Raw genomic sequence first — 57,671 nt, forward strand, 5'->3', positions numbered from 1 at the left:
CCGTAATTCCCTGTCTTACCTGCATGAGCTGGGGTATCGTTCCTGGGGAACGAATCTTCAGAATGATTACCGCAACAACACCATCTTGATGGATATGATTTCAGGGATTAAGTACAATCTCTCGCAGGAAGAAATCAATAAATACGGCTTTAAGAAAATCGACGAGTCCGGGGACTATGCCCTGTATGAAAATCAATATGCGATGCCTCTTGGGGTGATGACGGACCGTGATTTGTATGTGGATGGGGCAGGCAAGAATCAGACCTCCCTGTTCAATCTACTAGCCAATCAGAAGAAGAACTACTATACTTTTATTGATCCGGAGCTGGTGGACACGGAGCACGTGACCATCGAAGACGCGGATCAGATGGTGACCTATGTCAAAACGGATAAGAAGGAAAAGGAGCCGATGCGGCTGACGTGGAAAGCCACGATTCCGAAGAACAAGCAGGCGTACTTCAGCCTGTATCCGTTGAACTATGATGACTTGAAGGGGGCCGAGGTCATCTTAACGGTCAATGGCGTAAAACAGCAGACCCGCATTAACATGACCGGCCAATACTACAATTTGGGCTACTATGAAGAAGAGACCGAGGTCGAGTACACGATTGAACTGTCGGATACCGTTCGGGCCCAGTTCCTAACCCCGGATATCGCGTTGTTGGACTTGACGGAGTTTACCGAATCCGCAGAAGCGATTCTGGACAAAGGCGTGGACTTTGAAGTGAGTGGACGGAAGGCGAAGGCCACTATGACGGTCACCAAAGACGACCCGATTCTGTTTACGACGATTCCTTATGACAAGGGCTGGAAGGTTTATGTGGATGGAAAGAAAGCGGAGATTACGCCATTTAGAGATGCGTTTCTTTCGGTTCAGCTAGAGGAAGGAACTCATGAAATAGAGTTTGTATTCTTGCCTCAAGGACTGCTTTTAGGTAGTGGCATCTCCGGTATCAGTCTACTTGTTTTCGGTGGGTATCTCTTTATCTTGAAGAGACGTAAGAATGATCCGTTCTATCAAACGACAAGCGGAAGTGGCGGCAACGCGCCAAAACCTCCGCAGTCGCCAAAAGCGCTTGCGACAGAAGGGGAAGCTGTATCCGAAACACCACAAGTGGTGGCGGAAGCAGAATCAGACACTAACGTGGAAGAGAGCGATCATGCACAAGATGAGAGTCTTTCGGAAGAGCCTTCGTCTACAGTCGGAACACAGGAAGACGCAGGAGCTCCGACTAATAAGGACGAGTCTTTAATGAGCAGTTTTACCTTCAGTGATCAACAAGATGGCTTTGGTTTTGCGCTTCATAGTGAAACAGAATTGAAGGAAGAGTTCGATGAGTTTTCGGATATAGAAAAATAAGTTTAGTGAGAAAGCCGGCATTCTGTCGGTTTTTTCACTGCTATAAGCAGTAAAAATGTTAATAAATAAGAAAGAAAAAGCATGGATTCGTATATTTTATCTTTTAGGGAGTGAACTGCGCACTTCTTTGTTTGAACAATCCTGACTTTTTGGTAGAATAGAAGAGTGAGCAAAGGAATGAGCTGTTATTCCTTATTGAAATTTCAGGAGGTAAACAAAAATGTACCGTTTAGAAGAAGAACAAGAAAATACACCGAAAAATGATCAAAGTATGATTATGAAAAAAATGCTGGAAGAGCGAACAATCCTTATTTATGGTGAAGTAACACAGGATTTAGCACGTGAAGTTTCTTCTCAACTTTTGCTATTGGCGGCAATGGGCGATGAACCAATCAAAATCTTTGTCAATAGTCCAGGTGGACATGTCGAGTCAGGTGATACAATCCATGATATGATTCAGTTTGTTAAGCCGGAAGTTATTGTAATTGGTACTGGCTGGGTGGCAAGTGCCGGTGTGACAATCTATCTGGCGGCAGAAGCTAAAAATAGATACGCATTGCCAAATACACGCTTTATGATTCATCAGCCTGCTGGCGGTGTTCAGGGGCAAGGAACAGAGATTCAAATTGAGGCAAAAGAGATTGTACGTATGAGAGAACGTGTAAACCGCATGATTGCTGAAGCGACTGGACAAACCTATGAGCAGGTTGCTAAGGATACAGACCGTAATTTCTGGATGTCTGTTGAAGAAGCGAAAAACTATGGTATGGTTTCAAAAATTATTAAGTCAAGCGACGAAATTTAGCGATAAAAGGGTACTCTTTTATCGACTAGCGATGAAGCGAAGCGCTATAATCGAATGATTGCAGTAACTATTGAGTAAATACTGAATTCGTTCGTAAGCAGATTATGGTGTTTATCCAAAATATACGATGAAAAGCGACTGGAATTTCTTTCAGTCGCTTTTTTTCGGAGAGAATTATTCAGCTCATTTGTAAAAGAGAGCAGTGATTGATTGCTATATCCTATTTTAGTTGTGTCGCGGGTTACATGAGTAAGAATGAATCTGAAGAAATCTTAAGTATTTCTATCTTTAGTTGGTGGGTATAGTTTGCTAAACTTAGAGAGGAAAGGGGCTTGAAAAAGATGACGACGATTTTATTGGTTGAGGATGAAAAAGAAATTTCTGATTTAATCAGCTACTATTTGAAAAATGAAAACTACCATGTGATTTCTTGCCTAACGGGTGCAGAAGCCATGGAACAGTTGGCTCAGCAAACAATTAATTTGGCAATTCTTGATGTGATGCTCCCTGATATGGATGGCTTTGATATTTGTCGGAGAATTCGGGAAACACAAACGTATCCGATTATCATGCTGACTGCTAAAGGAGAAGAAATTGATAAAATTACCGGCTTAACCATTGGTGCCGATGATTATATGACAAAACCGTTCAAGCCGTTAGAGCTTATTGCGCGGGTGAAAGCCCAATTACGACGTGTGACAACTTATAATGGCGGTACTGAAAATATCCTGACGGTTCGTGGCTTGCTGATGGACTTGGAAAAACGGAAGGTACTTTTAGACGATGAAGAGCTCTATTTGACGCCGCTGGAGTTTTCAATATTGAAGCTTCTTTGTGAGCATAGAGGTCAGGCGGTTAGCTCAGAGGAAATGTTCAAAACCATTTGGGGTGAAAAGTACTATACGAATTCGAACAATACAATTATGGTGCATATCCGTCATCTTAGAGAAAAAATGAATGATTCTGTAGAGAAACCGAAGTATATAAAAACGGTATGGGGGGTAGGATATAAAATTGACTAAAATGGAGAATCGAAAATTATTATTGAGGATTACTCTAGTTTGCGGCATAATCCTGCTTCTGTTTTTTTTATTTATTCAAAGCGGCTTCAGTGAAATATTTCGTCAGTTTATCTATGAATTTCTTGTATATAATCAAAGCTTTGAAGTAAATGGAGAGATTTACTATGAGACGACCGTCAGTTTGAGTGCCTTAAAGCTGTTGCTGATCGTTCTTGTTGTAGCAGCGATATTTGCGGCTGCGTTTGCCAGCTACTTGATTGCACGAGGTCGGATAAATGCCAGTATACAGGAGCTTTCGACAAAAATACCTAAGTTTTTAACAACCGAAGAACTAACAACAACCGGTGACTTATCTTTAGATAACGAGTTATTGAAGATTAAGACAGGAAATATGAAAAATGAAGAGCTGCTCAAACGGGAAACGCAACGAACGAAGGATTTGATTACGTACCTTGCCCATGATTTGAAAACACCGTTAGCTTCAGTAATCGGCTATCTGAATTTGTTGATTGACTCACCGGAGCTGACAACGGAGCAACGAGCAAAATTCTTACAGATTACATTAGATAAAGCTGGAAGACTGGAAGAGTTAATTAATGAGTTCTTTGATATTACCCGCTTTAGTTTGCAGGATATTCATTTGGATAAAACAGCCATGGATATGGTCTTATTAACACAGCAGATGACTGAGGAATTCTATCCATTGTTAAGCGAAAAAAATCAACAGTTGACCTATGAAGGTCCCGATACACTAAACATCGAAGCGGATAGTGAACAGTTAGCGCGGGTACTGAATAATCTCTTTAAAAATGCCTTGTCCTATGGTAATGCTGATTCCGTTATTCAAGTAAAGCTGTCGGAATCAGATAAAACAATTCACTTGTCCGTCAGTAATGAGGGGATAACTATTCCGCAACGGCAGTTGGAGATGATTTTCGATAAATTTTATCGATTGGATCACGCACGTTCAACAAAAACAGGTGGTGCAGGCTTAGGTCTGGCCATTGCAAAAGAGATTATGATTGCTCATGGCGGTACGATCCATGCTGTCAGTGAGGACGGTTTGACGACCTTTGAGCTTGAACTGCCGAAGTCTTAAGAAAGCTTAAGATGAACCTAAGTAGAAATTAAAATCATTCCTTTCTTTTATTGGTTTAATGAACCTATAAAGGAGAGGATTTTTTATGAAGAAAATTGCATTATTGTTTGGCGGAAAATCATCGGAATATGAAGTATCTTTAAAGTCTGCAGCAGCTGTTTTAGAAGCACTGGACACTAAAAAATATACCATCATCAAAATAGGTATTACCCAAAAGGGAGACTGGTATTATTTTACCGGTAACAATGAAGAGATTGCGGCAAATCGTTGGCAAAAAGCCGAGTATTGTCAGCGTGTGTCTCCAATTGTAGGTGGGAAAGAACGAGGGTTTCTTCTTCAAGAAACCGGAGAGGCATTGAGAGTAGATGTTCTTTTTCCGGTGTTGCATGGTGAGCTTGTTGAGGACGGCTGCATTCAGGGTCTTTTTGAATGGATGGAGCTGCCCTATGTAGGGTGTAAAACCGCGGCTTCTGCCATTTGTATGAATAAGGAGCTGACCCATCGATTTGCCAATAGTCTAGGTATTAAGACGACTCCCTCAATTCGCTGTACAACGCAAAATACAGATATTGAGGCAATAAAACGATTTATAAAAAAGGAACAGCTGCCTGTATTCCTTAAGCCCTTACGAGGGGGTTCATCTAAAGGAATTACTCGTGTAACGGATATGAACCAGCTATCTCAGGCCATTGAAGCAATCAGTGCATTCGATACGCATTTTATACTGGAAAAGGAAGTGGACGGTTTTGAGGTTGGCTGTGGAATTTTAGGAAATGAGGAGTTGGTTATTGGTGCGATTGATGAAATCGAGTTAGCAGCCGGCTTCTTTGATTACACAGAAAAATATCAGATGATATCTTCAAAAATTCATCTGCCGGCGCGCATATCAGCCGATATGAAGCGAGAGGTTTCTTATCAGGCGGAACAGCTCTATCGCCTGTTAGGCTGTCGAGGATTGGCTCGAATAGATTTTTTTATTACTCGTAACGGTGAGCTGCTACTTAATGAAATCAACACACTGCCGGGGTTCACTGCTCACTCCCGCTATCCGAATATGCTGAAGGATTCAGGCTGGAGCTATCAGGGAATTCTTGATAGGCTGATTGAATTGGCAGAGGAGGCAGCAGGATGAAACTTTCGATGAGAACGGTTGAACAACTCCCTCGTTTGATTAATGGCACACACCTCTTGTCCGCTTCAGAAAATCCATTTGATTTAGTAGCTGCCCCATTTTCGAATGGTGAGCAGCAGCTAAGAGTCGAAGCGGCGGAACAGCTGCAGAAATTAATTTCTCGGATTGGCGGTCAGAAGCAAATCATTGTGACGAGCGGCTACCGCAGCTATGGAGAGCAGAAAAGGCTTTATGAACACTCCTTGCGTCTGCATGGGAAGGTGTATACAGAAAAATATGTAGCGAAGCCCGGCTGTAGCGAGCATCAGCTCGGTCTGGCAGTTGATTTAGGGTTTGCTGACAGTGTTCATGATGAAATTTGTCCAAGCTTTGAGGGAAAGGAAATTAGCCGGCGATTTCTGTCTCATATGTCCTCTTATGGATTCATCTTGCGCTATCCCGAAGGCAAGGAGGCTGTAACGGGAATTGCCTATGAACCGTGGCATTTTCGTTATGTTGGCCGTCCTCACAGTGAAATTATTACTCAAGAGGGATGGACATTGGAGGAATATTATATGTTTTGGGGAAGCGGGGGAGAAGTAAATGACTGCACATCTTAAGCAGAAAAGTGCCCCTCAGCGTTCCAAAGGAATTGATCAATTTCGTATGATTGCAGCAGTAATGGTGATTGCTATCCATACGTTTCCTTTTGCCTCGATTCATGGGGTGCTGGATCAGATTATCACCTTGACTCTTTTTCGTGTAGCTGTGCCATTTTTTTTCATGGTTACTGGCTATTATGTTGTCGGTCCATTCGCCGAGAAGAAGAACTATCCGAAGAGCTGGAAAATTAACCGAGCAATCATTGAGACGCTAAAGCTGTACTTACTTAGCTGTTTACTCTACTTGCCACTATCTTTCTATACTGGTGCCTTGTCCTTTTCGATGCCGTTCGTCAAGATAATCAAGGTGTTTGTCTTTGATGGACCGATGTATCATCTTTGGTATTTTCCGGCAGTCATTCTTGGTTTGCTAATCGTCAAATTTCTGCTGCAGAGGGTTTCTTTACCAATTGCACTGGTGATAACGAGTATATTGTATTTGCTTGCTCTGGGTGGAGACAGCTACTATTCCTTTTCGGAACAAGTGCCGGCATTAAAAACCCTCTATCGTGCATTCTTTCATCTGTTTGATTATACGAGAAATGGTTTACTCCTTTCACCTCTTTTCTTATGTCTGGGAGCCTTGGTGTATCAACAACAGAAGCAATCCCCTTTTTTAGTAACAACAAAGCTTTGGATTAGTCTGCTACTTCTTGGCATTGAAGGATTTCTGCTGCATCAGTATACAGTGCTTCGTCACGATAGCATGTTCATTGTTTTACCCCTCGCTTCGTATTATCTTTTTATCTGGGCATTAAATTGGCAGCCGGAAAAAGAAGTGAAGCAGGCACAATCGTATTCGGTTGGACTCTATCTGCTCCATCCGTTAAGCATTGCTTTTCTGTATTATTTTTCAAAATCTATTGGTCTTTTACAAAACAGCTTGGTGCATTTTTTCCTCACTGTACTCCTTACAATAGGAGGGACATGGGTAGCTCTAAATCTGTTAAAGGTAAGAGTAAAAAAGGCAAAAAGAAAGAATATCCATCGTGCGAGAAAGCAACTGAATCAATCTGCTTTACAAAAAAACTATCAAACAATGCAGCAGCTGTTGCCCAAGCAAACAAAGCTGATGGCTGTGGTAAAAGCGAATGCTTACGGCCATGGCGCAGTTGCTGTCAGTCGCATTTTGGAGAAAGAGGGCGTTGACTTTTTTGCGGTGGCTACATTAGATGAAGCCATTGAGCTGCGTAAAAATGGTCTGCAAGGGGAACTATTGATTTTAGGCTATACTTCTCCTGAGTTAGTATTTCAGTTAAAACAATATGATTTAATTCAGTCTGTTTTTTCACAGGAGTATGCGACTCTGCTAAATAGAAAGAAAGTGTTGATTCGCTGTCATTTGAAAATCGATACTGGGATGCATCGCTTAGGTTTTAGCCCGACAATCCAAGTTGTTCAATCCGTTTATGGAATGAACTATTTATCCTGTGAGGGAATCTACTCTCATCTTGGCTCAGCAGATACGCTGGAATCCGAGGCAAAGAAACGAACGGAAAAGCAAATCAATATATTTGATCAACTGTTGACAGAATTGGCTGAGAGGAGAATAAACTATGGTGTGACACACCTGCAAAGTAGCTATGGTGTGGTTCACTATCCAAAGCTTTCTTATGATTATGCGAGGGTGGGCATTTTCTTATATGGTGCACTTAGTCAGCCTGATAGCACGCTTAAGAAGCAGCTGCAGTTAAGCCCTGTTTTATCCATTCATGCAGTGCTGGTATCCGTTAAAATGATTTCTTCAGGTGAATACATTGGATATGGAACAGCTTTCAGTGCTAAGAGAGAAATGAAAATTGGAACGGTGGCGATTGGGTATGCGGATGGCGTGTCCAGAGAATTATCGAATACCGGCTACGCACTAAGATATAAAGATTTTGATTTGCCTCAAGTTGGTCGTATATGTATGGACATGTTGCTTGTCGATTTATCTGAAGTGCCGGAAATAGCCATCGGAGCGGAAATTGAAGTGGCAGAAGGTAGTGAACAATTGGCTGTAAATAGTAAGACGATTACAAATGAAGTATTAAGTCGATTAGGAACGCGGTTGGAATATGATAATTAAAGAGAACTATCCGCTGATAGTTGCTAGTAGTCGGTATGGAAATAGGTGCTATTTTAGCTGAATAAAAAGCTTATCCAACAAGAGGAAGCGTGTTTTTTGGCTCAGTTCTTTGTCAGAAATTCTATGATTTCATGTAGTAAAATAACAAGGATAAAAATCATTTTTTTCACAGACTTGTCAGGCACGGTGGAAAACGGTAAAATAAAAGGGATAATTGAAAGAAAGTAGGAAAAAAAGTGAAGCAAAATTTAGGTTACTACATTCAAACCGTGAATGATATCGTACAGGATACTGAAAAAATTGGAGAATCAATGAACAGCTATTACGAGGAATTGCGTGAAGCGATTGATGGGAATAAAGTAGATGAGCTGTCAAAAGAAAAAATAGCTGAAATCAAAGAAGTTTTTGAGGGTGGCACGAAGAAATATGAGTTGATCATGAAGAAGATTGAGCAGCTTCGTCCGCCGGTAAAAGTGATTGGTATTCATAAAAAGCTGGAACGCTCTTACCTTGAGTATATTGCGGGCTGTAAAGAAATGACGTTGTCGTTGGATGCGGATAACGGTATTGATACAAAGCTGTTTGATTCTTCAGAAGAAAAACAGGATAAGGCGACAGATGATATTTCATTTTGTATCACAAAAATGAGTAATACTTTAATGAAAAAATAGAGTATAAATAACGAAAATTTTTTAATTAAATATTATTGCCTTTTCACTAGACAAAATTTGAGAAGTATTGTATTATTTAAACATACCAACAACAACCTTTTTATTTTTCATTTTACTCTTATTGAGTAATACTCCTTTTCCATCGGCTATCCTAAGCCGATGGTTTTTTTTATTTTTATATCAATAACATATATATATTTTCTGATATTTATTTCTAAAATTCTATAGATTCTTTTTTACCAGATAAAAGGCCCCAATCAGTCCGGCATCGTTTTGGTGATAGCATCGAATGATGGGTGTCTCAAATAATGCCCATTCGGGAAATTTCTTTAGCGGCTTCTCAATTAAAGACAATAGTAGAGGATTTTGGCTAACGCCGCCGCCAATCAGGACTTTTTCCGGATTGATAGAGACAATAATATTATAGATAACCATAGCAACATACTCTCCCCAAAGATTTAAAACATCCTTCTTCACGAAAGTATTTCCCTTGAAGATTTCTTCCCCTGTCACCGGTGTATCAGAGGTGATTCCCAGACGTTGACGGTATAAATTCAATAGTCCTTGCGTCGAGGCATATTTAGCTAAAATCACTTTTTTTCCTTGCCTATCCGGAATTAACATCATTCCAAACTCTCCGGCGCTATAACGTCCGCCTTTCATTAACGAGTGATTGTGAATGATTCCGCCGCCGATTCCTGTTCCCAAAGTTAAAACTACGAAGTCTTTTAAGTTTTGTCCGTTACCGGAGTGGAGCTCTGCCAGTGCGGCACAATTGCCGTCGTTTTCGATAAAAATCGGATAGTTGTCTCCTGTACGTTCCTTAAGAAGCTGTACAAAAGGCCGACCTCGTAACGGTTTAATTGCTCCTGATACGATTGGAATGCCGTTCTCGCTATCTATGACGCCGGGAAAGCTGAAACCAATTCCTTTAATTGAATATTCCTTTTCATAGCTTGAGATAACTCCCTCAATCAGTGCAAAAAAGGCTTCTTCTGTTTCTATTTCTGTCGGCTGCTTTCCTTGCTGAACGATTGTTCCGTCCATATCAAACAGGCCGTATTTAACAAATATTCCCCCTACATCAAAACTAATAATCATTTTTCATCACCTTTCTGGTTTATTCAGCGTTTGGAAGACAGTGATGAACTGCCTCCGTCTATTTCTTTATAGTTATTTTTCTCAATCAGTAGCTATCCTTTCAAAGTGAATCGATTCAAATTGATAGCAAATAGCGTCGGAATATCAGATACTTGTCAGACCAAGGCTGCCAAAGCCTAAAAAAATCTCCAAGACTAGGTCTTTCTAGACTTGGAGAGAATAGTTCTAATTTTCTACATTTCGTACATAATCATCGAAATACTGAATCAAATCGGATTTGATTTTCTGGTATTCTTCCTCAGTGTATTCTTTCTCTTCTATGTTGCCGTTAAAAAATGGAATTTGCAATTCTTCTTTTATGCGCTCCAGTACTTCAGTTTGATTCATTTCCGCACCTCTTTATTTATAATCACCTTTCATTATAAAACATTGAACCAATTCGTCAACTCCTCAAATGAAGTTTTCATCTTGTCCAGCTTGCTGTAAAGCAAGGCAATATCAGAGTCCTCGTGGAAAAAGACCTGTTTTAGCTCAAAATAAAAATTTTCGAAAGCAATGAAAAATGGTTCGACATCTGCATGATCCAACTCAGTATTGCTGTAATAAAAGATACGTACACTGTGGTAATAGGTGAATACTTCATTGATGTTCAACAGGATTCGAATATCCGTTTCATCTGTTCGAGGTTGGATACTGATTAAATCATATAAAGCCAATGATTTCGTATGAGTCTCAGAGAGATAGGATAATAAGATATCTATTTTTTCAGTTGATGCAGGCATGGCAGCCACCTCCGTTTTTCTTTTATTATAGTAAAATTCAGCGTCCTTGAGAAGTAATAGCCTTGTTCGAGGACAGCTGTTACTGTGTGAAGCCTTCGATAATAGACTAGCGGCGTTCCGGAAATTGAAAATCAACGAGTGCTCGATTCAGATAATCATTAAAAGGCTTCATTGCTTTGAAAATCTCCAAACAGGTCGAAATCAAAGCTTTTTCATCCTGCAGCTGCTCCTCGTTTAGATCGTATTGAAGATACCAGCTTTTATATTTAAGAAATTCATCAATCGCAGTGCCTGTTTCTTCATAACCTTTGGGGAACCGTTTCAGACATTCGCCACGGAGTTGAAAATATTTTTTAAAATCTGGAGCCTCCAGCAACGCCAAGAATTCTTTTGGATGCTCAAGCAGATAGTCTCTAACCATAGCTGTTGCCTGTGGAAATTGTGTGCCGAATACACCGCCGCCCAAGAAAGAATCATGCCCTTCAGGTGCCAACTGAATAAAATAACCGGCCGGAATAAAGGGTTTTCCATTTGGTCCGATGTGCGCTCGGAAGGTTGGGTTATAAGGTGATTTATCATGACTGAATCGTGTATCTCGATTCAGGCGAAAGCTTAATTTATTCGGCTCGATTAATGGGATTTCTGAGTCAAAGATAATAAGCTCATTTTGCAGTGTTTGAACAAAGGAATAGAAATCAGTAAGTGCTGCCTTTTTTTCTTTTTCGTGCTGATGCATCCATTCTAATGAATTATTCTCAGAAAGATTTTTTAGAAAACCGCGCATGGCTTTGATTGTTGTCATTTTTCACACTCCGTTCATTATAGTCTCTCTTTGATTATTTCATAAAAAGAAAGAGCTGACAACACGCTCTAAGAGGAACTTGTTAACTAATTGAAAAAAGCAGCAATCATTTGCTGTCAGGGGGAGAAATGGAGCTGAGATTGCAGCGGATTGAAAAAGAAGTTGACTTGCGAAATTTTTTAAAGTAAGATTATAAAAGAAGTTTATAAAGTTTTTTTATAAAGTGTGAAATACAAGAAAAGGAGGAGATAGTGGATGCAGCCAGGAACGCCCAATCAGCTGAAAAACAGCAATATCAATCGTTTACGTCGCATCATCTACCAGAAAAAGCAAATCACTAAGCCAGCTCTGGCTGAACAAAGCGGTTTAAGCATCATGACAGTCAATAACTTGATGAGGGAGCTGTTAAGCAGTGAAGAAGTCCTCGAAACGAAATCCTCGGTTTCTACAGGTGGTAGAAGGGCCAGTGTTTTTGAGTTTAATGCTATGCATCGACTAATACTAACGCTGTGTTTGCTGGAAAAAAATAAGACCTTTGCTTTCCTATTTTCTGTACATGACCTGAACGGAAATATCTTGCTTCAAGAAGAGATTGAAGGCGATACGTTCGATAAAACGATTGCAAAGCAGCAAATTGAACGATTTTTGGAGAAGTATCCAGCTATAGGTTGTCTGGTAATCGGATTACCCGGGGTTGAGCACAATGGTGTGGTACAGGTGATGGATTTTTCTCTCTTAAAGGGCGAACGCTTGAAAAGCTATTTTGAAGAGGCGTTTGGTTTTGAAGTAATTCTTGAAAATGATGTAAATGCCGTCGCTTATGGGTATAGTCAGGCAGTGGAACAGGACTATAGTAATGCGGTTGTCGGCCTGTATTATCCGGAAACATTCCCGCCAGGTGCAGGAGTTGTTTTCAATGATCGAATTGTTAAAGGACGGAACGGTGTTGCCGGAGAAATTGCACATTTGCCGTCAGATCCAGATTGGTCGGCCTTCAGCTTTACGGAGGCAGCTACCATTGCGAACCTTCTAAATAATATTCAAACCTACATGAGCCTGTATGATCCAGACTGTTTTGTGATTTATAGGAACTATTGGAGTGATGAGCAACGATTGAAGGTGCTGATTGAAGGTCGAATCAAAACAGAGTTTCCTTTTGTGGATGTACCGGACATCAATTTGTCAAAGGAGTTTGATCATGATTATGTCTTTGGCCTATTTTCATTAGGTATCAAGCAGCTGAATATGGAGCTGGAGCACTTCAATTAGTTAAAAATTAAAGCGATAGACACTGTGGCAGGAATCGACATATCTGCTGTATAGGCAGCAGCATGACGGCACCGACGACAGATACGTATAGAAAAATTTTGATGAATGGAGAATGATGAATGCGAACTGAAAAAGAACGGATGCTGGCAGGAGATTTATATCTGGCTAATGATGAAGAATTACGAGCTGATTTTCGCCGCTCACGACAGCTGACCTACTTGTTTAATCAAACAACAGAGGAGCAAATCGATTATCGCAAAGAGCTGCTGAAGGAGCTGTTTGAGGAAACGGGAGAAGAGCTTTACATAGAGCCGCCGTTTCATTGTGATTATGGGTGCCATATCAGCGTAGGAGAAAATTTCTATGCCAACTTTGATTGTATCATTCTTGATGTTGGTGAAGTGAAGATTGGTAAAAATGTCATGTTTGCTCCTCGCGTCGGTGTATATACTGCCGGTCATCCAATTGCGGCAGACGTCCGTGTACGTGGATTAGAATTTGGAACAGCTGTGACAATTGGTGATAATGTCTGGGTTGGCGCGAATACGGTTATCAATCCTGGTGTGACGATTGGCAGTAATGTCGTCATTGGCTCAGGTTCAGTAGTTACCAAGGATATTCCGAATAATGTCGTTGCTGTAGGAAATCCTTGCAGGGTGTTGCGTGAAATCAACGAAACGGACAAGCAATACTGGACACAGCTGGAAAAGGCTTATCATGCAGAGCAAGGAACGAGCGCAGCTGACGAAGGCTAGTTAAAAAAGCTCACCAAGCAAAGGAGTGGGTGTATGACAGAACGAACCAGAAATTATCTGATATTTACAGGGTTTATTGTTATCACTGTCAGTGCAAATTATTTGCTGGGCAGTATGGCCATCTATGGCGCGGCTGCATTTACTGAGTTTCATGCAGTGGAGCTATTTGGCAGCCTGATTATTGTCGAGGCTTTGGCAAGAAGTATCTCCTTACTTTTATCGGGGCGAATCGGTGAGCGTTATGGCAGAAAACGGCTGTTTTTGCTTAGTACGATTATTTTTGGCGCCATGGTGGCAGTAGCAGCCTTATCAAACTCGGGATTATCTTTTCTATGGAGTCGCGGACTTGCCAGCTTTTTCTGGGGCCTATCTCAGGCAAATGTATTTACAATGGTCAGTGAACGATTTAGTGAAGAGGAATACCCTATACGTGTGGGCTGGCTGCAAACGGTGGGCTCATTGATTTTACTAACAGGACCTGTTATTTGTGGCGTGCTGATTCAGCAATTCAATTGGCGAGTGTCATTACTCAGCATTTTACCGCTGTTTTTGGTCAGTTTGCTCCTGATAGGCGCCTTCTTTCCAAAACAAACCGTCCAAACTACAATTGCTAATAGAAGCAAGCAATCTGACGCATTCGATAAAAGAAGAGGGCTAAAACAGCTCTTTTCACAAAAATCGTTTGTTATCATGGTGCTGCTTACCTTTCTGTATACGTGCATTTCAACAAGTGGGAACTATATCCCTTTGTTCGCTCAAACGATTTTGCAGTCAGGGGCGACAATTAGTTCGTTGATTTTAGTCCCCTGTAATATCCTGGTCATGTTCTTTTCAAATATGACTGGGCGATACATTGCCAGACACGGATTTCCGAAACGGCTGATTGTCTTTATGGCGATGATTGGAGTAGTAGGCAGCTTGCTTTATACACTAACGATGCTGGCGCCAACTTACCTAGTCATTATTTTATCAACCGCAGTCATTGGTTCAGGGTTTGGCATGTCACAGGTATTACCAATAGCTTTTGTACAGCGCTATACGCAAAAAGAGCTTATAGCGGAAGGGACATCCTTCATTATTTTTACGCAGGGATTTTCTTCTGTTATTGCAGGGGTGATGTATTCGGCAGCGATGAACAGTCAAGGCTTACCGTTTGCGTTATCGACCTCTGTCGTCTACGGAGTAATATTATTTTTGTTGGCGGTTCGACTGTACAGAGAGCCAACAACTAGAAGCAGCTTAGCTAGTGAAGCGTGTGAACAAATTAAAAACGAGAGAAATGAGGAGGAAGTAAGATGAGTCGAGTAAAAATGATAGCAGTAGATATGGATGGTACTTTTTTAAATAGTCAAAACGATTACGATCGTGCAATGTTTCAAGAGCTTTATCAAAAAATGCAGGAGCAAGGAGTAAAATTTGTAGTAGCAAGTGGGAATCAATACTATCAGTTAAAATCATTTTTCCCTGAAATTGAAAAGGAGCTTTCCTTTGTTGCTGAAAATGGTGCGTACATTGTTCATGAGGATAAAGAAGTGGCTTGTGGGAAAATCGAGCTGGAAACAGTCCACGAAATTCTGGATATTTTGTCAAACTACGAGAGTGTGCATACAATCCTGTGCGGAAGAGATAGTGCGTATGTAAATAAAAATGAGCCGCAGGAATTCATCGACCACGGCAGTATCTATTACCATCGACTAAAGAAAGTAGATGATTTATATCAAGTCGATCAAGATACGCTTTTCAAGTTTGCCTTGAGTGTTCCTGTTGAGCAAGTCGAAGAAATTCTCGAAAGTCTTCATAAAGAGCTAGGAGATAAGATTACACCAGTATCCAGTGGACACGGCGATATTGATTTAATTATTCCTGGTGTGCATAAAGCGAATGGCTTAATGAAGCTGCAAGAGCTATGGGGAATCAAGGATGAAGAAGTTGCTGCGTTCGGTGACAGCGGCAATGATTTAGAAATGCTGAAGCATGCTGGTTTCAGTTATGCCATGGCAAATGGTCATCCAAAAGTTAAAGAAGCAGCGAAGGAAGTCATCGCTTCAAATAACGAAAACGGTGTCCTTCGTCAGGTTTCTATATTATTGGAAGAGGCATAGTCTATTTTAAATGAAGTAATTATGGAGCAAATCAGTCAACCGACATTTGCTCCATTTATTTGTGTATAGTTGAAACCTGTAAGTAGAAAGATTAAAAAAATCTCATAAAAACTATTGACATTCGAATTGAATTTCTGTAAAGTACCCTATAAGAAGTAATTGACAGAAAATTCAGGAAATAAAGGATGTTGATTGTAATGAGAAAAACAGCATACAAACAAACATTTTTATTATTAGAGAAGGACTCGGCTATCTGATTGCAGTTTTTAATCAGAACGGAAGAGTCCTGTTTAGCATTTGCATGAATGGGATGAACGTACAAGCATCCCTGACGTGGGATGCTTTTTTTGTTGGATGATTCTTAAGGTTACCTCGATAGAGAAAATCTTAGCGAATATACAGATAGCATACTGAAGAGATACCGAGAGTGGAAGGAGATTGCAAACTATCTTAGATATATGCTTTTTATTCAGAAAATTCTAAATAATCAAATAATAATGAAGGAAGAGGGCGAACAACCATGGCAACAATTCAATTTTTTGACACAACACTAAGGGATGGGGAGCAAACACCCGGCGTCAATTTTAATACAAAGGAAAAGGTACAGATTGCGATGCAGCTGGAAAAATGGGGCATCGACACTATCGAAGCAGGTTTTCCTATCGCTTCAGAGGGAGATTTTGAAGCAGTGCAGGCAATTGCACAAGCAGCAAAGCGTATGACAGTAGCAGGTCTGGCTCGTTGTCAGAAAAAAGATATTGATCGTGCCCACGAAGCACTGAAAGAGGCTGTACATCCGCAAATTCATGTATTCTTAGCTACCAGCCCCGTTCATATGGAGTACAAGCTGAAAATGACACCTGACGAGGTCATTGCTTCTATTAAAGAACATGTGACCTATGCTAGAGCTAAATTTGAAAAGGTACAGTTTTCACCGGAGGATGCGACCCGTACAGAAAAAGAATTTCTGCTAAAAGCTGTTCAAACAGCCATCGATGCGGGAGCGACAATCATCAATGTTCCCGATACAGTCGGCTACTCGAATCCGACCGAATATGGTCAACTGTTCAAATTTTTGCTTGAAAATATTCATAGTGAAGAAGAAGTCATTTTCTCTTCTCATTGTCATGATGATTTGGGAATGGCGACGGCCAACGCACTGGCTGCTATCGAAAATGGTGCTCGTAGAGTAGAGGGAACAGTTAATGGTATCGGTGAACGTGCCGGAAATACCGCTTTAGAAGAAGTGGCGTTGGCGCTTCATATCCGTAAAGATTTCTATCAGGCTGACAGCAACATCGTATTGAACGAAACCAAGCGAACCAGTGATTTGGTTAGCCATCTGTCAGGCGTTGCAGTACCAAGGAATAAGGCTATTATCGGCGCCAATGCTTATGCTCATGAATCGGGTATTCATCAAGATGGCGTGCTGAAAAATCCGGATACGTACGAGATTATCACACCCTCTCTGGTAGGCGTAAACACAAACTCACTGCCGCTGGGCAAGCTATCCGGCCGTCATGCATTTTCAACGAAAATGGAGGAGCTGGGCTATCAGCTGGATGAAACAGAAATCAAAACGGCCTTTAAACGATTTAAGGCGCTGGCTGATAAGAAGAAACAGGTGACAGATGAAGACCTGATTGCATTGATGATTGGTCAAGTGCAGGAAACCGAAGAAATTTGCCGCTTGGAACGTGTGCAGCTGCAATACGTTTCGGATGGCAGTCAAGGGGCAATCGTATCAATGAAGACGGATGAAACAGAAACCAAAACGGAATCAGCCATTGGCTCCGGAAGCATTCAGGCCATTTATAACTCAATCGATAAAATCATGGAGCAGAAACCGGAGCTGAAGCAATACACAATCAAAGCAATTACAGGCGGAGAGGACGCTCAGGCAGAGGTCTATGTCACCGTTCAAGATACAGAAACCAAGAAGCAGTTCAATGGAACCGGACTCGATTTCGATGTTCTTCAAGCATCTGCTAAGGCTTATGTACAAGCGAGTGAACGATTCAAAAAAGAAATGGAGCAGGTAAAATGACAAAACGAATTATTGCATTGCCCGGTGATGGTATCGGCAAGGAAATCATGGATAGCGCATTACGCATCTTATCAGAAATGATGGTACAGGAAAATTTAGATTTTGATATACAGGAATTCCCATTCGGTGGAGCAGGAATAGACAGCGAGGGTGATCCGCTTCCCGAAAAAACATTGACTGCTTGTAAAGAGGCGGATGCCATTCTTTTAGGAGCAATTGGCGGTCCCAAGTGGGATGCTGCACCAAAACGACCGGAACAAGGGCTGCTGGGTCTGAGAAAGGCATTAGGACTGTTTGCCAATATCCGACCAATCAGCGTGCCGGATGCAGTCATTCATTTATCTCCATTGAAGGAGGAAAATGTAAGAGGAGTCGACTTCATCGTTGTACGTGAGCTGACAGGAGGAATTTATTTTGGAGAAAAAGAATTGGCTGAAGATAAAGCTTCTGATCTGTGTACCTATACGAAAGCGGAAATTCAACGAATCATTCGTAAAGCATTTGAAATCGCTCGAACAAGAAATAAAAAGGTGACCTCTGTAGATAAGGCCAATGTACTTTCTACTAGTAAACTTTGGCGACAAACGGCGGAAGAAGTAGCACAAGAGTTTCCGGACTGCACTTTGGAGCATCAGCTGGTTGATTCGGCTGCGATGGTCATGATTACGCGACCAAAGGAGTTTGATGTCCTTGTAACGGAAAATCTGTTTGGCGACATTCTAAGCGATGAGGCCTCGGTTATCCCAGGTTCATTAGGAATGATGCCAAGCGCCAGTCATAGTGAAGAGGGGCCATCCTTATATGAACCAATCCATGGTTCTGCCCCGGATATCGCAGGACAAAATATTGCGAATCCAATGTCGATGATTTTGTCAGCAGCCATGATGCTGCGACAATCATTTGGAATGGATGAAACGGCACAGAAAATCGAATCAGCCTGCGACCGTGTAATGACTGCAGGCGTTTTAACCAAAGACTTGGGCGGAAATGCCGGAACACAGGAATTTACAGAGGCGGTACTAAAGGAATTAAGAAAATAATTGTTGTGTAAGCTTGAAGAAGCGGCAATAGAAAAAATGATAAAAAATAAGGAACGAGTAAGTGAGGAGCAATTCATATGGGAAAAACATTGTTTGATAAGCTGTGGGAACGGCATATTGTTGCAGGAGAAGAGGGAGAACCGCAGCTGCTTTATGTAGACTTGCATTTGATTCATGAGGTGACATCGCCTCAAGCCTTTGAAGGACTGCGAGAGGCTGGCAGAAAGGTGCGACGACCGGAGAAAACCTTCGGAACGATGGATCACAACGTACCGACACAGGATATTTTTAATATCACTGATTTGGTAGCGAAAAAACAGATTGAAGCCTTGAAAACAAATTGTGACGAGTTCGGTGTCACACTTTGCGAAAACGGCAGTGAACGTCAGGGAATCGTGCATATGGTTGGACCGGAAACAGGCTTGACACAACCTGGAAAAATCATCGTTTGCGGGGATTCTCATACAGCCACACATGGTGCTTTCGGCGCATTGGCTTTCGGAATCGGGACCAGTGAGGTGGAGCACGTTTTCGCTACACAATGTATTTGGCAGCGCAAGCCGAAAAGTATGGGTGTGAAAATCAGCGGTAAGTTGGCCAAGGGCGTTTATGCCAAGGACATCATTTTGGCATTGATTGCAAAATATGGCGTGGATTTCGGCGTCGGCTATGCGGTGGAATTTTATGGCGAAACAATTGAAAGTCTATCGATGGAAGAACGGATGACCATCTGTAACATGGCTATCGAGGGCGGAGCGAAAATGGGGATGATGGCACCGGATGAAAAAACCTATGAATATGTTCGTGGTCGTGAATATGCACCTGAGGATATGGAAGCGGCTATTGCTAACTGGAAGACGTTGCCAAGCGATCCAGATGCGACTTACGAAGCCAACCTTGAGCTGAATGCGGATGAGCTGGTTCCATTTGTGACATGGGGAACCAATCCGGAAATGGGAATTCCGGTAACCGGCACCTTCCCTGAGATCAAAGACATGAACGATGAGCGGGCATACAGCTATATGGATTTGCAGCCGGGACAACGCCCTTCCGATATTGAAGTGGGCTACGTCTTCATTGGCTCCTGTACCAACGGCCGCCTATCAGATTTGGAAGAAGCGGCAAACGTTGTTCGCGGTAAGAAGGTCAAAGACGGCATTACAGCCATTGTAGTCCCAGGATCAAGACCCGTACGCAAAGCAGCTGAAAAAATCGGACTGGATAAAGTTTTCAAAGAAGCAGGCTTTGAATGGCGTGAGCCTGGTTGCTCCATGTGTCTGGGGATGAATCCTGACCAAGTACCAGCAGGCGTTCATTGCGCCTCTACATCCAATCGAAACTTTGAAGGACGACAAGGCAAAGGCGCACGGACACACCTGTGCAGTCCCGCAATGGCTGCCGCAGCAGCCTTGAACGGCACATTTATTGATATCAGAGAGGAGCTGGGTGCATAATGGAGGCATTTACACAACGTACAGGAACCACTGTTCCATTGATGAACGACAATATAGACACAGACCAAATCATACCAAAATCATTTTTGAAACGAATCGAAAAAACAGGCTTTGGCGAATTCCTATTCGATGAATGGCGCTATTTGCCGGACCGCTCGCCAAATCCAGACTTCATTCTGAATGAGCCACAGTACCAAGGCGCTGAATTCCTAATCTCCGGCGACAACTTCGGCTCCGGCTCATCCCGTGAGCACGCCGCCTGGGCACTAACCGATTACGGCTTCCGTGCCGTCATCGCCGGCAGCTTCAGCGACATCTTCTACATGAACGCGACCAAGAACGGCCTACTGCCAATCGTGCTGCCGCTGGAAGCTCGCCAGCAGCTAGCTGCTCTGCTGGCAGAGCAGGAAATTACCGTCGACCTACCGAATCAGCAGGTTATCGCAAATGGTGAAAGCTATGGGTTTGAGATTGATGGAACCTGGAAGCATAAGCTGGTGAATGGGTTGGATGATATCGCGATTACTTTGGAGTATGAGCGAGAGATTGGGGAGTATGAGGAAAAAATTTAAGCGACTAAAAAGAGCTTGGGACATAAGTAAAAAATAGAAGACGGCAACGAATCCAGAAAAATGAATTCGTTGCCGTTTTTGTCTATCAAAAAAAGAACACTCTTGCTAAAATGAAAGTATCTACCCAATCAATTTAGAGGAGTGTTCTTATGTTTAAAAATTATAACACAAACCAATTTATTTTGCCTTTAGATTTGGAACTAACTTTGAACAAATAAGATATTGTTTTCGCTGTTCACCAACTGGTTGAAAGCATTCCAGAAGAAGCCTTTGGCTCTTTCTCCCATACATAAGGGACCTCTTCTTATACACCGCAAATGATGCTGAAACTCATTCTTTGTGTCTATACGCAATCAGTTTTCTCAGGCCGAAAGATTGAAGCCAATGCCAATAAGTTTACTTTTTTTGGTGAAAATCAGTTGATCGATACTAGACACAGCTAGAAGAGAAGTCCTTGATTTCCTATCAAAACTTGTTAGAAAAAGAAATCATTCCGGCAATCTGAAAGGAGTCCGAAGAGCTGCTTTCGGAAAAAGAGGTGACTACTATCATCCAACAGCTCCAACGAGTGATAAATGAACAGGCTCTAAACGAAAACAATTACGCAACTTGAGAAGAGAACCAAAATTGTTCCTCAAACACTTCCACTCTCATCAGGAACGAATAGAAAAATATGTCGCTCACTATGCTATTTTAGGCTATGATTGTTTCCCAAATCCTACAGTTACTCGGACACTGCGCCCTTTTCTAACCACTTTACAGGAACAATTCTTTGATTTACCATTATACCTTGTTGCTGATGCCAGATATGGCAGTGAGGAAAATTATCAGACAATCACAGAGGCGTTCAAACGAATCTCTTTAGTTACTAATGGAATGTATAAAAAAGAAAAGAAGAAAAAGTATAAAAATAATCCCTTTCATCCAGATAACTGGTCTTATGATGAACCCCTGGATTCTTATGTGTGTCCGGAACAACGAACATTCGTTTTTCGTAATCAAGGGCTTCGTCGTGATCGATACGGATTTACTCGGACCATCCGTTTTTATCAATGTGAAACCTGTTTAGCTTGCTCGGTACGCGCCCAATGTACAAAGGTAAAATCAACCCATAATCGAGTGATTCAAAAAATCGAAAGTGGTTATCTTATAAAGAACAAATGAAGCAGCTACTTTCAAAGGAAAAGACTGGAGCTTTTTATCGCCGCAGAAAAATAGATGTAGAACCTGTCTTCGGATTTTTGAAGGCTATTTTGGGTTTTACTCGTCTTCCAGTCAGAGGTAAAGAACAGGTGAAAAATGAGTTGGGCTTTGACTTACTGGTAGTTAACTTAAGAAAATTGACAGTTTCCCAAAGGGAAACGACTCGAAAGAAAGAGATTAACAGAAAAAAAGAAAGAATCAGCCTGTTTTTTATACAGGTAATGATTCTTTCTTTTTTTGTTTTTAGAACTTATGTCCCAAACTCTTTTAAATATATAAGTGTATAAAAAAACGAAATGTATACGTTGTTATTTTTTCTAAAAGATTGGTTTAAGGAACGTACGGTCTCTTATTTTTTTTATAGAGAGATGCTATAATTTTATAGTATAAGGAATCAAAAGGATTTTTGATAAAAATAGGAGTGATAAAAATGGAATTAAGCTCATCTGAAGTTCAAAAATTTCCTAGCTATTTGAGGCTATATACAGATAATATAAGATTCAAAGATCTTATCGAATCGTTAACTATGTGTAAAAGTGATACCTCTTCGGCAAATTTTACTCATTTGTTGGAGACTTCTAGTGTTTCAGAAATGAATCAATTATTTAAAGTGAAGGATTTTAGTCAACGCGAACTTTTTGATATTAAAGATGCAATTATTCAGAATATTACTTATTCCTCGCTGAGAACAGCATATATTGACAATTTATCTGAGAATTGTTTGTTAGCAGAGTTTGAAAATATTTTTTCAATTCAAAAAAAAGTCTATGTGTCTTTGTTTTCCGTTACAAATCAAGCAGAAGCAAATAGGGAGTTATATTATAATCAACTACTTGAGACTAATATTAGTGAGTATAATAAAATTTATATTCCTGCTATTTATAGAACCAATGATCAATTAATTTTTTTCTTTGCTTATAAATATTCAGATAAGGAAGAAACCGATAGGATAATAGCTGCAACAACAATTATTTCATTGAATAAAGGAACTGTAGAGACTCATGTTAAAAATGAGTTTACTAAGGCTAATAGTAGTGAAGTCGATGTAAATTCTACAGAAAAATTTTACTATAGTATAAAAAAGATTTTAAAAGAATTGGGCTTAGAATTAAAACCTAGAAAAAGTAGTGATGAGAGGAAAGCCCTATTTGACTACTGTAAGTACCTGAATAAAGCTATGATAGAAGATTATGAAGAGAGTATAAGTAAAGAATTAGGAGCAGTTTTAAAGCCAACATTGGATACTTTCATTTTACAACTTAACACTCAGTTTCCTATATCAGGTGATGCAGAGAAAAGAATATTGAAGAAAATTGAATCAATTTATGTCGGTGAATATATAACTAAGATGATAACTAGTCGAGAACTGAGAGAAAAGGCTTTGGAAAAGGGACTAAAAGGATACCCAACTAAAATAAAATATACAAATAAGGATGCTGCAAATAGTCAAACAGCTTCAAAGGGCAAAAATGAGCCACTTCCAGTTCATGAAATATTTCATAGTATTAATACTGTTTTTGAAGACATGTCAGTATTAAGGGAAATTCGAATAGCCTGGTTCGAAAGATTTACTTTTGCGACTACAGGAATGTATGAACGAAAAGCAAGTGTAAACCAAACAATGATAAAAAGTACGAAAAATTATTTAAGAGTGGTGTTTGCTAGTACATCTAAAACTAATAAGGAGATGGTTGACGTTGTATTGTCAGAAATTAGAAGATTGTTATGATCAAATTCAAGTTAATATTGGTGATATTCCTAAAGATAGTTTTAATAGTCTCATAGTTGAATTAGCAATGTGGAATAATTACAGATTACCTGAATGTTTTTACGATAAAATTTCTAATTATTCTCAAAAAGCTGAATTGTTTTTTGAGATAATGAAAAATAATTCGATTTTTAGTATAGAATATTGCTATGTTTGTGATGATAATGAATGCGTGTCGTATTTTCCTGAAAAAAAATGTGAATTATGTTCTAGTAAAATCGAAGAACACGATGAGTATTTTACATTATTTTGTATAACAGATGAAATTAGGATGAGCATAAAGTCTTATAACAGTGATTTTCTTAATCAAACTTTATCAATGCAATCCATCAATGTTTTAACACAGCTTAGAACTAAATTACCTAATTTAGTCCCATTTATTGGATCTGGAATTTCTGCTCCGGTTGGTTTACCTACATGGCGAGAAATAATTGATGATATTAGTAAAAGTTTAGAAAAAAGTAGTAGAGGAACTATAGAATATTATCTTGATCGCAACGATTATTTATCATGTTTTGAAATTATCTTTGAAGACACTTCAAATCAACTATACAAAAATATTAACGATATAAAGAGTCATTTTTTTTCAAAGTTTGGAGTAGATTTACCTGATGATGCAATAAGTAATCATCGTAATATTATTGATTTAGGGAGTCAATTAATTTTAACGACTAATTATGATTTATTGCTAGAAAAATCAGATAAGAAAAATCTTTATGAAAGTCACATCCTCTCAGAACTGGAGGATCAAGCTTCTTTAAAAAGAGACAAGTCAATTTTACATTTGCATGGGGTTGCGAAAAATTCAAAAAAAAATACTATGGTTGTTGATAAAAATGATTATGAAAAAATATATGGAGATGATAAGATTAAGCGGAAGCTGCAAAGTATATTAGGGGATAAGGCAATATTATTTTTGGGGTATTCTTTAGATGACTATTATTTTATGGAAGAGTTAATGGATATTTGTGAATCTAATAATAATTTTGTTGATTACTACGCTATTATGATAAATGCTGATTTAAATAGTCTAAAAAGTAAACTAAAATATTATGATAATGTAAAAATAATTCCATTGGATATTCAAACTGAAGATATTAAAAAAAACGAAGATGGTTACACAAAAAAAATCAAGCGTGATTCAAGAAGTATCTCAGAAGAAATAGTGAAAAAAATAGAATTTATTCTCAAATATATAAAGAATGATTTATATATTTGAGAATAAAAAATGTAAGAAGTGAAATTTTCAGCTATTAGATTATGTTAATGGTATAAAAATGAAAAGAGATCATTTTCCCAGTGAGATAATTACTTCTCGCTGGTTTTTCGATTTTCGTATATTTTGTATGGTACAATTAAAACTGTGGTTAAGAAAAAAATTTAAGTGTTATAAATTATAGGATTAGGACCGATGATATGAAAAAAGTGATTCGAGTGGTTGGCGCGGTTATTGAAAAAGATGGTTTAATCTTGTGTGCGCAACGTGGAATGGATAAATCTTTAGGTGGTTTCTGGGAGTTTCCAGGGGGAAAGATTGAAGAAGGAGAAACACCTCAGCAAGCTCTTGAACGTGAAATTAGAGAAGAGCTTTTATGTGAAGTGAAGATAAAAAATGAAATTATTACAGCTAAACATGAATATGATTTTGGATTTGTTGAATTGACCACTTTTTTCTGTGAGTTAGTTTCTGGCGAACCTAAGCTAACAGAGCACGAAAATATCAAATGGTTGTCGGTTCCTGAGTTAGTTTCTTTGGAATGGGCACCAGCTGATATCCCAACAATTGATATTTTAGTTAAAGGAGCTTAATTATGGAGTATTCTTTATTAGAGCATTTTCAGTCTTCTTTAGAGCATAGTTTTGTGGATAAGAATAAGGATTACAATGATTTGTATAAGGCTAAACTACTTACTAATAACGAAGAAGAAAGTAGCTTTGTATTAAATGAAATTAAAGAGGAACTTAGCACCTGCAAAGAATTTTTCTTTGCGGTTGCTTTTATTACGGAAAATGGCTTACAACCTCTAAAAACTGTATTGGCCGATTTAGCTAAAAAGGGTGTTTATGGAAGAATTATTACTTCAAACTACCTGTATTTTAATGCGCCTAAAATGTTTCAAGAACTTCTAAAATTGAAAAATGTGGATGTACATATTACTGATATGGAGGGGTTTCATGCGAAAGGATATTATTTTAAGCATGATAGTCATGAAACATTTATTCTGGGCAGTTCAAATTTGACGATTAAAGCACTGAAGGTGAACTGTGAGTGGAATTTGAAACTGAACTCACTAGCTAATGGTGAGTTGGTTCATTCCATGAAAAATAACTTTGAGCAAATGTGGTCAAACTCATTTAAGTTATCTGAAGCATGGATCAGTGAATATGAAAAGAACTATAAGCCTATTTTAAATACTAAAAAAATTGATGGGCTAGAGAGCCCAAGTACTTCGATAGATGAAGTTATTCATAGAGAAGACTGGGATGATGACTATCAAGTCACTTACATTAAGCCCAATGTCATGCAACAACAAGCACTAAAAGAAATACAGCGTGTCCGTGATGAAGGAAAGCAAAAAGCATTGGTTATTTCAGCAACCGGAACAGGAAAAACTTATCTATCAGCTTTTGATGTGCGAAATTATTCCCCTGAAAGACTGCTATTTATTGTCCACAGGGAGCAGATTTTAGGTAAGGCAATGTCGGATTATAAGAAAATATTAGGTGGAAGAGATAACCAATATGGAATCCTATCAGGAAGTAAGAAAATAACGGATGAAAAATATGTTTTTGCTACGATTCAAAGCTTATCCAAGATAGAAACATTACAAGGATTTGCCAAGAAAGAATTTGATTATATACTAATTGATGAGGTTCATAAAGCAGGGGCTAAGAGTTATCAATCAGTAATAGATTACTTTGAACCTAATTTCTTTTTAGGAATGACAGCTACTCCAGAGCGAACAGATGATTTCAACATTTATGAACTATTTGATTACAATATTGCTTATGAAATACGATTGCAAGACGCCTTAAAAGAAAATATGCTTTGTCCATTTCATTATTTTGGGATTACAGATTTAGAAGTTGATGGAGAGTTGATTGATGATAAATCAGCGTTTAGTCAATTAGTAGGAGAACAAAGAGTCAATCACATTTTTGAGCAAATTGAATATTATGGTCATTGTGGTGATAAAGTTCATGGACTAGTTTTTTGTAGTAAAACAAAAGAAGCTTTAGAGCTAGAAAAAATCTTTAATGAACAAGGTTTGAGAGCAAAAGCTCTATGTGGTTATCATAGTATAGAAGAGAGAGAGAAAGTTGTTAATGATTTAGAAATGGGTCGTTTAGAATACATTATCACTGTAGACATTTTTAATGAAGGAATTGATATTCCACCTGTCAATCAAGTTATAATGTTGAGAAAAACAAAATCAAGTATTGTTTTTATTCAACAATTAGGTAGAGGATTAAGGAAATCAGAAGGTAAGGATTTTGTAACGATTATTGATTTTATTGGAAATTATGACAACAATTATTTAATCCCAGCTGCATTAACAGAGGATCAGTCCTTAAGTAAAAATGATTTACGAAAAAAAACAATGGCAACACAATATCTTTCAGGATTGTCGACGATAAATTTTGATGAGGTATCGAGAAAACAAATATTTCAATCAATTGAGTCTTCTAAATTAAATAGTGGCGCGAATTTTAGAGAAGCATATAAGAACTTGAAAAATAAGATAGGTCGCATTCCTATGCTCTTGGATTTTATTAAAGATGATACAGTAGACCCTATATTGATAGGAGCATATAAAAAGAATTATCATCAGTTCTTGGTTTGGATGAAAGAAGAGGTTCCTCGTATATCTACTTATGAAAACCAAATTCTTATGTTTCTTTCAAATGAATTGCTTAATGGTAAAAGAAATCATGAGTTTCTATTACTAAATACGCTGATAGAGAACGAAAGTATTTCAAAATCTGATTTTTTTGAATTTTTGGACAAAAACAAGTATCCAATAAATGAAACAATTGAGGATTCCATTGATAGAGTCCTTAGCCTAAAATTTTTTGTAGAACAAGATAGGGTCAAGTATGGTGACAAATCCTTGATAAGGATTGATGAAGACAACTACTATCTGGCTGATGATTTTTCAAAGCATTTAGTTAAGAACCAATGGTTTCATAAAAATGTTAAGGATATTATCAATACATCGTTTGAAAGAAGTAAACGCTATGATGTGGCTGTTCCATTAACCTACAATGAAGTCTATACTAGGCAAGATGTTTGTCGATTATTAAATTGGGAAAATGATGAGAAAGGTACAATGTATGGCTATCGAATTAAGTACGACACTTTTCCAATTTTTGTAAATTATCATAAAGATGATGAAATAGACAATAGTGTAAAATATGAAGATGAACTAATCGATAGGCATACTTTGCTTTGGTATACGAAAGCAAAGAGAACTATGAATAGTGCTGAAGTTAAGGCGTTGGTGAATTATGAAAAATCTAATTTAGCTATTCATATTTTTGTTCAAAAGGAAGCGAGTCAATCAAGTGAATTTATCTATCTTGGTCAAGCGAGTCCGAAAAAACAGACAATTACACCTCAAGTTATAAAAGACAAAAATGGAAAAGATACAGATATTGTCCATGTGGAACTAGCGTTAGAGAAGCCAGTTCCATTAGAAACCTATGATTTTATTAAGCAAAAATAGAAGTAAGCGATGGTGGTTAATTCTAGCCATCGTTTATTTTTTTGCCTTCATTCATATTTTGTATCACTACTTTCTCCCTCCCCACCAACTCCCCATAATCCTTCTGAAACGCTTTAAATATCTTTGCACAGGCATGATAATCTCGAATAATCTTCTTCTTATTGACTGGCGGGTTCTCTTCGGAGAAAAAGATTTCCAATATTTCCAGCATCTTCTGCCAGGAATCCAGTCGCTCGTTGATTTCTTGTAAGGCAAGTATTTCGTGGTAGGGGATGGCTTTGATACAGGTTACTTGTTTTTTCATCGTTTTGGCTCCTTTTTTGTTTTTGATTCTATGTACTTTCTGCTAAATCATTTCACTGAACTTCATGTTTTTCCTTATTTTCGGAATTTGATTGGACACTGATAGAAAAATCCGTCATTGTGTAGCAATCTTTCTTGAAATTAGGTACAATAACAGTTGGGCAACTTGTATAGATGGTTACAGCTGTTTATACAGGGCTTTGTCGTTCGGTTGGCGCCGGATGACGAAGTGCCTTTTTATTTTGGCTGAAATATGGTCTGATAGTATTCTGCTATGAAAAAATCTATGTTAAGAGTGACAAGTTACGACAACTGGCTATTGTACCTTTTGGCTGATTATAGGATAGAAAAAGACGATAGCAGATGCGTACCTGCTATCGTCTCAATAGTCGACAAAGAAGACTGGTTTGCTTGCAGTCCCGTTCAAAAAAGGAGAGTTCCTTTGGTATAGGGATTAAGGAGATTGTGGGGAGACTGCAGCATTCAGTTTGTTTGCGCTATCGGCGACTTGCAAGGCAGTTACAGCTGTCTTTACAAGGCTTCGTTGACTCGGTTGGCGCCGAATCAGGAAGTGCCAATTATCTATTTAATTGTTATCGATTTCTATCCTACGCACTTAGTATAGCGGAAAGAAATCAGCGTTGCAATGCGAACAAAAGTTAAATAACACAACGATTCGGCTCCTTTTAATATATAAGGAAAAATAACAGAAAAAAATTTTTGTGAGGAATATTTTATCTAATAGAAAGGTGTATGCTGAAAGAAAGTGTCCTTACAGAAATCCAGCATTTATAGTAGAATAAGGAAAATGAGTATTTAACGAACGGAGCTTCAAAATGCCAAATAGAACCTATCCAACCTTCAAATATAGTCCAAATCTCGATGAAATCGGTGTTCTCAATACAAACGCAAGTGTTTGTAATTGCTGTGGTGAGACAGTCGAAAAGTCAATCGGCAGTATGTACTGTCGTGAAGAAATTGAATGTATCTGCTTGAGCTGTGTCGCTACTGGCAAGGCTGCGGAGAAATTCGATGGTGAGTTTATTCAGGATGCGGAAACGGATCAGGTGAATAATCAGGAAAAAATCGACGAACTGTTTAAACGTACTCCAGGCTACGTCAGTTGGCAGGGAGAAAATTGGCTGGCGCATTGTCAGGATTTTTGTGCTTATCTTGGTGAGGTAGGAACAAAGGAGCTGGAAGAGATGGGGATTGCCGATCAAGTAATTGCAGAGTATGAGGCACTTGACGAGTATGAGGATATTCGACCTTATCTGACAAAATCGGGTTCCATGTGCGGCTATCTTTTTCAATGCTTGCATTGCGGTGAGTATCGACTATGGGTTGATTGCGACTAAGGATAGAGAAAGAGTTTTCCTCTCTCCATTTTTGAAGAGTAACTATTTTATAAGTCAATGACAATAACAGCTGCTATTGCCATTCAAATTGTATAAACAGAAAGAGCATCGAAGAGGCCTGCGTTCTCTGTGCTCTTTTTGTCGTGGTCGTATGAGCGATTTGGTTTCGCCGAGCTGAGGAGAGACTACTATCGATTTTAACCTTATAATGATTAAAAGATTATTTTAATTTCTCATCAGATTTTCGTTAAAAAGTAATTTGAATTTTCAGAAATTTCTATTTTCATCTTTTTCTACTACCAAAATTAGTATATACTGGGTAAAGTTAAAAAACTTTATGAAGGAGAGTATAAAGATGGAATGGATCAAATTGATCGGTATTTTGATTATTTTAGTTGGCTTTATTTTTAAGTTTGATACAATCGCTGTGGTATTGATTGCGGCGTTTGTTACAGCAATGGTATCGGGGATATCTATTGTAGAATTTTTAGAGATGTTGGGAGAGGCGTTTGTTTCCAATCGTTTGGTTACCTTGTTTTTACTGACGCTTCCGATGATTGGTATTTCTGAGCGTTTTGGCTTGCGCCAGCAAGCTGTGGTGCTTATAGAGAAGATTAAGAGTTTGACACCTGGGCGTTTTATTACTTTATATCTTGTTATTCGTGAGCTGGCAGGGGCATTCTCTATTCGGATTCAAGGACACACACAGTTTATTCGTCCAATTGTGAACCCGATGGCACAGGCAGCTGCAGAGAATAAATACGGCAAGCTGGATGAAGAGGATGAAGAAAAAATCAAAGCGCGTGCAGCCGCAAACGAGAACTTCGGGAATTTCTTTGCTCAAAATACGTTTGTTGCAGCGTCAGGTGTTTTGCTGATTACAGGAACGATGAAATCGTTAGGCTATGAAATCGCTGAATCGGCTGTTGCTCAAATGTCGATTCCAATTGCATTGATTGTGTTAGTTCTGGCTGGCGGCTACAACTTATTGATGGATAGAAAATTGGCGAAAAAGTATAGCAAGCGACAAACAGAAGATAAAGGAGGACAACAATAATGGAACAGTTGATTACGAATTTATTGGAGTTTTTCTATATTTTGATTGGGCTTTTATTGATGGCAACGGCTGTAAGAGTATTCAAGGATGAGACACATCCGACTCGATTGGGCACTGCAGCATTTTGGCTGCTTTTAGGAATTGTCTTTGCTTTTGGTAATTTTATCCCGTATCTGATTGATGGAATCATTATTATTTTGATGGGCGTTTTGACGTTGTTCAAACAGGTTCGGATTGGTAAATTGGCAGCAATTGATGAAGACGTTGCAGAAGCTTCTGCTAAGCGTGTAGGCAGCTGGATATTTCTACCATGTATTCTTTTAGCATTGTTTGCCGTGCTGATTTCCTACACACCGTTAGGCGGACAAGTGGGAATCGGTATCGCTTCTATTTTGACTTTACTTATTGCCATGTTCATTACTTCAGCGAAGCCTAAAACAGTGGCAGATGATGCAGATAGAATGATTCAACAGGTCGGAACAAGCGGAATTTTACCGCAATTACTGGCAGCTTTAGGTGTTATCTTCAATGCTGCTGGTGTTGGAACAGTGATTTCTAATGGTATTTCAGGCTTTATCCCAGAGGGAAATCGGTTTATTGGTGTGGTAGCTTATTGTCTTGGTATGGTTATTTTTACGATGATTATGGGGAATGGGTTTGCGGCATTCACGGTTATTACTGCCGGAATCGGTGTACCATTTGTAATTGCTCAGGGTGGTGATCCAGTCGTTGCCGGAGCACTTGCTATGACTGCAGGATTTTGTGGGACGTTGTTAACACCGATGGCGGCAAACTTTAATGCTTTGCCAGCCGCGTTATTGGAAATGAAGGACCCTAATGCAGTAATCAAAACACAAGCTCCAATTGCCGCTATTTTGATTGTCGTGCATATTGGATTAATGTACTTTTTAGCATTTTAATTGGGCGTGTCTGAAAAGGTTACGGAATCAAAATTTTTCAGGTATTTTGGTGGAGTGTTGGAGAGAAAACACAGATTATGTGGCGCATAATTAAGTATTTCTACAGACGTACTCCATCCAAATAACGAGGATATTTTCTGTTTGGATTTTCAGACATAGCCTAAATCAATTGTTTGGAATTGCCAGGATGATTGAGAGGGTGTATCATGTTTTTATTCTTTAATCGAATTCTTCTCGATTATCCAGCAGAATAGTAAATAAGAACAGGAGTGAAAGAATCATGAAGATATTAGTAACAGGATTTGATCCTTTTGGTGGTGAACCAATTAATCCGGCTTTAGAAGCAGTGAAAGGATTATCCGATACAATCAATGGTGCAGAGATTATCAAGTTAGAGATTCCTACTGTTTTTGGGAAATCAGCTGAGGTTGTAAAAGAGGCAATTTTAACCCACAAACCAGATGTGGTTTTGAATATTGGACAAGCAGGCGGTCGTTTTGCCCCATCACCGGAACGTGTAGCAATCAATGTCGATGATGCGCGCATTCCTGATAACGAAGGGAATCAGCCGGTAGATGAAGCGATTCAACAGGATGGACAACCAGCATACTTTACGCAGCTGCCAATCAAAGCAATGGTTGCTGCAATGAAGGAAGCAGGATTTCCTGCGGCAGTCTCAAATACAGCAGGAACCTTTGTCTGCAATCACATCATGTATCAGGTTCAATATATGATTGATAAAGAGTTCCCGACAATGAAGGGTGGATTTATCCATGTTCCTTATATTCCGGAGCAGGTAGTAGATAAAGCGGGTCAGCCATATATGAGCTTGGCGGATATCACGCAATCTTTAGAAAAAGCAATTGAAGCGATTGTTGCCTATGATGGAAAAGAGGACATGAAGGCAATCGGAGGTGCCATTCACTGATGGATGGCAAAGAACTACCGCTGTTTACCTATGGCAGTCTGATGGAAAACCTGTTCAATTATCAAAAGTACTTGAACGGAAAAGTCAAAGGAAAGCCTAGAGTGGCTCGAATTAAGGGCAAGCTGTTTCATATGAATGAGAAGCAGTATCCGGCACTGCTTTCAGGTGCTGATTGGGTGTACGGCGAGATTTTTGAGCTTAGTGATTTTCAACGGAATATCTCTTCGGTGGATGATTTAGAGAACTATTACGGTGTCGGAGATAAACGCAATGAGTATGAACGACAAATTGTTGAGGTTGAAGTGTTTGATGAGAAGACGAGAACCTTTAGTCAGATAGAAAAAGTATATTGCTATCTTTATGTGGTGGCTAATGACCCGAGATTCCAGCAGGATAGTTTGTATTTAGCGGATGGAAATTGGCGCAGCTACCATGAGCGTATTGCGAATTAAGAGAACCAAAAGGCTTTTTCAATAAAAGAGAATCATAGCGAGTCACTCTCAAAAATCAGTATTTGCTGATTTTTCGAGGGTGATTTTTCCTACAGCGCCCAAATAGATTGGAGGATGTTTCGAAAAAGCTGGCTGCTTTATGTTTGTTGCTGTCAAGTCTCATGTCAATGGAAAACAGGAAGTGAATTTTTTAATGAAAAAATAGGAGGACGGACAAAGCAAACTGTAGTAAAATGAAAAGGGAAATAATGGTAAGTTAAAATAGCCAAGGTTTTTTCTGTGAACAAGTAGGCTTTAACAAGCGATAAAAGCCGTGAGTAAAGAGAGTGCTGATAAAAAAGGAGTAGGTAAACCTGAAGAGAAGAAGGATAAAAATAGGGTTGATAGTAGCAGCGGCTGCTATCCTTATATTTATGGGCGTTCGTGGACTGTTCATTTTCTGGATGAGGGAAAAGACAGTTAGCCGGATTCATACGGATCGGGAAGCGATTGAGCAATATTTCCCTGATTTTCCGGAAACGCAACAGCTCTACTGGGTATCTGCGGTGGAGAAACGAAATATCGGTCCCGCAAAAAAGGAATTGTATATTTACGCGAAGCTGGATGAGGAGGAATTTGCTCATTTTATTGAAGGGGTAGCCTATTCACCAGTATCACGCTTACCCTTATTTTTTCAGCCAGGTGAGATAAAAGGGCCATTCGATTGGCAGAAGTTAGATGCAAAGGAATCGTTGCAAGAGAACAAGTTGCAGTCAGTATTCCAGCAAACAGTTTATGTAGATTTGAGTAAATGCTTGGTTTTTGTTGAAGCTTTCAATGTATCCTAAAAACTGTATAAGCTGTTCATTATGATGAACAGCTTATACAGTTTTTTGCTTTTTCTATTCGCTAGTCGTGTGCTGCTGCAGCTTTCGATATTTTCCGGGAGTGGTTTTGTAGTGTTCCTTAAAGAGCTTGAAAAAGAATGCTTTATCTTGATAACCGATTTCTTCGATGATCGTTTGAATAGGCAAGTCCGTCTGGCATAGGTATTTTTCAGCATAGTGCAGCCGATAATGGATGACCCAGTCTGAAAAATTTTTATTTGTCTGTTTCTTGATAAACGCTGAAAGATAGTTTGGATGAAAGTGAAACTTTTCTGCAGTTTCCGCCAAGCTGACTGTCGTCAAATGGGTTTCAATATGTGCCAAGATTTCTTCAACCAAGACACCGGAGGAAAGATTAGAATCTTTTACACACAGACCTTTATCAGATAGTTGGCTGATTTCCACAACAAGGAGTACAAAGGCTGATTTGGTCACCTTGTTATTAAAGTAGCGCATCTTAACAATCTGTTTCAAAAGTAATAAGGTATAAGCGTGAATGTCATCATTGGGGGAAAATTGATAAATGAAATAGTAGCTGTTTTCCTCTGTCTCTTTGATGCTTTCTACAAAGAAGCGATAAATGATGGGCTCTTCCGCAAATTGGGCCAGTAGGGAATCGTTAAAATATTCTTTTTTGAAGTAAAAGCTAAGCACGGTAGTACCTTCCTCAAGCTCTTCGTACTCAACGACGGTCCATTCATTTGCCAAAACGAGGCAGCCCGCTTCATATTGCAGCTCCTTGCGGTCAATCCAAATATTTATTGATCCCTTCAAAACATATAGAATGCGGATGTATGGCGCACTGTATGTCAGGGGTTCTTTTGTGTTCTGACAGACAAAAGAAGCAATTTGTCGATTGGGGTTGTTTCGAAAATTCGACAGCTCCTCAATCATGCCTGCCTGAGTTTTGTTATAACAATCAAGGGTCTTTAGAAACTGGAAAAAACGATTAAACTGCTCGTTAGAAAAACTATACATAAAAACCTCCATCTTAAAATAAGCTACTTAACATGTTTGAAGAGACTAATTCAATTCTTATCAAATGACAGTATAATAAATGTGAATTCAGAAGTAAATAGCTATTTATCAACTTTCTATATTGTGAATAATCGAGCAATCGTTTTGGTTGATGATTTTACAGTAATGAGATAAGACACTTTTGTGGAGGGAGAAATTAATACAATGGACACAACAACACATAAAAAAATTCCAAGTAAAATGGTCATTACTATCGCAGCTATCGTAACAAATGTCATTTGGGGAACACCGTTTAAGCTGATCAAAATTATGAATGATGAGATGGGTATTTCCAGAGATGCGCTAGGAGAGAATTATTTAGGACAGGTACTGACGACCATCAGCATTCGCTTTTTTATTGCCGGAATCATGACACTTATTTTTGCCATGTTCATTAAGCAGGATATTTTTAAAGTGACAAAGACCCAATGGAAAGAGGTCGTGATTATGGGGCTGCTTTCAACTACTGCGGCTTACTTCTTTTTCAATATCGGGAATGTAAATATTTCGTCTACGATTAATTCGACGATTTTGGCGCAGTCGACTATTTTTTTCGCAGCAATTTTAGCTCATTTTGCCTATAAGAATGACAAGCTGACGCTGCCAAAAGTCGTTGCATTAGTTATCGGGTTTGCTGGATTGATTATTTCGCAACTGACGGGTGGAACAACGATTAATGATATGTTCCAGTTTGCGGTTACAGGCGAAGGCTTTATGCTGATGTATGGTTTAATCGCAGCATTAGCCACGATGCTTGCCAAAAAAATAGGTTCTACACTAAACTCGTTTGTCATGACAGGCTGGAATTTGATTATTGGTGCAGTTGTATTATGTATCATCGGCTTGTTCATGGGCGGCACGTTTTCTTTTATTCACTGGACACCTTTGGGAATTATTCTTTTGTTTATTCTGGCAGCTGCTTCAGCGATTCCGTTTAGTCTCTGGTACTGGTGTGCGCAATATGCTAATCTAGGAGAGATTACTGTTTATAAATTTATCATGCCTATTTCGGGTAGTTTACTGGCAGTTCTTTTGGGTGAACGTTTCACTCTGCCATTGGCTGTAGGTCTGGTTCTGGTTTGTCTATCCATTATCATGATTAATCGACCTCCGAAATTCTTAGAGGGATTGTCAGGTGTGAATAGCCAAAAGAGTGAGTCAGCTAAATAATTTTTTTGAAAGGAAGTTTTTTATGAAAATTGGATTTATCGGGACAGGAAATATGGCAGGAGCAATTATACAAGGAATTGTTGCCAATAAATTTGTTGAAGGAACAGATATCTATTTGTTTGATGTTTTAACGGATAAAGTAGAAACACTTGCTAAGGAAATAAACGGTCATGCGTGCTCCTCTGCTGCGGCTGTTATTGAGGAAGTAGACGCAGTTGTTCTTTCTGTGAAGCCTGCAATCATTCAGCATGTAGTAGAAGAAACGAAACTGCTGCTGGCTGAGAAAAAAACTTTGTTGATTTCCATTGCAGCAGGTACGACACTTGCCAAGCTTGATAAACTTGTAGATGCTGAAGGGATGCCCATCATTCGAGTAATGCCGAATGTGAATGCTATGATTGGAACTGGAGCCGCCGCCGTAGCAGGGAATCTATATGCTTCAAAAGAGCAAGTACAATATGTCATTGACATGTTTAGTGCTATTGGTAAAGCTTGGGAGGTAGAAGAAAAAGATTTTTCAGCCTATACAGCTTTAGCAGGCAGTTCTCCTGCCTATGCGTATCTCTTTATTGACAGTCTAGCTCGTGCAGGAGTCAAGCATGGACTGACGAAGGACAAGGCGTTGGAATATGCGGCACAGGCTGTTTTAGGCAGTGCTGAGATGATTATGGAATCCTCAGAAAATCCGTGGACCTTGATTGATCGTGTATGTTCACCGGGGGGCACTACAGTAGCCGGTTTGCTTGCTTTGGAAGAAGAAGCATTTATTGCGACAATCGTAAAAGGGATTGATGCAACCATTGCCCGCGACAAAGAAATGGAACAGCTTTAGAAATATTACTGGATTAAGTGAAATGAAATAGCGAGTCTCAACAAAAATCACTTCTATTTGTTGAGGCTCTTTGAGTTCTCCGGCAAACCTTGACTTGCAATCGTTGGAAATGCTAGTCTTAAATAGAGAAAAATGGCGGGAGTGAGTAAAAAGGATGAAGCATGTATTAATTGTTGAAGATGATGAAAATATTTGTCAGCTGCTGCGTCATTTATTTCAGGAAAAATATCGACTGACGATTGTCCAATCAGGAACAGAAGCAGTGATTCAAATTTCTGAGCAATTGTTTGATTTGGTTATTTTAGATTTGATGCTGCCGGGAGTGACCGGTGAAAGTGTACTGAAAATGATTAAGAAGGAATCGACGGTTCCGGTGATTATTATGACTGCTGTCAATGATAAAAAGAAGACCGTGGAGCTGTTGAAGGAAGGTGCTGCTGACTATGTGACGAAGCCCTTTGATATTGATGAGCTGGAAGCACGTGTGGAGGTTCAGCTGAGAAATAGTATGGGAAATACACCGCAAATAGAAGCATTGACCTTCAAGCATTTATCCTTAAATATTGAAAATTATGAAGTGACAGTCCAAAATGAAAAAATTGATATTTCACATAAAGAGTATCAATTGCTTGAACTACTTTTGAGCTATCCTAATAAAATCTATTCCAAGGCGAATCTATATGAGCGGATATGGGGAGATTCCTATATTGGCGGAGAGAATACGGTAAACGTTCATATCAGCACACTCAGAAAAAAGCTGAAAGAGGCTGATCCTGAAAATGAATACATTGAGACAGTCTGGGGAATGGGGATACGTCTGGCAAAGGGGGAGGAATGATATGCTGCCATTTATTTTAGGTGGATTGCTGCTGTTTTTAGTTATATATCTTCTTTTTCTATTGCTTGATTTAAGAGAAATCATCCACCAACTGACGTATATCGTGACAGAAGAAACCAACGCTGAACTGGTTTCCACCTCTAAGATATCGTTAATTCGCCGGCTTTTAGATGAAAATAATCGGTTAATTCGAAAAAATAAGCGGTATTATCAAGAACAACGGAAAAAGGAGAAACAGCTTCATCAGCTTTTATCGAACTTAACCCATGATTTAAAAACCCCATTGACGGTTTCATCCGGCTACACTCAGCTTTTATTAAAGGACCCTGATTTGGTTGAGAAACAAGACATGCTAAAAAAGGTTGATACCAGCTTGGCTTCGATTTCTCATTATCTGGGCTACTTGATGGAGTATAACTTGATTCAGGAAAAAGGTGTAGCCCTAGAGCTAGAACAATTGAATGTATCTGAGCTGTTGCGGGAAAATCTGTTTACTTTTTATGAAGAGTTTCAGGAAAAAGAGATGATGTTAGAGATTGACATTATAGAGGAGGCTTTAGTAATCTCCGATCGAACGGTCCTTCAACGGATATTTCAAAATGTATTGGGAAATATGCTGAAGCATGGTTATCAATATTCGGAGGTTAAAATGTATAAGGAAGAAGAGTCGTTAATGCTTTGTTTTACCAACGGCTTGAAGCATCCGATTACTGATCCTCAACAGTTGTTTCAACGCTTTCTAACAGAAGACGTATCTAGGTCAAATAAGAGTACGGGGTTGGGACTCCATATTGTGAAGGAGCTAGTAGAACTTGTAGATGGAGAAATCCGGTTATCTGCTGATGAAGGCAGCTTTGAATTAATAATCAAGCTAAAAAATAGTCTGGGACATATATAAATGCCCAAACGTTCAGTGTGCCTATATCTGAATCTGAAAAAAGGAAGGTCAGAAGCTGCTTCTGACCTTCCTTTTTTTAGTTTTAAAGTTCTTTCTGACGAATCACCAGAGAGCTTCCTACTAAGGATAAGACAATCACAATCAAGCTGACTGCTGCGTAAGGAAGTAGTTCATTAATGGTAAGCGCTCCGACGCCGATTTGTTGAACAAGACCAAAGAAATCGAAATATTTTATTCCATCGAACTCCGTCATCATCGCAATGATTTGAATCGCTAATGGATAAATAACGACAAAGACAGAAGAAAGAACCAGACTGTTAGTGCTAACTAGAATGAGTGAGGCCAAGCTGAATATCACACTGATAATCAGGCTGACACCAAGAGACAGCACCAAAGTATTCCATAGAAAGGGAACGAGGTCAGTGTCACCGAGTCCGTATTTATTTGCCGCCACAATTGCTGCTCCACCAAAATAAAGAATCGTTGCGATGAAAAAGAAAAGCAGCTGAATCAAATACTTGGAAAGCACAAAGGTTAGGCGGGTAACGCCGGCTGTCAGACTATTTTTATAGGTGCGTTGTGAAAATTCATACCCAAAAAGAATGACGAACAATCCAATTAAGAAGTAAACAAGAAACGCGCTGGAGAAAGAGGCATATTGAACGGCCATCTTCAAGTTCCATTGAATTGCTGCGGCATCAAGTGTGTCCTCAACATTCACACCAACACTCCCTACGGATTGCGAAGTGACGATGAGGGCTGCATAAGCCACCATCAACACCATTGTGATATAGAAGCCTTTTGTACGTAATAGGCGATAAAAATCTGCTTTAATCAATCGAATCATTCTTCTGCACCTCCAATTTCCTTCACTAGATTTGTATAGTAGTTCTCTAAGCTGACTTCCTTTTTACCGATAAAAGAAACATCGATGTTGTTTGTCACTAGTACGCGGTTGATGACTGGAATTGCCAAACTACTGTCATGAATACGCAGCTCCTGCTCATTAATAGCAGTAAAATCTTTTGTGATGTGCTCTCTTACAATGACAGAAGCCAGATTGATATCATTGACATGAATAATGATATCTTCAGTACAAAGCGCGTCAAAATCAATTTTTGTGATTTCCTGTATCATTTCACCCTTGTGAATGAAGCCAAAGCGTGTAGAGACATGATAGAGCTCAGTTAAAATATGACTGGAAATCAAAATGGTTGTGTTGCGCTCACGGTTGATCTTTTCCAACAGCTCTCTGAACTCGATAATTGCAATGGGATCAAGTCCGTTAATTGGTTCATCAAGAATTAAGAAATCAGGATTGTTTACTAAAGCCATAGCAATCCCTAATCGCTGTTTCATTCCCAAAGAAAAATTCCTAAATTTCTTTTTTCCGGTATCTGCCAGATTAACGAATTGGAGCATTTCTTTGATAACAGAATAATCATGAATCCCTTTTTGAATACAAATGATTTTCATATTTTCATAAGCAGATAATTTGCTGTAGGCAACGGGTTCTTCGATGACTGCACCAATCCGTTGCAAAGCTTGAGTATAGCTGCTTTTCTTTTTACTTTGACCAAGTAAAACGATGTCCCCATCTGTTTCTTTGGATAAATCTGTAATTAGCTTCATGATGGTTGTTTTACCTGAACCATTTCGTCCAATCAAACCATAAATATCGCCCCGTTTTACTTCTAAAGAAACATGATTAAGTGCTTGTTCCTTACCAAAGCTTTTGGATACATTTGTTAAAGTTAATATTGCTTCGTTCATTCTTTGTCACTCCTTTTCTTTACATTCCTTACTATACCAGCAGATTATTAAGTGGTCTCTTAATCATTTCTTAAATAACTCTTAAATCGATTGATGTTTAGAATACGTTTGAAAAATTCAGTAGTGATATTCTCTATCATTTTTAGTTTTCAACGAGATAATTACTGATGCAAATGCAATATAGCCTTCCTTCTCTTTCTTGATTGCCGCAACAAGCTTTGAAAAAATTACCTGCTGCCATAGCTTCAGATAGTTATCAGCTCTCTTCGATGAAAGAAAAAATTCGCTGTTCATTTTTCGAATGCATGAATTGGCAGAAGACGCTATAATCAAAGTGAAATAAAGCTGTTGGAAAAAAATTGCTTTAATAGGACAGGAGAGACTAAGATGATTACTGATAAAAAATTGAAACAGGTCTATTATCAAGCGCTGCTTGAACGAAATACAGAATACGATGGCATTTTCTTTGCGGGAATCAAGACCACAGGTGTTTTCTGCCATGCAACCTGTCCGGCAAGAAAACCGAAGTATGACCATTGTACCTTTTATGAAACGGCAGAGGAAGCACTGCTTTCCGGATATAGACCATGCAAGCGTTGCAAACCGTTGTCGTATCCTCGCTCAATACCTGAGACCGTTCAGCGAATGGTGGAGCTGGTAGAAGCTGAGCCGGAAAAGCGATGGAGCGACAAGGATTTTTCGGATTTAGGTATCCACTCAGCAACTGCAAGAAGACAGTTCAAAAAGGTATACGGGATGACCTTCGTACAATTTGCCAGGGCAAGGAGGATGGGGATTGCAATGAAAACAATTAAGAATGGTGAAAAAATTATTGATACACAGCTGGATGCCGGCTATGATTCATCTAGCGGTTTTCATGATGCCTTTACGAAAATCATGGGTAGAAAGCCGCTGCAATCGAAAGACTTAAAAATTCTGTATGCTGATTGGATTGATACGGAATTGGGTCCGATGATGAGTGTGGCAGATGATACGTATTTGTATTTATTGGAGTTTGTTGATCGTCGTGGACTGGAACGGGAAATTGAACGGCTTCGTAATCGCCTGAATGCACAGATTATACCGGGTAAAACAGTGATTTCCGAGCAAATAAAGGAGGAGCTGCATCGTTACTTTTCGAATGAATTGACAACGTTCAAAACACCTTTTCTTCTTATTGGTTCTGATTTTCAAAAGAGTGTCTGGAATCAGCTGCTGCAAATAGAGTCTGGAGAAACCTCTTCCTATAAAGAGTTGGGAACCAAGCTGAATCGTCCGAATGCTTCAAGGGCTATTGGCAATGCCAATGGTGCCAATCAGCTGGCGATTATCGTTCCTTGTCATCGTGTGATTCAATCTAATGGCTCATTAGGCGGCTATGGCGGTGGGCTGGAAAGAAAACAATGGCTGTTGAACCATGAGAAAAATGGTTGAAAGGGTAAAAGAAATAAAGTAAGGGCAATCTGTTGATGAAGTGGGACTTTCTTAAAAAAGTTCAAAATTTCATTTGTAATACCTCATTTCTTTGTGAATATAAAAATGAGAAAGCTTTTTAAAGAAGAGAGAAGCTAAAATAACATCGTTCAATTGAAGTACCACTATTTTGGCTTCTGAAAAATGATTCAACTGTCGTCTGTTAATCAAGAGGAGGTTTGTTATGAGAAAGAAACGGGAAAATCTCTTTTATTTCTCATGATAATCCGCTTTCATCACAAAGCATTTGAAAATGCAAATCTTTGTCAAAATTTTTGCTTCCATGGTATACTTTCCACGATTAAAGAAAGGGAGAGATATTTTATGGTATCAAAAAAATTGGCATTATTAGGATTAACAGCAGTAACAACTTTAGTATTGGGCGCTTGTGGTGCCGACAATAAAGACACAGCAAGCAGCTCTTCTTCTTCATCAACTGAAATGAGTACTGCTGCCAGCAGCACAGCAGATGTTGTATCTACAGCTTCTGTAAGTGATGATCCCGCAGTTTTAGAAACAGCTTTATCTGCTGACGGTAACTGGATTGTTGCTGCAACAAAAGACGTAACCTTCACAAATGATATTACTGTTGCAGGTGAATTCCATGACAAAGGCGACGACAGCAGCGACATTTACAGAAAATTAGCATTGTATTCTCAAGATGCGGATCGTAATGTAACCGCTGAGTACACAATCACAGTTCCTACATTAACAGTTGAATCTGAAAACTTTAACATCGTTCACGGTACTGTTAAAGGAGATATCGTTGTTAAGGCAAATGGTTTTGTATTAGATGGATCAAAAGTTGAAGGTAATGTAACCTTTGAAAAACAAGAATACCAAGATTCAGCAACACTTGATAAAGATGGCGCATCTGTTACCGGTGAAGTAACTGTTAGCGAATAATCTTCATAACTGAAAGAGTACGGAAAAGAAACGCCGTTTATTCAGTTTAAGAAAGCCTAGGGCAATTGTCCTAGGCTTTTTGGTTACCCAAAATTGGATGGTAGACGAGTATAAGAAGATAGCCAGCTTCCTTAAGTTCATTTGCTTCAGCATTGAAAAATGACTTCTTAAAGTTATATAGTTTTTTCATTTTGATTTTATATTTTTAAAGCGCTTTATAAAACGGTGGAAATCATAATTTACATATAGTTTATCAATTTTGTTTAAAAGTTTTAGTTTTCGTAGTAAAAAACATATTAAATTGTCTAATTAGAATTGTTATCAACTTGTCTTTTTGTTATAATAAGCTAATCAAATTTCTGATGTGTTATTTTTGTTATCACTTTTTTTGATTCTCCACAGAGGGATATTCCGGAGTTCGCGACTACCAATAAAGGAATAGGTGGAAAAAACTTCATCAGTTGTACAACAGCAGATGATTTGGTGATGTTGGTTACTTTATGAAAATGTACCGGCAGTTATTATTTATTGACTTTATACTGAAATGAATAGTTACTTTTTCTAGTCAGTGTACTGGGAGGAAGTGATGATTATCCGTGTATTTAGTCGTTATTTTTTGAATGTTGATTTATAACGCCGATGAATAGGAGGAGTAGGATGAATATTGGAGAGACTCTGAAATTCATTAGAAAGAATAAGAAACAAACGCAGAGAGAGATATCTAAAGGGTATCTTGATCGAACGACCTATTCAAGGATTGAGAATGATGAACGATCGGTTCGAATCAATGACTTACAGGGCGTGTTAAATAAGATGTCTGTGAATGTTCATGAATTTTTTACCTTTGCTAAGTTTGACTTGGAACAGCAACAGTTTAAGGAGTTATTCGATGCTTGTAAAGAGCAGCCGGAACATGAACGACTAAAAAAACAGTTGCTTACGTACTACAAAAAACTAGCTGCGAAGCCTACTAAAAATTTACGAGAGCATTCGAACCAGCTGGCGATAAAAAATTATTTCCATCATTATTGGAAGGAAATTCCTGAAATTAATGCGAGTGATAGTGAAATGGTTTATCGAGTACTGGCTAAGAAAAATTACTATTTTCAATATGATTATATTTTGCTTGCAAATATGATTCCCTATTTTTCAGAACAGCAGGCAAGTATCTTGATAAAAAGAGCTATCCCTATCAAAGATGAAGAGCAGAGAGATGAAATCACGAAGAACAATGCCTTTAACGCATTGTTGAACCTCATTCATGTCCGAATATATGAGGGAGAATGGCTAATCGTAAAGAAATACGTAAAGCTGGCTAAAAGACAGCCGGGGTTTTTGAAAAGCTACAAGCATCGACTGGATCTTTATTATTTTGATAGTTTATTTACTTATCTCCTTACAAAGGACCCCAAAGCACTTGAAAAAACGCAATTATTTATAAAAGTAACAGAAGATATTGGTGATAAAAATAAAGCAGATGCTATGAAAGAAGAAGTGGCGCTGCTTAGTCAAAATTTAGGCGAAAATGCTGCTGCAAAAGCTGTGAACCGAAAACCAACTAATTTAATCAAAGAAGGGTAATCCTTGAACCCTGACTTTCCCGAAGACAAAACTGCCTTTGGATAGTCAGGGCCGGAGTACCCTTTTTATTTTATGGGGAATTGAAACCGAAAAAGCTTCTCATATTGCCCTCATTTAACTATGAGAATCGCAGAAGATATTTTGACATTTCCGTAGAGTAATAGTACCCTAATAGGGGCTTTGTTAGAGTTTTCACGAGTGAGAAGGAAAGGAGTCAGCCATTGGCCTATATAGAGCTTCAAGCACTTTCAAAACAATACCCTGACAAAAAGCAATGGGCATTGAAGGAATTTCAGCTTTCAATCGAAAAAGGTGAATTTATTGCAATTGTTGGACCAAGCGGCAGTGGTAAATCAACGCTATTGAATCTGCTGACCGGCTTTGAAAAGGTGACAGCGGGACAGTTCATACTCGATAACGAGGAGTTGACGAAGGCTTCACCAAAAAATCGAAATATTGCGATGGTCTTTCAGGAATATGCTCTTTTTCCGCATATGACAGTCGAAGAAAATATTACTTTTGGTATGAAAGTGCGTAAAGAAGAAAAGCAGATAATTGAGAGTAAGCTGCACTGGGCATCAGAACAGCTTGAACTGGATGGACTTTTACAGGAAAAACCTAAAAATCTTTCGGGCGGACAGCGCCAACGTGTCGCCTTGGCAAGAGCAATTGTTAGAGAGCCTAAATTATTTTTACTGGATGAGCCATTATCCAATTTAGATGCCAAATTACGAGAGCAAACAGGCGCATTGATTCGTCGTGTTCATGATGAACTAAAGGCAACCACTATTTTTGTCACCCATGCTCAGGATGAGGCGATGACATTGGCAGACCGAGTAGTTGTCTTAAAGGATGGACAAATTCAGCAAATTGGAACACCGCGTGACATTTATGAGTCACCAATCAACCTGTTTACTGCAAGCTTCATCGGACGACCTGAAATCAATCAATTAAGCGGAGAAATTCTCGCTGATGGTTCCATAATCGTTGCATCGGAGAAGCTTGGTTCAATTGACTACTCCGGTGATGATAAACAGGTGATTGTTGCGATACGAAGCGAGGATATCCAGTTATCTGATAATAAGAGCAATCAGAAGGGAACAGTCCGTGAGGTTCGCTATATGGGAAGTGATCAGCTGCTTTCTATAAAATGGAAAGAAGAGACTCTGACACTCAGAGCTGCAGCACATGCAGAAATTGTGGTAGGACAAGAAGTAAATTTTGTGGTGAATCAAAATAAGCTGCTTATTTTCAACAATAAGGAGCAACAATTACGTATAGAATAACCGAAGAACATGGAGGAAATGAAATGAAGAAGTTTTTATCTGCTGCAACGATACTAGGGGTAAGCTTGGTATTAGGTGCGTGTAACACAAAGGAAGAGGCGAAAGAAAATAACAAGGAAACGGTAAGCGGTGAAATCACTGTTGTAACCAACCGAGTAGATGCTGACGAGCTATATGAGAAAATCGAAACGGCATTTAAAGAAAAATATCCGGAAGTAACAGATATCAAATGGGAAGCCTCCGGTACAGATTACGATCAATATATCGCAACAAGGATGAATACGACTGACTATGGTGATGTGGTTTTTATTCCATTTTCAATGGCGGGTACACCAGATGAATACAGTAAGTATTTTGACTCTTTAGGCACGGTTGAAGCGATGGAAAAGGACTATATCGATGTGACAGAAGCAGACTATGACGGAACAGTTTACGGACTGCCAACAGTCTTGAATTCTTTGGGGCTGATTTATAATCAGGAAGTGTTTGATGAAGCTGGAATCAAAGAACTGCCGACTTCGACAGACGAACTGATTGCTGCGGCGAAGCAAATTAAGGAAAAAACCGGAGCAATTCCGTTCTATACAAACTATCAACGATTAGCTGTATGGGCCGGAGCATTGTCTTCCTATGGCGGAGAAGACTTTAAATCTGCCACTTTGGAAAAAGGAACAGCATTTGAAGAAGGTCAGCCAATCCGTGAGGTAATGGATTTAATCTATGAGCTGTCTGCTAACGGATTGATTGAGCCTGATCCTGTGACTCTTGAAGGTCAGCAGGCGCAGCAGCAGCTGGCTGATGGAAAGATTGCTATGCTGATGAGCGGTTCTCAGGATGTGGCACCGATTCAAGCCTTGACAGAAACGAAGGATACAATCAAGATTATGCCTTTCCCTGTACTGCTTGATGGTAAAACCAGTTTGGCGTTAGGAGCACCATCGGTTATTGGGATTAACAAAAACACTAAAAATGAAGCAACTGCAAAAGCTTTCTTAGAGTTCTTCATCTCTCCTGAGAGCGGGTTTGCAGAAGATATGGGCGGTATGACACCGGTTAAGGCTGAACTGAATGCAGAAGAAAAAACACTTGTTGAAGAAAACAATGTGATTTTGACAGCACCAGCTGCGTCAGCTGAGGTAGACACGACTTATTCTGCTATTGCCAATGAAGCAGGTGTCGCACGATTGACGGATGCGCTGCAGAAGGTTGTTAATATTGGGCTGTATCCCGATCAAAACGAAAGCTATGAAGACTATGTAAACAGTCTGGAAGCTAAGTGGGAAACAGCAGCTAAGAACCATGAGGAATAAACTGACACATGAGGAGAAGAGAATTGTTTTTCTCTTTCTCCTTTTTCCGGTTATATTGATGATTCTTTTTGGCTTGCTGCCGATTCTCATGCTTATTTATAATAGCTTTACAGATTGGGACGGACTGTCTGCCGAGAAAAATTTTGTCGGCTTTGCCAATTATGTAAAAATCATTCAGAATCCCACTTACTTTGCAGCCTTCAAAAACAATCTCTATTACTTGGCCTCAGGCATATTGCAGATTGTGTTGGCATTGTTGCTGGCGGTAATTTTGGCAATGAAGACAAGAGGCAAAACCTTTTTTAAAGCAGTCTTTGTTTTTCCGATTATGATTAGCGGTGTTGCTGTTTCCATGATTTTTCGTCTTTTTTTTGAGCCTGATGGGTCGTTCGATCAGCTGCTGCAATTTTTGCATTTGGGTGAGTGGTCCCGCTACTGGCTTGGTGACCCTCGGCTGGTCAACTTCACATTGGCGTTCATTTCACTGTGGCGCCATTTAGGAACGAGCTTTCTGTTGTATTTTTCTGCAATTCAAAGCATTCCGCCGGTTTATTATCGGGTGGCAGAACTGGAAGGAGCCGGCTTCTGGCAGCAGCTGCGTTGGATTATCCTGCCAAACATTCGCACGGTATTAAAGCTGAACTTTGTTCTATTAACAATTGGTGCGGTGTCTGCTTTCGAGATTCCATTGATTATGACTAATGGCTCGAACGGAACGATGACTTTTTTACTTCAAACGATGAAAACAGCCTTTGACCAGAAGCTAGTTGGACTGGGCTCAGCAATGGCGGTCGTGATGACCTTGATTATTATTTTACTTAGTAGTATTCAGCAAAAATTTCAACAGGAGGAAAAGGGATGAGGCGAGCAATTGGTACTTTTTCAAAATACATTCTTTTATTTTTATGGTTGTTTATTTGCCTGTATCCTTTGCTCATTGTTCTATTTGGTTCGTTTAAAAGCTATGAAGAATTTAACGCCAGTGCAGGTCTTGCTTTTCCTAAGCAGTTGGATTTTTCAAATTATCAGCAGGCGTTTCAGCAAGGAAAAATTGCTTCAGGATTTATTAACACATTTATCTTGGTTTTCTTTGGGGTGATTGGCAGTGTGCTCATTGGTTCAATGACGGCGTATATTTTGAATCGTTTTGAGTTTCCTTTTAAAAAGTGGTTGATAGGAGGCTACTTTTTATTGTCGATGGTGCCGATGGTCGTCTCGCAGATTTCGACCTTCAAAATTATCGTTGCGTTAGGCTGGTACGATAAGCTGATTGCACCGATTATCATTTATTTAGGCGCTGACGTTGTGATGATTTTTATCTATTTGCAGATGTACGAGAAGATTCCTCGAGAACTAGATAAGGCCGCAATTTTAGAAGGAGCGAGTTTTTTTCAAGTGTATTGGAAGATACTCTTTCCTTTGCTTTCTCCTGCAACGGCAACTGTAAGTATGTTGAAAATGATTAGTATCTATAATGATTTTTACTTGCCGTTCCTGTACCTTCCGGGGGAGAAGCACGGAACGGTGGCTACTTCTTTGTATCGATTTATTGGTCCCAATCAGACCAATTGGCAGGTTATCTGTGCGCTGATTGTGATTAGTATTCTACCGATGCTGTTATTTTATCTTGTATTGCAAAAATATATTTATAATGGATTGGCCGGAGGTGTTAAAGGATGATACAGGAAACATTCACTTACTTAAGAGGCTTTGCCAAGCGCAGCTATTCAGTGATGGAGATTCGCACTGGTTTTGCAACCGGTCTGCCAGTGTTAAGCGGCGGCTTATTCGGAGCTTGCCTGACTGGAAATGTCAAAGTGGTTGAACTGCTTTTATTTACGATTGCCGGCTTCTGTTTTAATATCATCGCAAATACGGCGAATGAGATGAGGGCGTATCTGGCAAATGAAGAAAATGAAGAGACCTTTACAGGTCACAAGGGGAGCGAAGGCTTGGTTCGTGGCGATGCCCGTTTCATCGATGCGGTTCTGATTCTGCTGTTGATGCTGGCTATCGGAGGAGGCAGCGGTCTGCTGCTGGTCTGGCTGACTAAAAGCTTCTGGTTGTTTTTCTGGGGCTGCTTATCTGTTGTGGCGGCAGTGACGTATTCTTTGGGTCCAAAGCCTTACTTGCTATATCCTGTTACGGAACTGGTTTCCGGCTTCTTTGTCGGTGGCTTGAGCTGTTACTTATCTGCTTACGTACAGACTGGCTACAATAGCTGGGCGCTTGTCTGCTATAGCTTCATCGCCATGATTTTTACTATCTTTTTAATGTCAACCAACAACATTGGGGATTATAAAAAGGATATGGGGGTTCGTGTTACACTCCCGCATGTAATAGGTTTCCGTAACGCCATTTTATTGCTGATTCCGGAAGCGGTAGCGATGGTGCTTGCTTGGACAGGATTGTTACTTCTGCAAGTCATTCCATGGTGGCAATATTTAATTGGCTGCTTCATTTTTTATCGCCAAGGCTATGTTAAGTGGTACAAGGATTATTATCACATTCAAGAGGTTTATCCGGAAATGGGGCGGGAATACGGACCGAGACCGTTGTTGCTGATTTACCATTTTCATGGCTGGATGAGCCTGATATTTATTATCCGATTGTTAGGAGAGAGAGGATGACAATGATTCGATTATATCAAAATAAAGTAAATCCGTTAGTTTTACCGGTGATTCTGGCTGATCGTTTGGGCTATTTTGAACGCTATCAGGTGCCTGTTGATCTGGAGCTTTCCGAAACCTTTCAATTTCATTCGAACAAAAGCTTTACCGGAAATAATGTGGATGCTGTGATGGGGGATTTGACCTTCTTCTTCGATTATCTGAATCAGGGGAAAGAAGCAATTGTCACTTCTACTCTAACCCGAACAATTAAGCTAGTCGGTTACCCCAAAGCAGCTGAGAAAAAGGGAATCCGTGTCGGTGCAGCGACGAAAGGACTATTTCCATTTTTCTTGGATAACGATTTAATGGGGAAGTTTGATACGCCGAAAATCAGTTGGATTGATAATACCTTTGACCGAATCGACGCATTGAGGAAAAAAGAAATCGATGCGTTGGTTGCTATTGAACCCTTTATTTATCAGACGATGAAGGAGCTGCCTGTTGAGGTACTCTGGGATTCCAGGCAAAGTGATAAGACAATGGTCATGTGGTGCTTTGATAAAGCATTCTATTTAGAAAATCAAGAGCTGGTGAAAAACTATCACTTGGCGCTGGAAGCCGCGGCGGCTGATTTCAATCAGTTATCCCCGGAAGAAAAAGTCAGGACCTGTATAGAAATTGCCGAATACACAGAAGAAGCAGCACATGAAATGGCGCATTTTTTATTTGAACCACAACAGAATTATTCAGCAAGAGATTTTCAACTGCTGGCTGATTGGCTGTTGGCGCACGGTAAACTGAACCAACCGATTTCTGCCGCAGACTATATCGCGGATGTCTTTTAATTGACTCATTTTATGGATACGGCAAAGTTTTCCTTGAAAAATAAAAAAATATAGTAGAAAATCTAATAAGGAGATAAAAATAGTTGGAGGTTGTTGGATGGAAAAAATAGTTGAATTTCGGGTGAGTCGCTGGAAGGCGATCCCCTTTTTTCTTTTTGGTATTGTGCTTCTGTTATTTGCGTATGGAATGCTGGCGGTTTCGCAGCAATTTGAAACGGCGTATAACAGTATGCTAGCACGAATATTCTTTGTTCTGTTTGGTTTGCTGTTGCTCTTTTGCAGTGTATGCATAGTGTTCATTAGTGGTATCAGGCTTCTAAAAAAGCCGCTCGTTTTGCTGCTGGATTCTGAAGGTGTTCATTATTATTACTCGACCTTCCATAATAAGAAAAAAACAATCCTTATTCCATGGGATAAATTGGTTTATATGAAGCTGGATGATCTTGTTGTTTACCATGCTCATGATATGACAATCACAGCGGTCAAGCTGCCGCGAAAGACCTCATATATCAATTTTAAGGTAGAGGATAATTTTTTAGATGCTTATGGAATGTGGAAAAACAACATATTTTTGAACAAACGTAGTAGTACACTGAGCGTTGTCTCATCAACCTTTGCTAGATTTTCAGAAAAGCAGTTGAGAGAGGTGTTGGAGGAATATGGTTCTAATGACTCCTGTGAGCAGCAGGAAAAGTAGGGTAGTGAATCGTGAACAGCTTGAGATTGAGGGAGCTGTTTAGAACCTATTATTTATTCGTTTTTAAAGGGAGCTGTGTGATTCGCATGAATCACACAGCTCCCTTTTTTCTATTGTCTGATGGTATCAAGTGCTTCTTCCAATGCTTCTACTTTTGCATACAGGCGTTGGATTTGGATTTCATTTTCAATGTAGTTGATGGAGTTTCCCAGCTGCTCTTGACGACGATCCTCTAAACGCTCTACTTCTTTTTTAGCTTCGTTTGCTAATTTAGTAATTTTGTCGATTGTTTCTGACATGGTCAATCCCTCCAGTTTTCTTATTTCTATTTCAAGTTTACGCCTGAGTAGAAATATCTTCAAACATTCGGCTCTTTACTGAATTGTCGACTGTTAGTTCAGCAATGCTAAGCCAATCGATAAATACGTGGCAAAGCTAATCCAAATCAGATAAGGGATAAACAAGTAGGCAGCCCAAGGTCGAATGCGATGGAAAACGACGATAGATAGGAGTACAAAGCCATCAAGTACAAGACAGACAATGACACCCAGCCACATGTATTCTCCACCAAAAAAGATTAAGCTCCAAATAAAATTGATTACTAGCTGGATAAAGAAAAGGCCTACCGCTTTTTGCTTTTCCTTCTTTTGCTGCTCCGCTGTCAGTAAGAGAAATAGACTAACGCCCATAAGAAAATAGAGAACAATCCACACCATACCGACTAAACTTCCCGGCGGAGCAAGTGGAGGCTTAACCATGTCTGCATATTTGCCACTGATATCGCCTGTTAGAAACCCTGAAAGACTCCCCGTTAACTCAACCCCGATTACACAGCCGAGGAATAAAAATATTCGTTTTATTGTCATGTTGATGCCTCCTTCCCTTTCAGTGTACAAGAAAGACAAAGAGATTTCGAAAATATGGCTTGGTTGCGACGGGCGAACTAAAAGGAGCAGCTGGTCATAGGAATGACAAGGCTGCTCCTTCTAGCAAGTAACTGATAACTTCTGTTATTGCTTTATTATCTGACCTTTAACTATCTTCTGTTGAAAATGTAAATCTTGTCCAATGTTCTTTTTTTGTTTCTGGCGTAAATTCTATTGATCCCCATTCTGGATGGTGAACGATATCAGGAAGTTCCTGTGTTTCCAAGGCAATCCCCAAGTTGCTGCGCATCGGCTGACCATTAACAAGAAACGCATCGTTGAAGCCGGTTGCTGTAAACACGACGACACTTTGGCGGTTGGTTGTAATTGCCATTCTTCTGCCACTGACAGAATCAGATAGCAGCAGTTGAGGTGCAGAGCTGTCAGCATTTAAGATAAAAGAATCATCAATACCTGTGGGAAGGTCAGTTAAGGCACTGGCGATTTGTTTTTCCTTTGTAAAGTCATAGGGTGTTCCACTGACTGCTGTACGAGCGCCTGTTGGAATATTTTCTTTATCAGTGACTATCCTCTCAGCAGCAGCAATTTGCAATGTATGGGTGGTGATATCTGATTTACTGTTGCCTGAAAGATTGAAGTACGCATGGTTGGTTGGATTAATCAACGTTGTCTTTTCTGTCTGATAGATGGACTTCATGAGCAATGAATCTTCCGTCAGCTCGTAGTTTACAATAGCTGTGATAGGTCCCGGATATCCGGAAAAGGTGTCAAACAAGGTAAAGCTGATACCAACAGAGTTTTCAGTTTGATAGGTCTCATAATCCCAATATTGAAAGGCCCAGCCATTAGAACCTCCATGAATATGATGACAGCCATTATTTTTTTCCAGATGAATATTTTGCCAGTTGGCATGTTTGATTCGCCCGGCAACAGGACCGACAAAGGCACCGAAGAAGGCTTGGTCATTCAAAATCGCTAATTTATCATCGAGAGAAAGGAGAATATTTTCAACGTTTCCTGATTGATCGGGTGTAAACAGTTGATAAAGTCGTGCGCCGAAATTTAAGAAGGTTGCTTTCAGTGAACCGTTTGTCAATGTGATTAAATCCAGCTTGTCATGGTAGCGTTTATGAATAGTGATAGTCATTTTTCCGACTCCATAGCTCTTCTAAATAAGAGAGTGTTAAAACCGCGGTAGTGGAAACTAATGGAATGTCGGTCCCTAAATCCTCTGCTTCTCCAACCCCCACTGGAAGAGCACCGCTTGCTTTGATTGCGATGATACCGGCTTGGGCATCCTCAATTCCAATGCATTTTTCGATTGGAAGGCTTAACTGATTGGCAGCTGCCAAAAAGATGTCCGGTGCAGGCTTACCTGCTTTTAGGGAAGACGGATCAACGATTGTATCGAAATAGTCAGCTAGTGCCATTTTTTCAAGTAGGGCAGGTCCGTTCTTACTTGCAGAGGCTAAAGCTGTTTTTATGCCATGACCTTTCAGCTCTTTTAGCAGACTTAGGATACCGGGAAAAACGTCCTTTGGAGAGACTTGCTGAATCATCTCTACATAGTTGTCATTTTTTCTCTGAGCCAGTGCCGCAAATTCGTTTTCGGAATGGTCATTTTCCTGCTGTCCGTGAGCTAAGATTAATCGTAAAGAATCCTCTCTGCTGACGCCTTTAAGCTGTTCGTTGAACGCTCTATCGATGGTGATTCCTAGTTCTTCCGCCAGTTTTTTCCAAGCTTTGTAATGATACTCTGCTGTGTCTGTAATGACTCCATCTAAATCAAATAGTACTCCTTGAAACATGTTGTTTTCCTCCTTTAAAATGAACAACCAAAGTCGAAGAATGCACAGTAAAAAATGTTAATGAAGAGTAGAAACTGCTGATTCTCCGACTTGGTTAAAGTGTTGTTTTCTCAAGTGTTGAAGTAGTTGACGATGGCTTAAGCAATGATTTTTTTAGCACTTAATGGAAGAATAAGCTTTTCCTCCAACAGCTGTTCTTCCTCAAAAACAGCTAGCGACAAAGGCTCTCCTTGAAGCAGAGTGATTGTTACTTGGTGGTCTACTTCAACAGAAAGCAGACGACCGCGATAATTAATACGGAAAGCGTATCTGCTCCAACCAGATGGAAGAAACGGTGCGAAGCTTAAGCGCTCATTTGCTGTTTTCATTTGTGCAAAGCCTTGGACAATAGCCAACCAGCTGCCTGTCATTGAGGTGATATGCAGACCGTCATCTGTATCGTTATTATAGTTATCCAAATCTAAGCGAGCTGTTCGTTGATACATTTCTACAGCTTTTTCCTCCATACCTAGTTCTGCAGCCAAGACAGCATGGATACTTGGAGAAAGTGAAGATTCATGAACAGTCATCGGTTCGTAGAAATCAAAGTTTCGTTGTTTTTCTTCCAAGCTGTAATCTTCCCCGAAAAAGTAGATTCCTTGTAGAACATCTGCCTGTTTAATAAAACAAGAGCGAAGAATTTTATCCCATGACCAGTTTTGATTGAGCGGCAGCTCCTTAGGATCTAATGCTGAAACAGGTTTGAGGTCCTTATCAAGGAAGGTGTCATGCTGAACAAATACCCCGAGCTCTTCATCGGTAGGATAGTACATCGCATCGATGATTTCCTGCCATTGATTCAGCTCGTCTTCAGAGATACTTACACTGGCTTCTGTCGCGTATTTTTTGTAGCTTTCACTGGTATAGCGAAGTACCCAAGCGGCTATTGTATTCGTGTACCAGTTGTTATTGATATTATTTTCGTATTCATTTGGTCCTGTGACTCCGTGAATCATATATTTTCCGGCTCTTTCTGAGAAATGAACCCGGTCTGCCCAAAAGCGGGCAACCTCAGTCAGAACCTCCAAACCATTCGTTTTTAAGTATGCTGTGTCACCGGTATAGTTGGTGTAATTGTAGATTGCGTAGGGAATTGCGCCGTTTCTATGAATTTCTTCAAAGGTGATTTCCCATTCATTGTGGCACTCTACGCCGGTGAAGGTTACCATCGGATAGAGAGCGCCTGCCAAGCCTTGCTGCTGCGCATTGTGTTTGGCTTGCGGTAACTGATTGTAGCGATACATTAACAAATTCTTTGTAACCTCAGGCTTTGCCAAGGCTAGATAAAGCGGGACTGCATAAGCTTCCGTATCCCAATAGGTCGCTCCGCCGTATTTTTCGCCGGTAAAGCCTTTAGGACCGATATTCAATCGTTCATCCTCCCCATAGTAAGTGGCGAACAATTGGAAAAGGTTAAAGCGGATACCTTGTTGTGCTTCATCGTCACCTTCAATTATTACATCGGCTAGTGCCCAACGCTCAGCCCAAGCTTCTGTTTGCTGCTCTTTTGCTTCTTCGTAAGACACTTCAACAGCTTTGTTCAACAGTTGCCTGCTCTTTTCAACCTGCTCTGCCTCTTCGATGTCGCGACTGGTGACAACAACAACGCGTTTGACAAAGGAAAGCTTTTCTCCAAGAGAGAGTGTAAAGGAATAATTTTCCTCGATACTTAAATCAGACACTATTTTTTCTTTTTTAGCGGGAGTAGACAATTCGTGAGCCATCATACTCGTCACAGTGAATTGTTCAATGCCAAAATCATTAGGAATTGTGCGAACTGTCAAATAGCTGTCTTCTTCAGCTGCGGTAGAAGCACGACGTGATTCCCAAAACATTTCTTCATAATTGCTATCTTCGTTATGGACTTGGTTATCCAATTTTGAAACGATACGCAGGTCAGCATTTCCTTCGAGAAGCTCTGCGTCCAGCTTGATAATTGCCAGCTCTTTTGTATTCAGGCTAAGAAAACGTTCAAAGCGGAAGCGGATTTTGTTGTGATCAATTTGAATGGTAAATTCTCTTGTCAGTACACCGTTTTTCATATCCAATTCCAAATAGAAATTTTCAGGCTCAATGACTGCAAGATCAACAGGAACATCGTTAACAAAAAGCTCCATTGATAGGAAGTTCACCGCATTGATTACCTTGCCAAAATAGTCAGGATACCCATTTTTCCACCAGCCGACACGCGTTTTGTCGGGGTACCAGATGCCGGCAAGATAAGTTCCTTGATGATGGTCACCGGAATAGTGCTCTTCGAAATTTCCACGCATCCCCATATAGCCGTTTCCGATACTGGTAAGAGATTCCTGTAGTCTTAAATTTTCTTTATCAAGAACAGTGGTTGTCAGCTTCCAAGGGGCGATGGTGAATAATCGCTTTAAATGTTTCATAATAATAAACTCCTTTTTCATTCATATTCATTTTATGCTTTAACAATAAACGCAAACGGTTTCGTTGTCAACTTAAAAATATAGCTTAATTGAATAAAGTGATAAAGTCTTGTTTTGTAGTGTTCGTAATAAAGTTTACATTTTTTCTTTACAATTTATAAAAAGGGTTATATAATCAAGTTACGAAATCGATTGCGTTACAATTAGATAAAGAAAAGGAGAAGGAGACAATGAAAAAATTTATTAACTTCGAATTTCTACAGAAATTCGGAAAAGCATTGATGGTCGTTGTGGCTGTTATGCCAGCGGCGGGATTGATGATTAGTTTAGGGAAATCGCTTCCTTTAATTAATTCAGATATGGCCTTCCTAGTAACAACCGGAGGCGTGATTGAGAGTATCGGTTGGGCAATTATTGGTAATTTACATCTATTATTTGCACTTGCAATTGGCGGAAGCTGGGCGAAGGAAAAGGCTGGCGGTGCATTCGCAGCAGGTATTTCATTTGTACTGATTAATCGAATCACTGGTTCTATTTTCGGTGTTACATCAGAAATGCTGAATAATGAAGACGCTTTTACTCATACGTTGTTTGGCACAAAGATTATGGTCAAAGGCTTTTTCACTAGCGTTCTTGAAGCACCAGCTTTGAATATGGGTGTGTTTGTAGGGATTATTGCAGGTTTTGTGGGAGCTGCCGCATTTAACAAGTACTATAACTATCGTAAGCTGCCTGATGCGTTGTCCTTCTTTAACGGTAAACGCTTTGTACCCTTTGTTGTTATTGCCTGGTCAGTGATTGTTTCGCTGGTTCTTGCGCTTGTGTGGCCATACATCCAAGCTGGTATCAATAACTTTGGTTTATGGATTGCTCAGTCTCAGGAAACAGCACCGGTATTGGCGCCATTCTTGTTTGGAACACTGGAACGGCTGCTGCTGCCATTTGGTCTGCATCATATGTTGACCATTCCAATTAATTATACGCAGTTAGGCGGTACGTATG

At 39.6% G+C, this 57,671-nt stretch carries 56 protein-coding genes (1 of these 56 running past the window's edge); 43 read left to right on the plus strand and 13 right to left on the minus strand.

Features of this window, described 5'->3' with window-relative positions; translation table 11 throughout:
• From IW510_RS10450 to IW510_RS10485, 8 genes are all read left to right on the plus strand, one after another.
• The coding region (locus IW510_RS10450) for a YfhO family protein (protein WP_202059349.1) at positions 1-1,360 on the plus strand (1,360 nt) is incomplete at its 5' end.
• A gap of 220 nt (positions 1,361-1,580) precedes the next feature.
• The gene (locus tag IW510_RS10455; protein ID WP_202059351.1) at positions 1,581-2,165 is read left to right on the plus strand and encodes an ATP-dependent Clp protease proteolytic subunit; all 585 of its coding nucleotides are present in this window, start codon (positions 1,581-1,583) and stop codon (positions 2,163-2,165) included.
• A gap of 341 nt (positions 2,166-2,506) precedes the next feature.
• Complete coding sequence (vanR, locus tag IW510_RS10460; protein WP_202059637.1) at positions 2,507-3,187, plus strand: VanR-ABDEGLN family response regulator transcription factor; 681 nt, start codon at positions 2,507-2,509, stop codon at positions 3,185-3,187.
• A 1-nt stretch (position 3,188) separates the two neighbouring features.
• Positions 3,189-4,286: a sensor histidine kinase gene (locus tag IW510_RS10465; protein WP_202059639.1), complete on the plus strand. Its 1,098-nt coding sequence runs from the start codon at positions 3,189-3,191 to the stop codon at positions 4,284-4,286.
• Positions 4,287-4,371: 85 nt separating this feature from the next.
• A complete protein-coding gene (locus IW510_RS10470) occupies positions 4,372-5,418 on the plus strand; it encodes a D-alanine--D-alanine ligase family protein (RefSeq protein ID WP_202059353.1) in 1,047 nt (348 codons plus the stop codon).
• Positions 5,419-5,426: 8 nt separating this feature from the next.
• Positions 5,427-6,017: a D-alanyl-D-alanine carboxypeptidase family protein gene (locus IW510_RS10475; RefSeq protein WP_202059641.1), complete on the plus strand. Its 591-nt coding sequence runs from the start codon at positions 5,427-5,429 to the stop codon at positions 6,015-6,017.
• The gene (gene vanT, locus IW510_RS10480) at positions 6,001-8,127 is read left to right on the plus strand and encodes a membrane-bound serine racemase VanT (protein WP_202059355.1); all 2,127 of its coding nucleotides are present in this window, start codon (positions 6,001-6,003) and stop codon (positions 8,125-8,127) included. The genes IW510_RS10475 and vanT overlap by 17 nt, the downstream gene beginning before the upstream one ends.
• A gap of 236 nt (positions 8,128-8,363) precedes the next feature.
• The gene (locus IW510_RS10485) at positions 8,364-8,798 is read left to right on the plus strand and encodes a hypothetical protein (protein WP_202059357.1); all 435 of its coding nucleotides are present in this window, start codon (positions 8,364-8,366) and stop codon (positions 8,796-8,798) included.
• A 222-nt stretch (positions 8,799-9,020) separates the two neighbouring features.
• On the opposite strand, the gene IW510_RS10490 is transcribed toward IW510_RS10485, so the two are convergent.
• The 4 genes from IW510_RS10490 to IW510_RS10505 all read right to left on the minus strand — a co-directional run bounded on the left by IW510_RS10490 (position 9,021) and on the right by IW510_RS10505 (position 11,483).
• Positions 9,021-9,899 (minus strand): ROK family protein, encoded by an 879-nt coding sequence (locus IW510_RS10490; RefSeq protein WP_202059359.1) that lies wholly within the window; start codon positions 9,897-9,899, stop codon positions 9,021-9,023.
• Positions 9,900-10,124: 225 nt separating this feature from the next.
• A complete protein-coding gene (locus tag IW510_RS10495; protein WP_202059361.1) occupies positions 10,125-10,286 on the minus strand; it encodes a hypothetical protein in 162 nt (53 codons plus the stop codon).
• Between the two features lie 32 nt (positions 10,287-10,318).
• Complete coding sequence (locus tag IW510_RS10500; RefSeq protein ID WP_202059363.1) at positions 10,319-10,681, minus strand: hypothetical protein; 363 nt, start codon at positions 10,679-10,681, stop codon at positions 10,319-10,321.
• Positions 10,682-10,787: 106 nt separating this feature from the next.
• Positions 10,788-11,483: a DUF2461 domain-containing protein gene (locus IW510_RS10505; protein ID WP_236674704.1), complete on the minus strand. Its 696-nt coding sequence runs from the start codon at positions 11,481-11,483 to the stop codon at positions 10,788-10,790.
• Between the two features lie 255 nt (positions 11,484-11,738).
• Between IW510_RS10505 and IW510_RS10510 the strand changes: the two genes are divergently transcribed.
• The 14 genes from IW510_RS10510 to IW510_RS10570 all read left to right on the plus strand — a co-directional run bounded on the left by IW510_RS10510 (position 11,739) and on the right by IW510_RS10570 (position 28,420).
• On the plus strand, positions 11,739-12,752 hold the full coding sequence (locus IW510_RS10510) for an ROK family protein (RefSeq protein WP_202059365.1): 1,014 nt from the start codon (positions 11,739-11,741) through the stop codon (positions 12,750-12,752).
• A 119-nt stretch (positions 12,753-12,871) separates the two neighbouring features.
• Positions 12,872-13,507, plus strand: a complete 636-nt coding sequence (locus IW510_RS10515; RefSeq protein ID WP_202059367.1) for a sugar O-acetyltransferase — start codon at positions 12,872-12,874, stop codon at positions 13,505-13,507.
• Between the two features lie 33 nt (positions 13,508-13,540).
• Positions 13,541-14,806, plus strand: coding sequence for an MFS transporter (locus IW510_RS10520; protein WP_202059369.1), 1,266 nt, complete (start codon positions 13,541-13,543; stop codon positions 14,804-14,806).
• Positions 14,803-15,609, plus strand: a complete 807-nt coding sequence (locus IW510_RS10525) for a Cof-type HAD-IIB family hydrolase (RefSeq protein ID WP_202059371.1) — start codon at positions 14,803-14,805, stop codon at positions 15,607-15,609. The genes IW510_RS10520 and IW510_RS10525 overlap by 4 nt, the downstream gene beginning before the upstream one ends.
• A 520-nt stretch (positions 15,610-16,129) precedes the next feature.
• Entirely contained in the window at positions 16,130-17,656 is a 1,527-nt protein-coding gene (locus IW510_RS10530) for a 2-isopropylmalate synthase (RefSeq protein ID WP_202059373.1), read from the plus strand.
• Positions 17,653-18,696 carry a 3-isopropylmalate dehydrogenase gene (leuB, locus tag IW510_RS10535; protein ID WP_202059375.1) on the plus strand — a complete coding sequence of 348 codons (1,044 nt, stop codon included), beginning with the start codon at positions 17,653-17,655 and terminating at the stop codon, positions 18,694-18,696. The genes IW510_RS10530 and leuB overlap by 4 nt, the downstream gene beginning before the upstream one ends.
• Positions 18,697-18,773: 77 nt before the next feature.
• Positions 18,774-20,150, plus strand: a complete 1,377-nt coding sequence (leuC, locus tag IW510_RS10540; RefSeq protein WP_202059377.1) for a 3-isopropylmalate dehydratase large subunit — start codon at positions 18,774-18,776, stop codon at positions 20,148-20,150.
• A complete protein-coding gene (gene leuD / locus IW510_RS10545; RefSeq protein ID WP_202059379.1) occupies positions 20,150-20,722 on the plus strand; it encodes a 3-isopropylmalate dehydratase small subunit in 573 nt (190 codons plus the stop codon). The genes leuC and leuD overlap by 1 nt, the downstream gene beginning before the upstream one ends.
• A gap of 627 nt (positions 20,723-21,349) precedes the next feature.
• A complete protein-coding gene (locus IW510_RS21460) occupies positions 21,350-21,886 on the plus strand; it encodes a transposase (protein ID WP_269092696.1) in 537 nt (178 codons plus the stop codon).
• On the plus strand, positions 21,883-22,212 hold the full coding sequence (locus tag IW510_RS21465) for a transposase (protein WP_269092697.1): 330 nt from the start codon (positions 21,883-21,885) through the stop codon (positions 22,210-22,212). The genes IW510_RS21460 and IW510_RS21465 overlap by 4 nt, the downstream gene beginning before the upstream one ends.
• A 143-nt stretch (positions 22,213-22,355) precedes the next feature.
• Positions 22,356-23,654 (plus strand): hypothetical protein, encoded by a 1,299-nt coding sequence (locus IW510_RS10555; RefSeq protein ID WP_202059381.1) that lies wholly within the window; start codon positions 22,356-22,358, stop codon positions 23,652-23,654.
• Complete coding sequence (locus tag IW510_RS10560; protein WP_202059383.1) at positions 23,623-24,912, plus strand: SIR2 family protein; 1,290 nt, start codon at positions 23,623-23,625, stop codon at positions 24,910-24,912. Before IW510_RS10555 ends, IW510_RS10560 begins: the two co-directional genes overlap by 32 nt.
• A 197-nt stretch (positions 24,913-25,109) precedes the next feature.
• Positions 25,110-25,502 carry a (deoxy)nucleoside triphosphate pyrophosphohydrolase gene (locus tag IW510_RS10565; RefSeq protein ID WP_202059385.1) on the plus strand — a complete coding sequence of 131 codons (393 nt, stop codon included), beginning with the start codon at positions 25,110-25,112 and terminating at the stop codon, positions 25,500-25,502.
• 2 nt (positions 25,503-25,504) lie between these two features.
• A complete protein-coding gene (locus IW510_RS10570) occupies positions 25,505-28,420 on the plus strand; it encodes a DEAD/DEAH box helicase (RefSeq protein ID WP_202059387.1) in 2,916 nt (971 codons plus the stop codon).
• A gap of 22 nt (positions 28,421-28,442) precedes the next feature.
• Here IW510_RS10570 and IW510_RS10575 read toward each other — a convergent pair whose 3' ends face one another.
• Positions 28,443-28,724, minus strand: a complete 282-nt coding sequence (locus IW510_RS10575; protein WP_202059389.1) for a hypothetical protein — start codon at positions 28,722-28,724, stop codon at positions 28,443-28,445.
• Positions 28,725-29,559: 835 nt separating this feature from the next.
• On the opposite strand from IW510_RS10575, the gene IW510_RS10580 reads away from it, so the two are divergent.
• The 6 genes from IW510_RS10580 (at position 29,560) to IW510_RS10605 (ending at position 34,265) form a co-directional block, all read left to right on the plus strand.
• Positions 29,560-30,081, plus strand: coding sequence for a CbrC family protein (locus IW510_RS10580; protein ID WP_202059391.1), 522 nt, complete (start codon positions 29,560-29,562; stop codon positions 30,079-30,081).
• Positions 30,082-30,436: 355 nt separating this feature from the next.
• Positions 30,437-31,138 (plus strand): DUF969 domain-containing protein, encoded by a 702-nt coding sequence (locus tag IW510_RS10585; protein WP_202059393.1) that lies wholly within the window; start codon positions 30,437-30,439, stop codon positions 31,136-31,138.
• Complete coding sequence (locus IW510_RS10590; RefSeq protein WP_202059395.1) at positions 31,138-32,058, plus strand: DUF979 domain-containing protein; 921 nt, start codon at positions 31,138-31,140, stop codon at positions 32,056-32,058. The genes IW510_RS10585 and IW510_RS10590 overlap by 1 nt, the downstream gene beginning before the upstream one ends.
• Positions 32,059-32,338: 280 nt before the next feature.
• Positions 32,339-32,986, plus strand: a complete 648-nt coding sequence (gene pcp / locus IW510_RS10595) for a pyroglutamyl-peptidase I (protein ID WP_202059397.1) — start codon at positions 32,339-32,341, stop codon at positions 32,984-32,986.
• The gene (locus IW510_RS10600; RefSeq protein ID WP_202059399.1) at positions 32,986-33,438 is read left to right on the plus strand and encodes a gamma-glutamylcyclotransferase family protein; all 453 of its coding nucleotides are present in this window, start codon (positions 32,986-32,988) and stop codon (positions 33,436-33,438) included. The genes pcp and IW510_RS10600 overlap by 1 nt, the downstream gene beginning before the upstream one ends.
• A gap of 380 nt (positions 33,439-33,818) precedes the next feature.
• Entirely contained in the window at positions 33,819-34,265 is a 447-nt protein-coding gene (locus IW510_RS10605) for a hypothetical protein (RefSeq protein ID WP_202059401.1), read from the plus strand.
• A gap of 54 nt (positions 34,266-34,319) precedes the next feature.
• On the opposite strand, the gene IW510_RS10610 is transcribed toward IW510_RS10605, so the two are convergent.
• Positions 34,320-35,282 (minus strand): helix-turn-helix domain-containing protein, encoded by a 963-nt coding sequence (locus IW510_RS10610; protein ID WP_202059403.1) that lies wholly within the window; start codon positions 35,280-35,282, stop codon positions 34,320-34,322.
• A gap of 204 nt (positions 35,283-35,486) precedes the next feature.
• On the opposite strand from IW510_RS10610, the gene IW510_RS10615 reads away from it, so the two are divergent.
• The 4 genes from IW510_RS10615 (at position 35,487) to IW510_RS10630 (ending at position 39,059) form a co-directional block, all read left to right on the plus strand.
• Positions 35,487-36,491, plus strand: a complete 1,005-nt coding sequence (locus IW510_RS10615; protein WP_202059405.1) for a DMT family transporter — start codon at positions 35,487-35,489, stop codon at positions 36,489-36,491.
• Between the two features lie 22 nt (positions 36,492-36,513).
• Positions 36,514-37,323, plus strand: coding sequence for a pyrroline-5-carboxylate reductase (proC, locus tag IW510_RS10620; protein ID WP_202059407.1), 810 nt, complete (start codon positions 36,514-36,516; stop codon positions 37,321-37,323).
• A 154-nt stretch (positions 37,324-37,477) separates the two neighbouring features.
• Complete coding sequence (locus IW510_RS10625) at positions 37,478-38,161, plus strand: response regulator transcription factor (RefSeq protein WP_202059409.1); 684 nt, start codon at positions 37,478-37,480, stop codon at positions 38,159-38,161.
• Between the two features lies 1 nt (position 38,162).
• The gene (locus IW510_RS10630; protein ID WP_202059411.1) at positions 38,163-39,059 is read left to right on the plus strand and encodes a sensor histidine kinase; all 897 of its coding nucleotides are present in this window, start codon (positions 38,163-38,165) and stop codon (positions 39,057-39,059) included.
• An 82-nt stretch (positions 39,060-39,141) separates the two neighbouring features.
• On the opposite strand, the gene IW510_RS10635 is transcribed toward IW510_RS10630, so the two are convergent.
• Together IW510_RS10635 and IW510_RS10640 are read right to left on the minus strand one after the other, a co-directional pair.
• Positions 39,142-39,906 (minus strand): ABC transporter permease, encoded by a 765-nt coding sequence (locus tag IW510_RS10635; RefSeq protein ID WP_202059413.1) that lies wholly within the window; start codon positions 39,904-39,906, stop codon positions 39,142-39,144.
• Positions 39,903-40,832, minus strand: coding sequence for an ABC transporter ATP-binding protein (locus IW510_RS10640; protein WP_202059415.1), 930 nt, complete (start codon positions 40,830-40,832; stop codon positions 39,903-39,905). Before IW510_RS10640 ends, IW510_RS10635 begins: the two co-directional genes overlap by 4 nt.
• A gap of 387 nt (positions 40,833-41,219) precedes the next feature.
• On the opposite strand from IW510_RS10640, the gene IW510_RS10645 reads away from it, so the two are divergent.
• From IW510_RS10645 to IW510_RS10690, 10 genes are all read left to right on the plus strand, one after another.
• Complete coding sequence (locus IW510_RS10645) at positions 41,220-42,266, plus strand: bifunctional transcriptional activator/DNA repair enzyme AdaA (protein WP_202059417.1); 1,047 nt, start codon at positions 41,220-41,222, stop codon at positions 42,264-42,266.
• Between the two features lie 363 nt (positions 42,267-42,629).
• A complete protein-coding gene (locus tag IW510_RS10650) occupies positions 42,630-43,211 on the plus strand; it encodes a polymer-forming cytoskeletal protein (protein WP_202059419.1) in 582 nt (193 codons plus the stop codon).
• Between the two features lie 657 nt (positions 43,212-43,868).
• Entirely contained in the window at positions 43,869-44,792 is a 924-nt protein-coding gene (locus tag IW510_RS10655; RefSeq protein ID WP_202059421.1) for a helix-turn-helix domain-containing protein, read from the plus strand.
• A 221-nt stretch (positions 44,793-45,013) separates the two neighbouring features.
• The gene (locus IW510_RS10660) at positions 45,014-46,078 is read left to right on the plus strand and encodes an ABC transporter ATP-binding protein (protein ID WP_202059423.1); all 1,065 of its coding nucleotides are present in this window, start codon (positions 45,014-45,016) and stop codon (positions 46,076-46,078) included.
• Positions 46,079-46,101: 23 nt separating this feature from the next.
• Positions 46,102-47,388 (plus strand): ABC transporter substrate-binding protein, encoded by a 1,287-nt coding sequence (locus tag IW510_RS10665; RefSeq protein WP_202059425.1) that lies wholly within the window; start codon positions 46,102-46,104, stop codon positions 47,386-47,388.
• Complete coding sequence (locus IW510_RS10670; protein ID WP_202059428.1) at positions 47,378-48,250, plus strand: carbohydrate ABC transporter permease; 873 nt, start codon at positions 47,378-47,380, stop codon at positions 48,248-48,250. The genes IW510_RS10665 and IW510_RS10670 overlap by 11 nt, the downstream gene beginning before the upstream one ends.
• The gene (locus tag IW510_RS10675; RefSeq protein WP_202059430.1) at positions 48,247-49,068 is read left to right on the plus strand and encodes a carbohydrate ABC transporter permease; all 822 of its coding nucleotides are present in this window, start codon (positions 48,247-48,249) and stop codon (positions 49,066-49,068) included. Before IW510_RS10670 ends, IW510_RS10675 begins: the two co-directional genes overlap by 4 nt.
• Positions 49,065-50,018: a prenyltransferase gene (locus IW510_RS10680; protein ID WP_202059432.1), complete on the plus strand. Its 954-nt coding sequence runs from the start codon at positions 49,065-49,067 to the stop codon at positions 50,016-50,018. Before IW510_RS10675 ends, IW510_RS10680 begins: the two co-directional genes overlap by 4 nt.
• Positions 50,015-50,845: an ABC transporter substrate-binding protein gene (locus tag IW510_RS10685; RefSeq protein WP_202059434.1), complete on the plus strand. Its 831-nt coding sequence runs from the start codon at positions 50,015-50,017 to the stop codon at positions 50,843-50,845. The genes IW510_RS10680 and IW510_RS10685 overlap by 4 nt, the downstream gene beginning before the upstream one ends.
• Positions 50,846-50,942: 97 nt before the next feature.
• Positions 50,943-51,542 (plus strand): hypothetical protein, encoded by a 600-nt coding sequence (locus IW510_RS10690; protein ID WP_202059436.1) that lies wholly within the window; start codon positions 50,943-50,945, stop codon positions 51,540-51,542.
• Positions 51,543-51,652: 110 nt separating this feature from the next.
• Here IW510_RS10690 and IW510_RS10695 read toward each other — a convergent pair whose 3' ends face one another.
• From IW510_RS10695 to IW510_RS10715, 5 genes are all read right to left on the minus strand, one after another.
• The gene (locus IW510_RS10695) at positions 51,653-51,841 is read right to left on the minus strand and encodes a hypothetical protein (RefSeq protein ID WP_202059438.1); all 189 of its coding nucleotides are present in this window, start codon (positions 51,839-51,841) and stop codon (positions 51,653-51,655) included.
• 93 nt (positions 51,842-51,934) lie between these two features.
• The gene (locus IW510_RS10700; RefSeq protein ID WP_202059440.1) at positions 51,935-52,408 is read right to left on the minus strand and encodes a TspO/MBR family protein; all 474 of its coding nucleotides are present in this window, start codon (positions 52,406-52,408) and stop codon (positions 51,935-51,937) included.
• A gap of 166 nt (positions 52,409-52,574) precedes the next feature.
• Positions 52,575-53,576 (minus strand): aldose epimerase family protein, encoded by a 1,002-nt coding sequence (locus IW510_RS10705; RefSeq protein ID WP_202059442.1) that lies wholly within the window; start codon positions 53,574-53,576, stop codon positions 52,575-52,577.
• Entirely contained in the window at positions 53,557-54,237 is a 681-nt protein-coding gene (pgmB, locus tag IW510_RS10710) for a beta-phosphoglucomutase (protein ID WP_202059444.1), read from the minus strand. Before pgmB ends, IW510_RS10705 begins: the two co-directional genes overlap by 20 nt.
• A 137-nt stretch (positions 54,238-54,374) precedes the next feature.
• Positions 54,375-56,669: a glycoside hydrolase family 65 protein gene (locus IW510_RS10715; RefSeq protein WP_202059446.1), complete on the minus strand. Its 2,295-nt coding sequence runs from the start codon at positions 56,667-56,669 to the stop codon at positions 54,375-54,377.
• A 230-nt stretch (positions 56,670-56,899) separates the two neighbouring features.
• On the opposite strand from IW510_RS10715, the gene IW510_RS10720 reads away from it, so the two are divergent.
• On the plus strand, positions 56,900-57,671 hold the beginning of the coding sequence (locus IW510_RS10720) for a PTS transporter subunit IIBC (RefSeq protein ID WP_202059448.1). It continues 1,403 nt past the right edge of the window; the window shows 772 of its 2,175 coding nt (coding positions 1-772); its start codon is at positions 56,900-56,902; its stop codon lies beyond the right edge, outside the window.

Origin of the sequence: Enterococcus sp. BWR-S5, assembly GCF_016745255.1 — a bacterium.
Classification (GTDB): domain Bacteria; phylum Bacillota; class Bacilli; order Lactobacillales; family Enterococcaceae; genus Enterococcus_L.

Bases quoted from the DNA above. Each gene is read 5' to 3' on its own strand.
- IW510_RS10630 (WP_202059411.1), top strand. From the start codon at position 38,163: ATGCTGCCATTTATTTTAGGTGGATTGCTGCTGTTTTTAGTTATATAT.
- IW510_RS10670 (WP_202059428.1), top strand. From the start codon at position 47,378: ATGAGGAATAAACTGACACATGAGGAGAAGAGAATTGTTTTTCTCTTT.
- IW510_RS10635 (WP_202059413.1), bottom strand. From the start codon at position 39,906: ATGATTCGATTGATTAAAGCAGATTTTTATCGCCTATTACGTACAAAA.
- IW510_RS10675 (WP_202059430.1), top strand. From the start codon at position 48,247: ATGAGGCGAGCAATTGGTACTTTTTCAAAATACATTCTTTTATTTTTA.
- IW510_RS10510 (WP_202059365.1), top strand. From the start codon at position 11,739: ATGCAGCCAGGAACGCCCAATCAGCTGAAAAACAGCAATATCAATCGT.
- IW510_RS10570 (WP_202059387.1), top strand. From the start codon at position 25,505: ATGGAGTATTCTTTATTAGAGCATTTTCAGTCTTCTTTAGAGCATAGT.
- IW510_RS10525 (WP_202059371.1), top strand. From the start codon at position 14,803: ATGAGTCGAGTAAAAATGATAGCAGTAGATATGGATGGTACTTTTTTA.
- IW510_RS10640 (WP_202059415.1), bottom strand. From the start codon at position 40,832: ATGAACGAAGCAATATTAACTTTAACAAATGTATCCAAAAGCTTTGGT.
- IW510_RS10505 (WP_236674704.1), bottom strand. From the start codon at position 11,483: ATGACAACAATCAAAGCCATGCGCGGTTTTCTAAAAAATCTTTCTGAG.
- IW510_RS21465 (WP_269092697.1), top strand. From the start codon at position 21,883: ATGAAGCAGCTACTTTCAAAGGAAAAGACTGGAGCTTTTTATCGCCGC.
- IW510_RS10705 (WP_202059442.1), bottom strand. From the start codon at position 53,576: ATGACTATCACTATTCATAAACGCTACCATGACAAGCTGGATTTAATC.
- IW510_RS10475 (WP_202059641.1), top strand. From the start codon at position 5,427: ATGAGAACGGTTGAACAACTCCCTCGTTTGATTAATGGCACACACCTC.
- IW510_RS10455 (WP_202059351.1), top strand. From the start codon at position 1,581: ATGTACCGTTTAGAAGAAGAACAAGAAAATACACCGAAAAATGATCAA.
- vanT (WP_202059355.1), top strand. From the start codon at position 6,001: ATGACTGCACATCTTAAGCAGAAAAGTGCCCCTCAGCGTTCCAAAGGA.
- IW510_RS10500 (WP_202059363.1), bottom strand. From the start codon at position 10,681: ATGCCTGCATCAACTGAAAAAATAGATATCTTATTATCCTATCTCTCT.
- IW510_RS10490 (WP_202059359.1), bottom strand. From the start codon at position 9,899: ATGATTATTAGTTTTGATGTAGGGGGAATATTTGTTAAATACGGCCTG.
- pcp (WP_202059397.1), top strand. From the start codon at position 32,339: ATGAAGATATTAGTAACAGGATTTGATCCTTTTGGTGGTGAACCAATT.
- IW510_RS10700 (WP_202059440.1), bottom strand. From the start codon at position 52,408: ATGACAATAAAACGAATATTTTTATTCCTCGGCTGTGTAATCGGGGTT.
- IW510_RS10465 (WP_202059639.1), top strand. From the start codon at position 3,189: ATGGAGAATCGAAAATTATTATTGAGGATTACTCTAGTTTGCGGCATA.
- IW510_RS10470 (WP_202059353.1), top strand. From the start codon at position 4,372: ATGAAGAAAATTGCATTATTGTTTGGCGGAAAATCATCGGAATATGAA.
- proC (WP_202059407.1), top strand. From the start codon at position 36,514: ATGAAAATTGGATTTATCGGGACAGGAAATATGGCAGGAGCAATTATA.
- IW510_RS10565 (WP_202059385.1), top strand. From the start codon at position 25,110: ATGAAAAAAGTGATTCGAGTGGTTGGCGCGGTTATTGAAAAAGATGGT.
- pgmB (WP_202059444.1), bottom strand. From the start codon at position 54,237: ATGTTTCAAGGAGTACTATTTGATTTAGATGGAGTCATTACAGACACA.
- vanR (WP_202059637.1), top strand. From the start codon at position 2,507: ATGACGACGATTTTATTGGTTGAGGATGAAAAAGAAATTTCTGATTTA.
- IW510_RS10590 (WP_202059395.1), top strand. From the start codon at position 31,138: ATGGAACAGTTGATTACGAATTTATTGGAGTTTTTCTATATTTTGATT.
- IW510_RS10495 (WP_202059361.1), bottom strand. From the start codon at position 10,286: ATGAATCAAACTGAAGTACTGGAGCGCATAAAAGAAGAATTGCAAATT.
- IW510_RS10530 (WP_202059373.1), top strand. From the start codon at position 16,130: ATGGCAACAATTCAATTTTTTGACACAACACTAAGGGATGGGGAGCAA.
- IW510_RS10610 (WP_202059403.1), bottom strand. From the start codon at position 35,282: ATGTATAGTTTTTCTAACGAGCAGTTTAATCGTTTTTTCCAGTTTCTA.
- IW510_RS10695 (WP_202059438.1), bottom strand. From the start codon at position 51,841: ATGTCAGAAACAATCGACAAAATTACTAAATTAGCAAACGAAGCTAAA.
- IW510_RS10690 (WP_202059436.1), top strand. From the start codon at position 50,943: ATGGAAAAAATAGTTGAATTTCGGGTGAGTCGCTGGAAGGCGATCCCC.
- IW510_RS10520 (WP_202059369.1), top strand. From the start codon at position 13,541: ATGACAGAACGAACCAGAAATTATCTGATATTTACAGGGTTTATTGTT.
- IW510_RS10555 (WP_202059381.1), top strand. From the start codon at position 22,356: ATGGAATTAAGCTCATCTGAAGTTCAAAAATTTCCTAGCTATTTGAGG.
- IW510_RS10650 (WP_202059419.1), top strand. From the start codon at position 42,630: ATGGTATCAAAAAAATTGGCATTATTAGGATTAACAGCAGTAACAACT.
- IW510_RS10575 (WP_202059389.1), bottom strand. From the start codon at position 28,724: ATGAAAAAACAAGTAACCTGTATCAAAGCCATCCCCTACCACGAAATA.
- IW510_RS10580 (WP_202059391.1), top strand. From the start codon at position 29,560: ATGCCAAATAGAACCTATCCAACCTTCAAATATAGTCCAAATCTCGAT.
- IW510_RS10715 (WP_202059446.1), bottom strand. From the start codon at position 56,669: ATGAAACATTTAAAGCGATTATTCACCATCGCCCCTTGGAAGCTGACA.
- IW510_RS10585 (WP_202059393.1), top strand. From the start codon at position 30,437: ATGGAATGGATCAAATTGATCGGTATTTTGATTATTTTAGTTGGCTTT.
- leuC (WP_202059377.1), top strand. From the start codon at position 18,774: ATGGGAAAAACATTGTTTGATAAGCTGTGGGAACGGCATATTGTTGCA.
- IW510_RS10665 (WP_202059425.1), top strand. From the start codon at position 46,102: ATGAAGAAGTTTTTATCTGCTGCAACGATACTAGGGGTAAGCTTGGTA.
- IW510_RS10615 (WP_202059405.1), top strand. From the start codon at position 35,487: ATGGACACAACAACACATAAAAAAATTCCAAGTAAAATGGTCATTACT.
- IW510_RS10515 (WP_202059367.1), top strand. From the start codon at position 12,872: ATGCGAACTGAAAAAGAACGGATGCTGGCAGGAGATTTATATCTGGCT.
- IW510_RS10685 (WP_202059434.1), top strand. From the start codon at position 50,015: ATGACAATGATTCGATTATATCAAAATAAAGTAAATCCGTTAGTTTTA.
- leuD (WP_202059379.1), top strand. From the start codon at position 20,150: ATGGAGGCATTTACACAACGTACAGGAACCACTGTTCCATTGATGAAC.
- IW510_RS10625 (WP_202059409.1), top strand. From the start codon at position 37,478: ATGAAGCATGTATTAATTGTTGAAGATGATGAAAATATTTGTCAGCTG.
- IW510_RS10655 (WP_202059421.1), top strand. From the start codon at position 43,869: ATGAATATTGGAGAGACTCTGAAATTCATTAGAAAGAATAAGAAACAA.
- IW510_RS10645 (WP_202059417.1), top strand. From the start codon at position 41,220: ATGATTACTGATAAAAAATTGAAACAGGTCTATTATCAAGCGCTGCTT.
- leuB (WP_202059375.1), top strand. From the start codon at position 17,653: ATGACAAAACGAATTATTGCATTGCCCGGTGATGGTATCGGCAAGGAA.
- IW510_RS10600 (WP_202059399.1), top strand. From the start codon at position 32,986: ATGGATGGCAAAGAACTACCGCTGTTTACCTATGGCAGTCTGATGGAA.
- IW510_RS10680 (WP_202059432.1), top strand. From the start codon at position 49,065: ATGATACAGGAAACATTCACTTACTTAAGAGGCTTTGCCAAGCGCAGC.